Here is a 48,961-nt window from a genome sequence, read left to right on the forward strand (position 1 = left end):
ATTCTAATTAACTCATAATTTTGCCTGGAATATCATTCTACTATGTATTTGTGTAATTAATTCTGTCTAACTACTTACCATCAGCGTGTACTGCTTTATCAAAGCTAATCGAACTTAACTTTAGTTAGCTCAAGCGAGTTGAAGTTTATTTCCTATCCCTCTTGGATACTCGGCTATCCCAAGATAAGTCGGCGATCACCCGATCGCCAAAGGTTCTATAGTTAAGTTTAGCGCCTCAACCTAAATTACTCTCTCTAGAAGAAGTTATTTTTCTAGATCAAGAAGATATAGGTTTAGTCAACTATTTGCCCCTTTCGTTCAGTTCGCGAACGCACCGCCAGATGGAACAAAATACTTTACCCGTAGAGGTGATTCTCTCTCACCCCCGCCAATATTTAGGCAGCATTCGGCTGGATTGGACGCCACAACCGGGGAACTATCTAGATTTAGAGGGACAAACCTACGCTGTATTGGAACGCCACCACCGCTATCAACTCAAATCTGGCCGCTACCGACTGCAAAAAATTGCCTTGTACGTGCAGTCGGCTACACCGCCGACGGAAAGAACTTTTGTAAGTGGCATCTGGGTTATCGGAGATGCTAGCTGTCGCTTTAATGCTCGATCGGAAATTCTGCGCTGTGCTGTCAATCCCAATGGCCCGTGCAACTGCTGTTGCGATTACCAAAAGTCTTGAATCATGGAGTCAGTACACAATTCCACCTCGCCCAACCGAGAGTGCCGAGAATCTCGGCGTCTCCCTCATTTACAAAAAACTATCAAAACCCACTAGCAACCCTCGAACCGAATTTAAATTCTTCAGGCAGGGGGTAATCTATCTTCTGATAGCTGTGCAGCACGTCGCGAATGCCAGTATGAATCAAATTTTCTATGTGCAGCAACTGCTCTGAAGAACAGCGAACCTGAACTGTTTGGTTTGACACAGACTCGCCGGAGTCGATCGCAGTATATCTATTAGGAACTCGGCTGAGTACATAAGCAATTAAATCCTGTCGCAATCCCGAAGGCGAAAAAGCTTGTTGGTAAGGGTGCTTCGGATAAGACTCCAAGATAATTTCTACTTCCTCTGTGACTACAGCTAAGGTAATATTGACAAGATTTTTCTGCATTTTCCCCGTCCCCAAACACTCGTTAACTAATATTTTTGTGGTCGTTCTATATCTCGTCTGATTTCTCATGAATTTTAACCCGCTAATACCCCCAATCGTTCTTCGGTCATCACCAGCTCGCACTCGGAACTTACCTCTTCTATAACCCGCAGCACGTAGCAGGGAATCTTGTCGGATAAAATAGCACTTGCCACCGTACCAGTGTGAATTTCTAAGACTGCTTCTGCAGCAGCTTCAAACATCAGTCGCTGTCCCGGAAACATCACTCTTTCAAAGTACCAATTAGGAATATTCCCAATCCGAACCACCTGAACTTGGTTGCTAACATTTGCGTAATAGCACAGAATCTGCTTGTTACCTTGATAAGATAGCTGCTCAGACATTTAAAAAATCTCCACACTCTTTCTAAAACTTACTGAGACTTGGCCTTGCCTGTTAGTAGCAATTACGAGTTTGGCTCTTGTTCAAACGATCGACTTATTTTTGGGGTGTTATTCGAGAGCGCGAATCACATCTTCAGTTATTAATTTTTGTAGCATTTAGTTATCCTGCCAACACTTAGAGGACTGGCGCAGAAACCCGGTTTTTCCCGGTACAAAACCCGGTTTGTTTGGTATGCAGGGCCTAGATACTGACTTATGGAGGTTGGTTGTGCTGTAGCACGAGTTAATCGAAAGTACCCTCACTCCCCCGAACTCTCCTGACAACAGGTTCGCTCTTTGGCAGCGGAATGGTGCTGAGAGTGCGATCGACCTTCAGATCCCGAGCTTCGAGTAAACTTTATCTAGAAAATATGAGGAAATTATGAAGACCATCATTTTTTTTGATAAATATACTTTTGTCGAAGGAGAGATTACAACAGTTAGGCAAAAACCTGGTTTTTGAGCCAAAAACTTGGCTGCATCTGTGATCCTGGGTTAAAAAAACAGGTTTCTGAGGGAAATCTGCATAAATCTTGGATTAGCAGGTTGAAACGGAGTTTTTTAGCAAAAAACTTTGCTGCATCTGTGATTCCGGGTTAAGAAAAACCGTTCTTGAGGCAAGTGTTTGTAACTTCTGGAGGAGTTATTCTGCCTGTAAATACGGTGATCGGCTTTGCGCGTAACAAAAAACCCCGACTCCCTGAGATCATCTCTAGAACTTCTAGGGAATCAGAGTTTAAATTAACCAATCACCGATCGATCTCAAAGCTAAATCAAAAAAATGAGGAAATTATGAAAATAGCAGGAAAAACTAGAAGTTTCCTGGACGCATCAACCCGGTTTACCAACATAATTGCGTAATTTTCGCAATAATCAAGAGAACCAGAAAGCGGATTGTCGATCATCATCCGGCTTTAATGCCCCCTTGATTCTTTAGTCGGGCTGGGCCAACTTTGTTTGTCTAGTAAGGGTTTCAAATGCCGAGTTTGATATGGTATCTGCGATCGCTTTTTACCCCAGTTTACAGCAACGGTTCCCAACCCAGAATGTCCGCCACTTGCTGTGCCAAACTCAAAGGATCGAAAGGCTTGGCAATCACCCCCGCTACCCCCAAATCAGCAAATTCGCTCAAATCCATCGCCTGCACCTTAGCCGTCAGGAAAATCACCGGAATCCCCCGAGTAGCCACATTGTTTTGCAGCAAACCAAACAGAGTAAGTCCGTCCATATCCGGCATCATCACATCTAGCAGGATAGCGTCAGGAAGTTGAGTTTCAGCTAACAGCAATCCTTGGCTGCCGTCGGGCGCGCTTAGTACAATCCAGCCGCCTAAATGTTCCAGACAGGCCTGAATCACGCTGCAGAGGTTTTTTTCATCATCGATGACCAGAATGCGCTTTGCTGACATAATTAAAACTCAATTTTTAAATTAATTATGGTAAACTGAAAAAAACTTAAGCACCCTGCCTCATCAACTCGGCTTCTTCACAGATAGAGAAGAAGAAAGAAGCAATAAAATTAAGAGTTTCAGCAGTTAAGAACGTTCTAATCAAGCGGTTGGTATGTGGCCACTTACCTACTGAAACCCTGAACATAAAAATCGACATATCAGCCTCCTAAAATCATCCTAACCGCGTGCGTTTCCAGAAACTTTAGCTTTCGCGAGTTCCGATCAAAGCAATCTCAAACCTCCAAACTTTTTCCCCCTTCGCCTTCCAACGGTGCAGGCACTGTGAAATAGAAACTGCTTCCTTCTGAGACAACACTTTCGGCCCAAATTCTGCCGCCGTGCTGCTGTACGATACTGCGACAGATAGCCAAACCCAAACCCGTACCTCCTTTTTGGCGGGAGTCAGAAGCATCGACTTGTTGAAACCGTCCAAAGATAGTTTCTAGTTTATCTGCAGGAATCCCCCGCCCTCGATCTTTGACTTCAAATAAAACCCGTGAAGCGTAGCTATCCCGTAGGGAATCGCCTAAATCCTCAACCCTGACAGTTACTGTACTCCCTGGAGCGGAGAATTTAATCGCATTGCTCAACAAATTTACCAGCAGTTGAACGATTCTGTCCGGGTCAGCCCAAATTTGGGCTGTTTCGGGCAAAATCGACAAATCAATATTATTTTCAGCAGCCAAAGAAAGTACAGCTTCTGCAGACTTCCGCATCAAAACCTGGGCATCGCACCACTGCTTGACGAGGATAACTTGGCTCGAATCGAGCCGCTCTAAGTCGAGAATATCGTTTACCAAACGCACTAACCGTTCGGTATCGCTCGAAGCGATTTCTAACATCTGTTTGGCAGTTTCCGGTTTACTTTTCAGTACCCCAGCCGCCAGCAAACCTAAAGAACCGCGAATGGAGGCAAGCGGCGTTCTCAGTTCGTGGCTGACAATCGAAATAAACTCATTTTTCATTTTTTCAATTGCCCGACTTTCTGTGACATCTGTGACTGTGCCGACGTGACCAATTAGTTGAGATCTGTCGGAAAAAATCGGAGCTGTTTTCAGCCGACAAAACCGGATGGTTCCGTCTCGCTGGATGTGTCGGAATTCGCAGGAAAATTCCCCATCTAGCGATTGCGATTGGGACCACTTAGACAGAATTAGTTTGAGGTCTTTGCGGTGAACAAACCGCATCCAGCCGTTTCCTAAAGCTGCTGCCGGTGTGAAGTCACCAATTGCTTGACAGCGAGGATTTGTATAGGTACATTTCCCCTCAGTATCGATTTTGAAAATGCCCACAGGGGAACTCTCGCTCAGAGAGCGAAATAAAGCTTCGCTTTCCCGGAGTTCTGCTTGAGAGCTTTCTAGTTCTCTGGTTCGCTGCAAAACTCGCATTTCTAACCGTTCGTTGAGCTGTTGAAGGGCTGCTTCAGCAAGTTTACGATCGCTAATATCTCGGTGCACTGAGACCCAGTGGGTAAACTCACCATTTTCGTCCGCTATGGGCACAATGCTCATTTCTACCCAAAATTCCGTCCCGTCTTTGCGGTAATTGATCGAGTCAACTCGCAGCGGCTGCCAGGTTTCCAAAGCTGTCCGAATTTGATCGAGACTGGCGCGGTCTGTTTTTTCTCCTTGCAAGATGCGCGGCGTTTTGCCCACAACTTCTTCTAGCGTATAGCCGGTCATCCGCGTGAAAGCTGGGTTGACATAAATAATTCGCGGGCCCGGTTCCTCAATCGGTTCAGCTTCGGTAATTAACACGGCGTCGTTAGTGGTGGTGACTGCTGATTCCAACAGGCGCAACTGCAATTCTCTAGCTTTGCGATCGGTAATTTCTGTAACTGTCCCCACCATCCGCACTGCATCGCCGGCGTCGTTGTAAAAAAACTTACCTTTTCCCTCGATCCAGTGAATGCTGCCGTCGGGCCAAACCACGCGGTATTCCAGAAAGTAATCTGCTCGCTGGGCCAGGGTCTGATTTATAGTATTATCCGTATTTTTTAAATCTTCTGGGTGAATGCAAGCTGCAAAACTTTGATAAGTTCCCGCAAAAGTTCCCGGGGCCAACCCAAACAACTCTTCGTGTTCCCTCGACCAAACAATGCAATTTTTCTGCAAGTCCCAGTCCCAAAATCCGATTTTGGTAGCCGACAAAGCTAAGCTAAGCTGCTGATTCGTTTTCCGCAACTCCATGCTAGTAATAGCAACTCGTAGTTCTCGGGCTATTTCGATTTCGCACCGCTGCCAAGGCAAAGATTTTAACCTAACAGTTTCTTGCCATAAGTCAAAGGAATTGCGAGGAGACAGCGGCCGACTGCCATCCGGTTTAACTTCAATTTCCCCATCTGGTTTGCCGGCCCAGTTGACAGTTTGAATTGTTTCGGGACGGAACCACAAAATGTAATAATTTTGCATCTCGGACATGGCAAGGACGAGCAAACCGCTAGCAACTTCTTTAAACTTCTGCGAGGGCGGATACAGTTTTGAGAGAGAATCTGTATGGAAAATATCATTATTTATTTGAGTTTTTATCCAAGCAATTAAGTTTTCTATTTCTAGCAATTCCGGGGTGTTGCCGATGGTTGTTAAATTTTCATTTGCACACACAACTCCACCAGTAGCGCCCACTAATGTCAGCAATTCATCTCCGGATTTAAGTAAACCTTCTACAAACCAGTGTGATTGAGAAATTTTGGTAATAAACTTATGGCAATTTTCTTTTAAATAAATTGCATATTCCCAATTTTCGCTATCTTGTTTATAGCTAAGTTCTAGATTCACAAACTTTGCTAGCAGTTCGCAAGCCTTTCTTGTTTCATAGTTGACATACTTTCGTGTTGGGTGGTGACAGGCGATCAATCCCCAGAGTTTTCGATCTTTGATTAATGCCAAGGTCATGCTAGCGCCAACGTTCATATTTTTGAGATATTGAACATGGCAAGGTGAAACTGCTCTCAACAAAGAGAAGCCCAGATTCAGGGGGCGGCCGTTCAGCGGATTGCAGTGAGGAATTAGTTCTATCGGCTGACAGTTAATATCGGGAATAAACCGAATTAAATTCATGTTGAACAGCTTTCTTGCCTGGGGAGGAATATCGGTAGCCGGATAGTGCAGTCCCAATAAAGGAGCCAAACTTTCTACTTTGTCTTCGGCGACAACTTCCCCCGCACCAGTGGTATCAAATTGATAGACGATCGCTCGATCGAAACCGATCATCCTCCGCACCTCTTCAACTGCTGTCTGACACAGCACTTGCAGGTTTGGTGTTTTGTGGATTTTGTCGATCGGCTCTTGGACTAAATGATAAAAATCGAAAGAATCGCTAGGTTTTGGGGAAACAGCCGACTCGAGTTCAAGAATTAATGCTGAATTTGATTGATGTAGCGTCCCCTCAAAAAAAGACTTGCGGTCTTGACTTTTGAATGATAATCTGATAGCGTTACGTTGTTGGTCGTTTTCAAATAAAGCTTTTTCAATAGCTTTAATTTCCTCAGTCTCGACAAATTCCTCTAAAAATTGCTCCAAAAGTTGTTCGGGGTAAAGGCCCATCGCCTCAAAAGTATTGTTGCTAACTTGCAAAATTTTCAACGCCGGAGATTCCAGCACCAAAAGGATGCCGTGAGGTTGAATCGAACCCGGGGCGTAAATTAGTTCGCATTCGCTGTCATTGAGATTGTTTTTGTCTGAGGGCAATATCATGGCTTTCACCTGATTAATACTTCTCTAAATAAGTCTGTGTTCTTGATGAGCTGGCAAGCATCTATTAACGCCATCGCGTCCGAATCGCACAACCAAACAATCCCAAGTCTTGGCTAAGGCTTCCTTCCTGAGTCGTTTCCGACACGCACTGCATATTTATTCATGGTTATACCAGTTTTAAACAAGAATACAACTGTAGCCCCGTGTTCCCAACCACGAGCTTCATCATTCATTCCCAATTCTTCAATTCTTTAATTCTTTAATTTTTTAATCTAAAATGGGATTAGCGCTGTGCCTGAGCCAGTCTGTTTCTGAGTTGAGTCCGCTCCAAACGATTCAGGAGGCGAGCAATTAATTCCGGTTTCACGATCGGCTTGTTCACGTAATCGTCAGCACCTGCGACAAACATTTGGCGCACTATTTCTGACTCGGAATGAGCTGTCAAAAATAGGACGGGGAGCTTGCTCCAGCGCAAATCGTTGCGAACTGCCAAACACAGCTCGATACCGCTGTAACCGGGCATCTCCACATCTAAAATTAGCAAATCCGGACAAGTCGTTTCGAGTACCTCCCAGAACTTTTCGGGATCGTCCAATGTTGTTACTTGAAATCCCCAAGGTTGTAGAATCACTTGCAGTACAGCCAATAGATGCACGTCATCGTCTACCACCATAACTTTAGCTTCAGCAGGGCCAGTCTGGTCGATTAATTGGGCGACTGCTTTGAGTATATCTGCTGGGGGTATAGATTTGTGTAAAAAGCCCGAAGCTCCCAAACGAGCAACTTCTATTCGATCGCTCAATTGATTGTGTCCGCTAAAAACCATCACCGGAATTTCTGGCTTTTCACTGCGGAGTTCGGCTAAGAGAGAAAGTCCGTTTTCCTGAGATCGGGAAAATTTCAAATCCAGCAAAATCGCGTCGGGAGGCTGTTGAGAAATCGCATTTCTTGCCGCTTGCGGAGAGTTGGCGACTTCTATCTGAAAGCCGGAACCGGATGCTACTGTTTTCAGTTGCTCGCTCCCAAAAGTATCATCATCAACAATCAGCATTCGGCGCGTTTGGGAAACCGCAGGAACCAAAGCGCCTTCTGGTTCGGGCGACGGGCGATCGAATACCTGTTTGAGCTGATGCAGAAATCCCTCAATCTGCTGAGCTGTCCCCGGTTTCAAGATATTTTCAGCCTTGAACAAATGTTCTATCTCGCGCGCAACTTCCGAACCTTTCGGCAGGCCTAACGTTCCCAAAGAACCGACTAATTTGTGAGCTTGGGTCTGGGCTTCCTCGCGCAGTTCGCCCTCCAAGCTTCCGTTTTTCAGTTGATCGATCGCGCGATCGAATATCGCCACCTTTTCTATAAAATTAGCTTTTAAATTTTCTCGCATTTGGGCAATCGCATTCAAGACTTTGAGACGGCGCTCGTCTTTGTTTAATTCCTGGCTAGACCCGCTGGATTCAGTAGATAAAGTCTCTTGATTTTTAGCAGTTTCTGCCGTTTCCTGCCCAACTTGTTGGTTCTCAATCTCCTCCGGCAGACTTTTGAGCCGATAGCCCAATCCGTACACGGTTTCCACTAAATCTACAGTCATCCCGGCTGCTTTCAGCTTCTGCCGCAGCCCCTTGATGTGAGCGGTAACTGCTTCTTCTTGAGGAAATTCGCCGGCCGACCAAATGCGATCGAGGATAGCGCTGCGACTGAAAATGCGCCGAGGATTTCTCAGGAAAAGTTCGAGCAAATTGTACTCTTTGGGAGTCAAGTGCAGCACTTTTTCGGCATAAGTTACTTCTGTAGTGTCTGGGTTGACTTGCAGTTTTTCCCAGGTCAAATTTGTACTTGACAAAGTTGCCTTACCCCGGCGCAGCAAAGCCCGAATTCGAGCGATTAATTCTTCGAGATTAAAGGGTTTAACCACATAATCGTCTGCACCCGCCTCTAAACCTTGGACTCGATCGTTGCTGCTATCTAGCGCTGTCAGCAGTAAAATCGGCATTTGGCAGCCGGACGATCGCAATTTTCGACACAAACTAATGCCGTCGAGTTTAGGAATTAGCACATCCAAAACAATCAGGTCGTAATCGTATGCCTGCACCAAATGCAACGCTGTTTCACCGTCTGCTGCCGCATTCACATTGTAATTGTGAGAGTTCAGCGCTTGAGTCAGCAAACTGACTGTAATTGTGTCATCTTCTACCAGCAGGATTTTCATAAACGTCACCTGTCCTTCCAACTATTCTTGGAACTTTTTATCGGTTTTTGGGGCTAATTAAATAGTCTTTTTACAACTGAATTCAAAAAATCCCCACCTTCAGTATAACAAATACTATTCTTGAAATAGAATAATTGTCAATTATTATTTTGATTTTATTTGTTTTCCTCTCGAAATGTTTCATTAGATTCGGGCTGATATTTTATGGTTTTTTGTACTTCAGCGCCTGCTGAATCTTTTGAATCAAATATTGCGAAGAATCTTGATTTTTAACTAAGTCTTCCAACTCGGAGACCGCGACTTCTGTGTGTTCTGTATCTCTAACTAAAGAATCAGCAGTAACACTTTTTATGACTCCCAAAGGTTCTTGGATAGCGGTCAACGAATTGAAATTTTTTTCCGCTATTAATTCTTCCAACTCTAATAGGGCCATTTCGGCGCGATCGATCTTGATAGTCACGGATTTAGCCACATTAGCACCCGCTCTTGCTGCCTCCGTGAGTTCGTGAACTCGAAGTTTAAATCGGCTAGCAATTTGCTCCATTTGAGTCCCCAATTCAAAAGTCTTACTTGCCAGTCTGCCAATTTCTAGACTCACTTTGCTCAGACCACTAGGCTGACTTCCCATTTGATTGGTAACTACAGCCACCTGTACTGCTAAATGCCTGACTTGTTCGATCGCCTCCCGGATCGTTCGGGAAGTGCGGTTAACCGTTTCTAAATCATTAGCTATTGCTTTGCCCACCCCCAAAATTTTATCTGTATTGTTGCAAATAGAATTAGCACCTTGAAAAGTAGCTTGAAATGCTTGGCGACCTTCCGAAGAAATCAGTTTCGCAATTTTTACAAATCGCTGATTCATTTGAGCGATTTCTTCAGCTTGTTTGACCAGTGCCACTTGCTGGGAACTAGGATTGGTATGGGAATTTTCTGTTTGACGTTGGTGGATTTTTAAAATTTCATTACATTCGTGAACCTTAGCCTGTTCTTGTTGAATGAGCGCCAAATACTTGTGTCTTTCTACTCGGTATTTTTGAATATATTTGTTGGCTTGCGCTAAAAGTTTCGACTGGGCAATCACCAGAGTATGAACGTCCAAAAGGTGGTGGCTCTGGTCTTCCCTTACCACAATAATTGGTTCATAAATCAAGTCTTTGTGCCTGTGGAAAGACGCTTGGACGGCATCGTCAACTTTCCAGTTTTCCGAAAGCAGCAAAGGCGGAATTCTAATAAAATCTAACAATGCTCGAATTGGGTGTGACCCGTAAAGTTCTGCGCGATCGGGAAAACTCATTTGCTCTCGAAATTTGACGCGAGAAATCATGCCCAATACCTGTGATTCATGAGTAATAATGACTCCCGGCAGGTCTGGTTCTTGCTCAAATCTTTCAGCCACTACCTGTCCTAGAGTTGCAGCGCTCACTTGGAAGTCATGACACGGCAGATGTCCGATCGTGAAATCGGGGGTGAGTTGAGTTGGATTGCTCATTTACCCGGATAGTGTTAAGTACAAGTTAACAAATTATATATTAATATTATACTGGAATAAGATTGTTTCAAGTAATAACAATGATAGGGAGAAATAAGCTCTCTGGCTCCGGGGCCTTCTATTACCTACTTTCTGACTACTGTCATCTCAAGTCTGTTGGATCGGCCGCACCTGTTGTGCCACGGGTTCCGTCCTCACAACAGGGGCATCCATATTTTGTTCTTTAAAACAACCGGGAAAATATCTAGATTGAATCCCCACACACTGATGTTAGTATTTTGATGGCTGGCAATAAGCTTGCGCTGCACAAGTCTTGCGGGATGCCAGCCTCCCAGCTCTTCAATACTTCACCGTCAACGGCAGACTCTTCACACCCAAATTTGCGATCGACGCCATCCGATCGCAAAATCGCCGCCACCCTTCCCAATTTTTCAGCACCACACACCCAGCGCTGCCGGGATAATTGGCGTCAAAATGCAGTCCCAATTCAGCCCGAGCCCCTTTATCGGAAACTACAGGGTCAGGGGTGATGTGGAAAAAATCTCCTTCTACGCCACGAGTTTCTAGGTAATAAGGTTCGCTAGGGATTTGATATTCACCAGCCGGAATCGGCCCTTTCCCCCTTACCCATTCGTCGCCCGGTCGCTGGTAATCCGCACAGCCAGAAGTCGCCACATAGTCGATCGCCTTACCGTCTGGATAAACGAGCTGCAAATTTCCGTAAATTAGCTCTAAAGATTGAGCTAATTGCATTGTAAAAATCAAGTGATATTGATTCATTTTAATCTCTCTTTTAATTGGTCTATTAGTAATTGCATTTCTGCAAGTGTTTTTCGTCCTGATATTAAATCGCGCAAGTTAGCAATTGTCATTCCTTGTATGTAACCGTATTCTTTACAAAGGCTTTCATAACACTGCAACAATTGCAGCCGACTAACTTTATCGTCGCTTAACAATTGGCTAGCTTCGTGGATAGTCATTTGATGACGGCGGTGATGATTTAGGCGAGGGAACTAACAAACCTATTAAACCGGGAATAATTGCCCCCAAAACTGGTACTAAAAGCATCGGGTTTTTGTCTTGAATAGCTAAAACTAAGCATCCAGCACTAATCATCATTACCGATACACCTAAACTTGCAACAGTGAAGCGATAGGAATATTTGTCCACTTAAAACCCCGTATTTTCATTATTATATTCGTTCAGTAAATCATCTTGAATTTCGTGAATGCCTCCGCGCACGTGATAGCCGTGATGAATTTTAAGATAATTTTGGATGTCGCGAACTTCCGCTCTTTGGCTTATATACAGGCTGCGAAGTACAGTAAGCTTACGTTGAATATTTGCTAAAAGCGTAAGCACACCTCGCGTCACATTCCACAAAACTATCAAGCTAATTAAAGACGTTAAAAACGTACCAATTAGCGACATGGAATCTGTAAGGTTTTTCACAAATTTTTACTGCTAATTATTCCCCGTGTATTTTTCAATTACTAGCGCGATTTCTTTATGCCAGCGAGCTGGCTGAAATTTAAGGCGATATTCGGTTGTCAGTACGGGAAGTTGAATTAATGTTATATTGTTGAGCGGCACTGTCCACCGCGACGCCACAAAATCGGGCCCAGAAACACTACCTAGTAATTGAGATAGAGACCCCCCAGCCACCAACCGGATTTTGCTGATGATGAAGTACAGTAAATCCGAATGGTGTGCTGGGCAAAAGTTCCAGGGATTAAAATCCTGCCAATGCTTTCCGCAATAGGGCTTCTAGAATGTTGGTCACTGTAAACAGTTTCCCAATTTAAGGGGTTATCAAGGGGCATTACTACCAGTCAATGTAGAACTCTTCAACGTCCTTAAAATCATCCTCAAACCATTCCAACTCGTCAGGCGATACGTACATATCACCATATAAGTTTTGTTGGTGCTGTTCGTACTCGCCGCCAAGCACGTAATCTTGAAATTCATTGTTGTTAACAGCCCTTAAAACGCCGCCGGCTGCTGCATCTGGCACAAAACCAAAACAACCCTTGGCGTTTACTTGAGACTCCCAACCTGGCGGCATTTGACTTAACGTTGCGTTGAATTCTGAATCTCCTGGCAAGATTAATTGAACGCAATTATCGGGGCTTTCGATTCTGTCCATCCTGTTGGTAAAGTTGAGGTGCTAGGGTCGTAAAATGTGCTCAAGGTTTTGCTACTATTATCCCCGTCAGCAATTGTTACTGCAGCTTTAGGCGGCTTGGGAGAATTCCCCCCAAAGCAAAGCTCGTCAAAATCTCCGGCAGTTGCAAGTTTAATGCCCAGTCCATCAATAACTGCTTGGGTAACATTGGTAATTGTTACTTTTGGAAGTTGCCAAGCATATTTGATGCCTCTGAAGGTAACGTAAGCGGTTTGAATAAACGAATTTGGGCGCAAAGCCGATGTGTGCAGTGGAGGCTTGGTTACGCGAGGTCTGGTAATCCTCCATCCGGCAATTTTTAACTGTGTTATCAAAGCAGCCGAGCAAAAAGAAGATGTGTATCTCAAAGCCTCCCTTTTACTAGCTCGCCGAGGCTTGGGAAAATTACTAGCCAAAACTGTTCCTAATGGCGGATTTTCTGGGGTAGTAATCGGAACTTGTCCTAATGCCGTTTTTGCGACTTGTGGAACGTTTGTCCAAAATGCGTAATTTACGCCGCCTACTTCCGCACCCTCAACGGTGGTAGCAATTTTAATCGGAACGTAAACTAAATCTTTCTTGGCGTACTTTGTTTGAGAGCCCATATTTTTAAGTTAATAGATGTGTTAGTTGTTTTTAAGCCAGATTGTTAGCAGCGATGTAACTCAGCACTTCCTGAAAATGCTCTTCATTGAAACCCTTCGGATAAGTCTGATCCCATCTTTGCTTGATTTCGCCATCGGCAATTATGTAGGTAAAACGGTTAACTCTTCCCCCATAAGCTTTGTAATCGTGAAGTATTGGCGTCTGGTGATTGTCACCGGGAATATACCTAAAAGTAATTCCAGCTTTCTCAATGCACTCCTGCATTTTTCCAAGCTCATTCATTCCTGCCACCACAAGCTCGGCTCCCAAACTTTTGCACTCGTCAGCGAAAGCCGAGATTTTCTTAAGAGAATCAATTTTGGGATTGATTTCTTCTGGCAATCGAGCTTCATCGATGAACATTAGCACCAAGCATTTTTCGTCAAAATCCCGAATAGAGATTAACTCTCCATTGATATCAACGGCAGGCTTCGGAAATCGGTAATCCTCATCGCACAGTAAAAATTCTGGAGCCTTGGCCCCCACTTCGAGCATTTCCGGCATAGTGATAAATCTTATTTGTCCTCTGGGCTTAAGCTAAATCCTTTCCCCTTGGCGTGTCAAGAGGCTAAAACCTTTGCCAGACAGACTTTCTCGTTTCTAGGTGTTACACTCAACCCTAGGGTTCGTCCTTAGTACGTTAACTTAGAAGCACGATTATAAAGTTTTGTTAAGCTCGTGAATATTGTTATTTACCCTTTGCTGGGAACTACTAGCCGCAGAGCCATGCTTAGAGAAAAGTCTAGTTTTGACCGACCTTATACTTACCGACCTAGAGGTAATTTACTGATTCGCCTTTCCAAAGAATTGGGAATGCCTGTAGAGGAAGTAACGCGGCAAATTGCTCGCGAACGCCAGCATCTTCTAGGAAAATGACATTACCCTAAAGGTTCAATCCCTACTGGTTCTCTCTCTGGCCACAAATCAAACTCAATCCGCTGTTCTGTCCAAAGATTGCCGGCTGTATCCTCCCGACCGTCTAAATCGGGCGATCGCTTTTTCCAAACCAGCACAGCCTTAGAAGGGTAAACTAAGTAAGGCAATTCGCGCCGCCGTGCCGTTGGGTTTACATACCCAGAATCGCGGGTTCCATTTGGCAACAGTTCAGCCGTGGAAAGTTTTAGCAATTCTTTGATTTTTTGCAGTCCCTCATTTTCCGTACTGGCATAACATTGCATTTGATGCCCGTTGTTGAGTCGCGAATTAACTAATCGTTGGCCGCTGGTGTATTGTTTGGCGGCAAACTTGACTTCTTCCCATGTCAAACCGCGCTTAACATCAAACACGGTAATCTGGCGGCGGCGCGCTCTTTTACCGGATGGCATTACCCACGGCGGTGCGGTTTTTTCCTTAAATTCAATAATTAGCCGTCGCTCTTGAACTCCCGGTGTAACAGTATCGTCTGTGGGATTGCCATTAATCAGCACTCCGACATCTCTGTTACCAAGCATTTGATGAGTTGCTAGCACGCTAACAATTGTCGGCCTCAATACCGCTTCAGAGCCGGTTAGCACTATCCGCTCATCCGGCGCGCTGCGATCGGGTGTAATCTCTACAGTACGATCGACTCCGAGCACCGATGCGTTTTGCATTGCTTGTTGTGCCAACCAAGCATTAATCCCGCCTGCTACTGCAAAACCCGCTTCTATACAAGCTTCTGAGCCTTCCTCAAGCATCTCCTCAGTAAAGTTCCGCCAGAAAACATTGGGAATTGACTCGATTTTGTTCTCAACTGCTTTGGCGATCGTCCACGATTCGCCCGTTCCCCAGTTGTCAACAGTTTTTCCGCCAAGTACCGCCCGCAGCCCTTGACCGAAAATATTGTTAGGGTCTTTCAACGCGCGCCGCACATCTTTGTATAACCAGAGAAAAGTTGCCTGAGTGCCCATGCGGAATCCAGCATTAATTACTTCGCTAGCCGCGTCTAGCATTTCGTCGAGAGCTTGCTCGCCAACTTGCTTCAATAAGTGTGTGCCAAGAGATTGATTAAAACTAAAAACTGCCGCTGCCGGAACTACGCCACACCCTATCCAGCCGATCGCCCGCCCGACAGCACCGCCCAAAATTCCCCCGAAAGAATTCCACAAGCCCTCGACTTGTTTGTCTATTGCAGTATCCGACATATTCCAGTCGAAATTATAAAGAAACTGCACACCGCCCACAACCCAACTCCAAAGCTTAGTAAAACTAAAAGAAATTGCGCTACTAATTGCGGAAATTAAAAAGTTACCAAAACGGACAGCTCCATTAAAAATAGTCTCCAAAAAACCGCCGCTGCTAGAAGTAGTAATTGCACTTGCTGACCACGTTCTGATTAGGTTGCCACCCGTCGAACTTGAACGAATTTTTCGAGATGCTAAATCCTTTAAAATCATCCCTATTTTGGGGATTGCTTGAGCAGTTGCCATTAGTTATCTTTCCCCGCTTGTGCAATGTTGTCGCCGATTTGTCGAATTCTTGGGCGTCGGTCTGGCGTTTTGCCATATGGGTTTTGCATATCAGTAATCCCCGTAGCATTCCTGAATCCGTCTTCTGCACTGTCAAGAAAATCTTCAAAGTTTTTTGTAGGGTTTGGTTCCCCGCTGTCGTCTGTTGGCTTTGTAGGGTTTTTAATAGAATTCGCCAAGTCAACACTTCCTTTCAGCAAGCCCAATAGCTGAGATTTTGTGTCTTTTTTAGTGTCAATTCGCTGCCAATGTACGGCGCGAATAACGGCTGCTGCTTGCAATAAATCCAAAAAGATGTCGCGCAAAGTTTCTTTTTCTGTGTAGTCAAGCCCTTTAAGGTGCAACTCTGATTCCTTGACTAAACTGTCTATCGTTTCAGCCCCTGGGGTAAAACACAAAGGCACGGTAACGTCAATTTCTTGCGTCTTGAAAGCCATGTATTTAATGATTGACTTTGACGCCAAGTAACCTTTAATAGCTTCTTGGCGAGATAACCCTGACTCAACAAGATTCTTAGTAGTAATAGCAATTAGCGCGTCAATATTTGTTGTTAAGGACAACATTTGCCCTTCGATTTCAGCAATCGATTCGGCTAAGTTTGGAAATTTAACCTGCTTGCCTTGGTCGCCTTCTTTAGTAACGTCTGCATCCTTAACATTTATCTGTACTTCCCATTGTCCCCAGCGTTCATCATCGCGCCTAAATTGCCAGTCGAGTAAACTTACTAAATCTGGAATTGGTATCTGTGGTGGTTCTGCGGGTTCCTCTCCTTCCTTTGGTACTTCTTGAATAATAGTTGCAGGCAATTGACCGGGGAATCGGGTCAGCCCTAATTTCACATACATTGCGCGTGTCAAACGCAAATTTTCACAACAGCATTGATCCATATTTCTTTTCCTTGGTGGCGGGTTTGGGAAAGGAGGGAAAGAGATTTCTGGCCTGTCGCATACTTCCTTTAGTTCATATTTACTTACCATTAGTAATTGCCATTCACTATAAACAGGAATATTTTTTTGATAGCTAATTATTACCCTCCCAAAACTAACATCTGTCCTGTTGATGGGTTCCCATAATTGAAGCGTTAAAAAATGATTGGAAGAAAAATCAATATGATTAATGGAAGGATTGGATTTATCAAAAATGCGTACAAAACCTGCTCCGTTGTAATGATAATATTGAGCAGAAGCACTTTGAGGGTAAATATTTTGCGGAAATAATGGAGTAGCATAAAGAGCATACGAATCTGGAGTTTCTTGAAAAGGCGAATTTGACGGGCTGATTGTGTTACCATTCTGCCAGTACTTGTAGTAAGTTCGTGTTGTTTTGATCCAATATTTGCATTCAGGATCTATTGTCGGAGAAGGAACAGAAGAAAGCGGATTCTCTAAGGCGTTATTAATTATCGTTGGTGTTGGTGTTGGTGTTGGTGTTGGTATTGGTATTGGCATTGGCGTTGGTAACCTTTCTTTAGGAAACTCCAATCCAAGGCTTAATTCAAGTGGGGTAAAAGGGATTTGCAGCGTGAATTCAACGCCTATGTCGCCGTCTTCTGAAGAAAGATTAATTCCTAATCCTAGCGCTTCCCCTCCAATACTTCCTCCTCTAATTTCCCCGGTGTTTGTATCAAGAGTCACCCCGCCACTCAAGCCTAAAAGTCCGCCGGGAACCTCAGCGCTACCGGCAATCGAAACAGTACCGTTTGAAGGATCGCCGCTAACATCTAGACCGATCGGGCTAATTTCAACGCCAACACCGCCCGTCACACCAAGGCCGCCAATATTTCCGACTTCTTGAGTAACTCCAATTCCCCCACTTGATATGGATGGCTGCGCTTTCCGCCCCATCTCTGGGCCGCTACTATCTTTTCCAAGATTTATCGCATTTGAGCCTCTTGTAGCGCTTGGCGATCGCCCTGATGTGCGACTAACCCTAGACATAGCTCGCCTCGACTCCGGAAATTCGAGAGGTGCCGCCATCGGCGATCGCCCACAGTTCCCCGGTCAACGTTTGCTCGGTTAGGTTTCCGCCGCCGTTGCGAGCTAAATAAATCCCGGTACCTACCGCAACACTAGAATTTCCAGCAATCCAAATATCTTTATCGCCGGTGTTCGTGGCGTAGAGGATAGCTCGGTTTTGATTTGCCGATCGGAATTGTATAGGTGCTCCCTCTGGGATTTCGATTCCGTAGGGCAAACCAGCGCCGATCGTCCTCACTTGCGGTTTAGCAATTAAATCAATATTGAATCTGAAATCACCCTCAATATTTATATAATCGCCAGTACCGAGGACACCATGCCCGTAATTGATAATAGAAAGACCCAAACTATCATCAGGGCTTAATAATTTTAATTGGTTGATTGTGAGATACGGGATTGTGAAAGGAATTGTGGTTTCCCGCCCTTTATTTTGAAGTTGTGCGGTTGCTAAAGTTGACCAACTGCCGGAGCCTTTTCGGGCGTGAAATCTCAGACCCACAAACGGGTAATCCTTTTCTATTGCAAGCATTGCAGCAATTTTTTCAGCCGCCGACATCTCAGGATAAATATCCGGGTAGGGTGCTTCTTGATAAGATGGTAAATAAATTGCACCGCTCAATGCTTCAAGATAGAAGCTTTTGCCTAAGTAGTAGGAAATTGCCAAAGGATCATATTCAGTGAAAACGTTCGCGCAATTCAATATTTCAATAATGCCCGTACCGTCGGCACTGGTAATATTGCGTCTAAAAGTTCGCGTATTTTCTAATTGGTTTTCTGCCATTAGCTGAGAAAGACCTTTCCTTCGAGAACGGAACCGCCACCGGGTAAACTAATTATTTCGATCGGAAATTCCAACAACGCGCTAAATGTAGCGTTACTTCCCCCGCTGGCTGCCAATGTGTGAGTACACCGGGTAATCACGGTTTTATCTGGGTTGAGTTTTCGCGTGGGGTCAATCTCTAACAATTTGAGCGCCACAACCGCTTCCATTGCTGCTTGTGCAAGATTTGGCGCGGTGCTATTGCCACCTGTGCCAGCCGTGAAAGTTGATCCAATCAGGTAGTGACTTGCTGTGTAACTTGTACCGCCACCCGTTGCGTTTGCCGCGTCTACGTTTAAAAGCAAATCAATTGCGGCGGTTTTGGTTGAAAGATTGGCGGTAATTGTTATTCGGTCGGTACGTTCTGCAATTCTTGTTAGATTATTTTCTTCTTGCTCTAACAGCGCCAGGACTCCATAAACGTAGCGCTCTTTACTTGCCGTACCTTCAGGGTCGGCATAACTTTTTCCTGAAACCGAACCGCCTGCGCCGGAAGTATGAAGCGCCATAATAAAAAGTTTTATATTGTTACGCTTCTAGTCTAGGTAACAATTTCTCGCCTTAAGCTGTACTTACAAAAATTTAAGAAGTTGCGGAAATAGACAAATCAGCAACTACTCCCCATTAAAAAACAACGTGACAACAGTGGTCGCGGGCGTTACGATAGAAACAGCAACTAAAAGGTTGCTTTTATGGCAATTTCTATATGGAATCAGCAACTCGTGAAAATTTGCGGCATCGGACAAGCCACCCCATTAAATCCGGTAACTTTTCAACAAATCAGCAACCACTTAACCTCTGATTGTCACAAGCTATTTTTGGCTGTCGCTTGGTATACTGGCGAAAGACCGGAGGCAATATTGAGCATGGACGTAAAGCACGTCTATGAAGATGTGCAGAAGCGTAAACCGCGTGATACAGTGCTTTATCCATTGTTCAACCGCAAGGATAAACAAACTCGCGAAGTGCCAAGTAATTGGGCGCTCAAACTCATGCTCGGAGCCTATGAAGCGCCAGAATCAGGGTTTCTGTTTCCTTCCTTATACCGAACTGATAAGCATTTAAGCCGACAAGCCATTGATAAAGCTTTTAGGCGAGCTTTGAAAAAAGCGGGCTTGCAAAATAAGGGTTTTTCTTTATATTCAGCGCGACGAGGATTCATTACTAGGCTTAATGAACAAGGTTTAGATATCAAAGTAATCCAAAGACTGACGGGGCATAAAAGCATTAATTCTCTAATTCGATATATCGACGTGACTGAAGACCAACTAAAAAATGCAATTGCTAATTTTTAATTTATGACCTTATTCAATCCTGCCCAACAACAATCGCAACAAGTTACAAAGTTTCCAAGCAGCAGCACTTTAACGGAATTCTCGTTAACAACGTCACCTACCGCTATTCTTTCTGATCGGAGCGTGGCGAGTAATAGGCGCGGGCTAACCATTTTCAACGATGGAACGGCAAACGCGCTTGTTGCTTACGGCTCGACTATTTCAGCGACTAATTTTACAGCCGAATTATTGCCCGGTGGATATTTTGAAGATTCGCCTAGTTCTCCATGGCAAGGGCCCGTAGTCATGAGAAGCACGAATAACCCAACGACTGTAAATATTACCGAGATAGTGATTATTTAATGCCTCTACAAAATCCAATTACTGAACCGCAAATACCGCAGCCGATCGCGAGAGACGCTGAAGTTACTGCCGCAATTAACGCGCACGTGGCGACGCCCGATCCACATACTCAATATTTGCTGCAAGCGGAGGGGGATGCTCGGTACAGGCAAAGCTCGGTAGCTCTCACCGATTCCGATATCCCAGCGGCGATCGCCCGCGACAGCGAAGTAACAGCAGCAATTACCGCACACACAAGTGCAGCAGATCCGCACCCTGCATACTTGACACAAACCGAAGGGGATGCACGGTACTTTCGCGGTCGATCGCAAACTTACACGCTCGATCCGCCGTCAATACCGGCTGGCGAATTACATAAAATTTTTGTTAGCTTTGCAGGAGCTAACTTAGGCGATGCTTGCCTAGTTGTCCCCATTAGCGTGAATATGTTTACCTTTGCTCTATGGCCCTTCACTCTCGCCGGAATAGTTGAATCGGTAAATAATATCGGAGTTTATTTAAGGAATGACTTTTCTGACCCTCTCGATTTAGGCAGTTTTCAAATTAGGGTTTTAGTTTTTAATTTTTAAGCATAGCGGCGACCTCTTTAGGTGATACTCCGGCCGCCAAGAGCGATCGCACTTCTTGCACTTTTGCCTGAGCGATCGGCGAATCGGTGTTACCCCCGCGAATGTGCTGATGTCTTACGCGCCCGTCAGCCCTGTAAGACAGCCGGTAATATTCCCCGCTGCGAGCCGTTCCACCGGGTTTGTAAATGGAGATGGGATCTGTTATCGAATCATTTTCGAGCGGGGGATTTGATTCGATAACAGCATCAACGCCAGTGATTGTATCGGTTTCACAGTGTGGCAGATTTGATTCGATAACAACAACCTCTACGGGTGTTATCGAATCAATTTTATCGGTGGGGGCGATCGCAAGTTTGACTTCAGCAGGAAGAAGGAAATCCCACTGAGCCGAGAAAGGATTCCAGAATTGCAGCCGCCCGTCTGTCGGATCGACAGCGTGGATTTTGTAAAGGTGGCCGCACCTGACGTGTTTTGCGATCGCCGGTATTTTCTTTATTTTCACCCAATCGCCAGGTTTGTAAAAACTTCCCGTTTCGGAAGCTGTTGTGTCAAAGAGTGAAAGTTGAGCGCTAACCATTGGTCTTCTCTACTTCAATGAGCTTCAAATTTGGAAAGATGCAGCGGAGCTTGGTGTTTATGTAGTCGAGTTCCCAGTCCTCTATTTGCAGTCTCGGTTCACCGGGACAGTGAACGCTGGTCTTGGTAAAATCGACTCCCCGCTGCTTGAGATTCCTCTCGCAAATTTTGATGTACTCGTTCATTAGGCCGGTGAACTCGATAAACGTGTGGCAGTTGGTGGCGATCGCCTCGCGGTAGTAATTGTTTGCTGCTGCCTTCATTGCCTCCAATATTTCATCGGGGGTCTGGGGAGAGTCGGGGAGTTCCTGCCTAGAGCCTCCCAGTAGAGCCACGGCTTCTTCTTTGGTTAACATTGATTTCTCCAAGTTGGATGTCTAGTCTTAATCGAGAAAAGCTTCAGGGGGGAAATCTTCAGGGGGGGAATTTTTTACCCGATCGCTCAATTGCCAGCCACGCTCAATAGCCGAAAAAGTGAGGGGGCTCGACACGAATAACTTTTGGAGTTTGAGCGCTGCAATTTCTGCACAATTCATAACCGCAGCTAACTCCTCGCGATTCAAACTAGAAGCTCGCATTACTTGCACTGCCAGGATAAGGGCGTTCGCCTCAAATCCGTTCAAACAAATTTGTAAGTTTTTAAGGCTTTCTAACTCGCGTGTACATTCCTCTACATTTAAATCTTCCATGTCTATTCATTGTCTAGTGTTTGTCTAGTGGTAGCCGATCGCCCTTCACGACCGATCGGCAAATTGTCTTACGCCGTCTTACCGCTGACAGCATCCTTAAACTGCTTGCCCGGTGAAAAAGCCGGCACCGTGGTAGCGGGAATTTTCATTTCTTCCCCGGTCTTAGGGTTGCGACCGTCCCGAGCTTTCCGCTCCCTCGCTTCCCAAGAGCCGAAACCTACCAGCGTTACTTTCTCACCGTCGGCGACTGCCTGAGTGATGGAATCTATCAGAGCGTTTAACAGTGCATTGGCTACTTTCTGGGTGGTGTCTGCTTTGGTGGCGGCTAGTTCGATGAGCTCTGCTTTGTTCATAAGTGCGATCGCCTTTTACTGATGACTAATATCTAATTACTAACGCAAAACCAGCACTCCACAAGGGATGCTGGTTTCTGTTGCGATTATTCTGCGAGGGTTTCCCCGCCGTTGTTGGATGATTCTACTTGCTGTTGCTGCAATTGCTGTTGCCGCATTTGCCGCTGCTGTTCTTCCTGTAACTCTTTGAGCTTTACTAAGTTGTCGAGCTTCTGCTGATACTCTTTGACTTCCTCTCTGTACCAGACGATGCACTCCTGAGACTTGACCAACTGCTTTTTAGCATCGTCGATTAGCTGGTCAATAACTCCCCCAAAGGGGTTGAAATCTCCAACTCCCGCCGAGCTAACTTCTCGATCAAGTGTGAGGGACTTACTCCCAAACCGTGCGCCAACTCCCGAAAGAGTCTGGCCCCCGTCGGCGTGAGCGTAAACATCTTGTTCGTCTTCAATTCCCCGTACTCCAACTGTTGCGCCTTCTTGACTTTGACCATGTTCTTGATGATTCATAACAACTTCCTTAAAGATTACCAAAGTCACATATGGGATGTTGACAGTTTCACATATGTTACTTTATGATAAACCAAAGTCACGTATGTGACAAGACTGCACAGCATACCCCAAACGATTCGGGCGGGAGTGCAGACCCGCCCTTTCTCCTAACCTATGTACACCCTGGAAAACCTGCAACAGAAGAATTTAAAGGAATTGAAGGAAATCGGCTGGGAACTCAACGTGTCCCCCGACGGCGACAGACGGTGCCGCCAAAACTGGATTGATGCTCTTATCGGCAAAAATCCCCCGCTGCTGCAACTGCTAGAAGTTTCCCCAGTGGTGGAAGTCGAATCGGTTCAGGAGGCGATCGAAATTCAACGCCAGGAGCCGATCGAGTCCAAGTTTGGCTGCATCGTTTATCCCAAGGCGTCCGTTAAGCCGATCGCACAAACCGCAATTGAAACTATCGGCGATGTCGAATCTAGACCTGCAAGTGCTGATTTTCATCACTCACTCACTCCGGCCGCCGAATCAGATGGAGATAGCAGCAGCAATGAAGCTGCATCACTGGGAAGTCAAACGGGCGATCGAGTATTGGCGCTGGCAAGGAATAGTGAAGGAAATAAAGGGCGAGCTTTACTCGATCGGTCAGATGAATTAGCGGCCGAAACTTCCCCCGGTGTTAAAGTCGAAACTACCGATCGGTTTGTCTTTATTGGCTCCAAGCGCTTCCGGGTTATTGAGCCTGTGATGCAGGAAGCCGTTGATATGAAGACTTTCGGAGAACCCGACTATCCCGACTGGCCGGAGGGTTGGTTGCCGACGACAGATGAACTAGCGGCCACATTCAACGACGAACAACCGCCAAACCGTGGCGATGGCAAGGGACGGATTGAGCCAAAAGTGAGCCAAAGTGCGATCGACTTTTGTGCTTCCCCCGTGACCTTCTCTCCTAAATTCCTTGCAACCTACCCGCCCTACTTCGGCGAGATTCACTACAAGGCAGACCTCGATGGGCAATTAAACTTGCTGGAACGGTTAGAAACCGATAACGAACCGCCAGACCCGGATGATTTTGCCTCCCTCGATGCGTTCCGTGAGGCGATCGCACTTTGGGACGCAGAGCACCCCGAACCGCTAGAAATTTCCCTCGACTCCTTCTGTGAGTGGGCCCCGTGTCCCGATGACTGGTATGAGCCCGAAGTGCTTAATTGCAAACCGACGATCGAATGTTCCAGCACTTTTTCCATTCCCACATTTGACGCTTGGTGCGATCGCGCGAAGCGACAAATCGACAGCGACGAACCGCCCGACACAGGGAATTACGCCCGACTGCCGGGGCCCAAACCGCCCAAATTTCCGCCGATGAGTGTCGGTTCGAGCGATCGGGCAAACCGCATTAAAAAGTTTGCCCGCAACGCAACACTTGTGAGTGGGCGAGCTCCTCCGGGAGGTGATGCTATGTACTAGAAGCGACTGCTTGCATAGAGCATTGAACATGAAGAACTTATCTCCCATATCTCGTTTCTGCGATCGTCTTGATGAGAGACGTTAGGGCGATCGCTTCCTCCCTACCAAAAATTACAACAATGACTTATCTAAAAATTTCCATTCCCGTTTACAAAAAAGACAAATGGGAACGACTCGAAAAAGACGGAAAACTAGAAGTTAGCAGCGAAACCGACAGCCTTTCAGATGCTTATGAAATGCTGAAGCAGCAGCTCGATAACCTATTAGCCGAGCTAGATGCTCAAAACCGTTTAGCCGAAGATTCCGAAAGCTTAGAGCGTCAAATTCAGCAGCAAGCTTACACCCTAAAGACTCTCATTAAAGACATTGAACAAGCAACCGCACACTATGAAAGTTTGAAGCTCTTTTTAGAAAGGTTGGGCATTGACCCGATAGCTCACCGACTCACATTTGACAAGAGATTTTTGCTACAAGACGCCTCCTTGTCTGAGGTGGAAATTGTGCCGCCTGAACCGAGATACCCCGACGACGTTATTTAACCATCAACCCTGAAGTGATTCTCAGTTACCGAGCAATCACTTCCTTTCTCCCTACTTCTGATAAATGGAACTCACTTTAAACTCATACTCTGAATTTCAGCCACTCCTGGATTTTCAGGAAGAAACCCTTGACTCGATTCCCTACAATGATTTAGCCGATTTAACTCGTGAGATTAAACTCTCGTTTGTTGACTACGTGCGCCAAGGCGTGATGCTTGCCGTCATACGTCGCTACCGTCTCTATAAACGGCAATTCAAGGACTTTGCCGAATACTGTAAGCTCGCCCTCGGACGCTCGCCCATTTACTGTAAGCGCATCATTGAAGCGGCACAAACCACGATCGAATTGATAAAAGCAGGATTTAAAATCCTACCCACATCGGTATCGCAAGCCCTGCCTTTGGTGAAGTTCACCAAGCCAGACGAAACGGGAGCTCGCGAGCTAGAAAACAAATGGCAGACAGTGATAAACAGCCAACCGCCCGACCGCATAACAGCGGCAGCAATTACCGAGGCGATCGACGACAAAGAGCCGGAGGAACGAGCCAAGCAGGTAAAAATCGGTGGCAAAGCTTTCGAGATGCTGCAAAAGAAGGCAGTCGAGGCGGGGCTTACAGTTTCCCAATATTTAGAGCGCATTATCAGCAGCGTCTCCGTTCCAACAGAGGGCGAACCGCTTGACACAGAGGAAACCGAGGGCAAACCCGACGAACTATCGCCGGAAAAAGTCGAGATTTGCGATCGGGCTGAAGCCTTCGCCAAAGCTAAGCCCGCCCCCCGGTTTGCTATCAAAAAGCTATCAAAAAGCTATCAAAAAGTCATCGCGCCCGATCTAATTGGTTCGGGCTCTGAGTCCGATTCGTCGTAACTATCACCTAATTATGAGCAATGAAGCTTTAACGCAGACCCCAAAGTATCCCGCAGCCAGACCGGAAACCATCGCAGAAATTATCGCGCTCGACTGCCTGGTCGCTGACTTAATCGCCAAGTGTAAAGGGAACGTCCGCGAGCTTGATGAATTGGTTGGCGTCCTTGATGCCCATCTTGGATACTGCGAGTCTGAACGCGATGCGCTGTTGCCCGCAGTCATTGCCAAAACACCCGATCGCAAAGATAGCGACTAAACCACATTTAGCCGCTATCCACGAGGTTTAACACCGCGTTTAACTCTCATACCTTCATAACACATGAGTACACCTCAAACCACAAGCCAACGGCGGATCGACCGCCTAAAAGCAACAGCGCTCAACCTCGGATTTACAAAAGAATACGCCAAGCGCTACGGCAAACTCAGTAAAACCGCTACCTGGGAAACGCTGTTAAATTCCTACGGGGTCAAGCTTCCAGAGCATGACACCCCTGCACAACCAATCAGCAACAGTAATATTCAGAGCGATTTTGTCAGGCAACCTACGCCCGTTAACTTTTTTCGCTGGGTTGACTTTCCCCAGTTAATCGCCCTTACGCTCGCATCAGCGGGACTGTTTGTGCTGGCACGTCCTCTACTTCAGCACATCAGCCCTTCAAAACTTTTTCAACTTCCTCCCGTACAAATCAATATCAAAATCGGAGCAAAATGACTCAATTCAATCCACTCAATGAATCGTTTGATATTGGATGGCTGCAAGCGAACGGTTGGACAGTTGCCGGGAACTTAGCCTACCGCCACATCGTGCACGATTTTCTGCGAGATTCAGAAATCTCTCAAGAACGAATTACCCAAATCATCATGCAGTACGGCGCACTAGACCAGACGGCTCAAATCATTCAAAGCTTGAAAGAAACGATCGCACTAAAAAGCGAAATTCACCAAATTTTAAACAAGGGAGAACAAAAATTATGAGCTTACAGTTACGACTTTTTGGTGGCGGTCAATCCGATGCTGGAAAAATGACCGGCAGCGGTGGCAACCACGCCATTGACAAATCAAAAGTGCTGGCAGCGACCGACGCGGCCGCCATCTCGCCGACTAATCCCGGTAATTTTGACTCAATTCGATCGGTTCCGGTCGTACCGGCACCGCGCTACTTTGACCGTGAAGAAGCCGACAAACTAAAAGAGTTGGCAAAACAGAAAACTGAGGACGCTCGGCACACAAAGCGGAGTTACAAAGCGCTGAGCAAAATTGAAGTTGCCGACAAAACCGTACACAAAGAGCACCGGAAATACGAGGGAGTCGTCGCCGAAAACGAACTTAGCAAGGTGCGCGCCAATGCCGGGTTAGCCAAAAAACTGCACGGACTGCGGCCGGGTTACGCGCGTCTGGGGCTTGGCATAGACAAAGCCGACGGCGACGCTCGCGCCCGCATTGATGCAATTACAGCCAAACTAACGGGGGCGAACTAATGAGAGCGATGCAACTTGGCAACTACTTTTTAGCCGGGTGCATCGCTGCTAGCTTCCTTGGCTGGTTAGCGTCTTTGCACCCAAACGCACTCCGAGCCGTTGTGTGCTTGCTTGCCACAATTGCAGTTGTTTGGGGATTAAGTTGGTTGCTTGACTACTCTATAAGCAATTTGCTTAAAATCTCGGTGGCTGATTTTCAAGCTTTGCTAATTGGTGGTTTAGCGATGCTGTTAATCGGTCTGGGGGTGTTTTTATGCACTTAAAACTGTTTGCCTTATCCGGCACGGCATTAGCCCTTTGGTTAAGTCCTTTAATCGCACTTGATAAGCGAATCGGCTGGCACAAATCAATGCAAGGCTTGAGCCTCTGTACTGCCATTGCTTGCGCGGTACAAGCGGGAAACATCGCCCGCAAACTGTCAGCAGAAGGAGAAATCGAAACAATCAAGACGCGCGCAATTACTGCTGACGTAATAGATGAAATCAGCACAAGTGCGTATATTTCCCAGCAAGAACGGCAGAACGAAGCGGAACGAATTTTGAACAGCGCGCCGGAACGTTCCGACGACGTAGAACGGCTAGAACGTTTGATGGCACTGACTTGTGACGAACCGGAAATTGCAGAACGTTCTGAGCAAAACACATTAACAAAGGAGGACTGTGAACTTTTAGAACGCATTTTGCAACTTAAAGCGCGCGGGTACGGCAAAGCCAGAACAATCCTCGAATTGTGGGGAGTAAATAAGGGCGGCTCTGCTAAATACAAAGCCGCCGAATCTGAATACAATCGTCTAACTCAAGAATAACCCGCCCGACGAGCGCCGCTTATGGAATCAGCGGCCGAAACTCCCCCTTATTAATGGGGAGTCGCGGATTGATTCCAACCCAAACCGCCAATTAAAAAAGGCGCGATTTAGGGCTTTCAGATTGAATCAAGCTGTAATGGCTTTTTTGGTTTCATAAGCTCGGTCGCTGCCTAATTAATTGTTTGTCTCGCGCACTTTGAAGCTTTAAGAGTGAATTAGGCTCATTGTGGCCTTTGGGTGATTCATAAGCTGCTGCTGCGAGATTTGGAAACCTCACCCTTAAAAATGGAATGACTCAAATTATTGGCTTGGATATTAGCAAGGCCTCAGTTTCGTGCTGCTTAATATCAGAAAAAATTGACGAACCGCGCGAATTTTATTACCGCTACAATTTCCACAAATTCGCTGCTACAGCGCACGGGATAAATGAGTTACTTGTACTAATTGGATCGGAATCCGACAGGCAAAACACGATCGCAGTGATGGAACCGACCGGGGTAAACTACTCCCAACTCTGGGGAACTCAGCTTGCACGGGCTGGTGTAGAAGTCCGCCTCGTTGGTCACAAAGAACTCCGCAGCTTTCGCGAGCATCACCTGGGCTTGCCAGACAAAGACGACGACGCCGACGCGCTGGCGCTGGCAATTTACGGCTGGGACTACATCGACACCCCCCGACGATTTGTGCAGTCGCGCGATCGCACGATCGTACAAATTCGCCGCTTGGTGCTGCGGCTCGCGCACCTCAACCGGGTACAAAGCCCCATCATTAATCGGGCGCGGCAAGATTTGGCTTGGCAATTCCCAGAAGCTGCTTTTATAAAATCGCTCCGGTTTGGCGAGAAAGTGCCGCTGCTTTGGGGCTGGCTGTGCGGCGAGCGGCAGTCGGTAAAATACGATCTGCTACTGGAACGGTCGATCGGATTGGGGATAACTGACGATTTGAGGAAACACGCCGCTAGAATTTGCGACTTGCAGCGGGAGGAGATGTTTTTAGAATTTGAACTTTCCAAACTTGTGGGCGAGCCGCAGTTTTTACCGTACCGCAAAGTATTTGCCCGGTTTGGATTTGGCCGCCGCGTTGAAGCTTTGCTACTTAGCCAAATTTACCCGTTTGAAAATTACCTCGCGGCCGACGGCAAACCCGATATCAAAATTCGCAAGGGCAGGCGATCGGGCAAACCGACCAAGCGGCATTTATCGCTTCGCCGATTCTGCAAAGCTTTGGGATACGCGCCGTCGCAAGAATCTAGCGGCGACTTGCAAAAATCTAAAGTTGTCGGCGGCTCTGACTTGTGTCGCAAAGCTCTTTGGCAGTGGATTTTTACCAGAGTCGAGGTGAAGCGCGCTCGCATGGTTAACGACATTGGCGATCGGCTCGGCAAGATTATGGATGAAGAAAAACTCAGCGGCCGGCCGGTGCGGTTGGTGCGATCGCGCGTGGCGGCCAAAGCGGTTAAGCTGTTATTCAAAGAACTGGTAAACGAACTCGTTCACTGCAATCTAAAACCCCAAATCCAAAATCCAAAATTACTAGAGTGAAACCAAAAACCTTACATCGGACTTTGCCCCTAGCAACCTTTGAGGCTGCTTACCAGTTGTTACAGCAAATGGCTGAACTCCCAGGGGCGATTTGGCTGACCGACGATGCGATGATCGCGGATTCTCACAATCGGGAAAATTCGTCGGAAAGGTTTGCAGCAGTGGTATCAGAGCATTTTAGCGCACTGCTGCGGGGGAATCTATTAGATGAGTTCGCAACAAACGGACACAACCACAGCGAAAAAAATTTCCATTCGCAATTGAATGTGCAGTTGACTTTCGACCCCGGGGCGATCGCCGATTTCCTGTCTCCCCTCGCAGACAAACTCGCAGAAATAACGCCCGCACCCTCGTGGCAAATTGACATTCGCGCCCTCAAACAAGCAATTAAAAATATACAGACTAACTCGGCCGTTCTTCAAAGTGAATTCACCCTAAATTTGCTGGATATTCTCGCTGCCAATGCCAGCCCAAATAATCGCTCGCGCCTACACAGCCAAAGAGAAATAGAGGGAAAATCCGCGCCCAAAGTTATAGATCCACAAACGCTACAAAGCCAGATTGCTGAAGCCGTCAATCAATTACAAATTGCCAGTCCCTGTATTTCATTTTGTCAGCCAGTAGAAGATGCTTTGCAGCAGCAGCTCGAACAAGAGCGACTTTTGAATCAGGTCACAACTCAAATCCGCCAGAGTTTGGAATTGCCTGTAATTTTGTCAAAAGCAGTCGAGCAAGTGCGAGAGTTTTTGGAGGTTGATCGCCTGTTAATTTATCAATTTGAAAAAGTGCCAGCACCCCACAAGATCGAGTTAGCGAAAGAAAGACCTACGGCGGTTTCTGGGTCTAGCGAAATCCCAGAAAATTCCGGGTCTTACTTGTATTTAGGTCGCGTTACCTACGAAGCTTTAGCCAACGATGCTATCTCGTCTGTACTGAATTTTAGTGATGGCGCGCAGTGTTTTACTAATGGAGTCATTGATCGAGAGAAATATCGCAAAGGTTTGGCTTTGTGCGTCGCGGATGTGGAAACAACTTACTCTTCGCAGCCTTGTTTTTTAGAGTTGATGCGGCGGGCCAAGGTGCGGGCAAAGTTGCTAGTGCCGATCGTAGTTCAAGATGACTTGTGGGGGCTGCTAATTGCCCACCAGTGTACTTTTCGGGAGTGGGAAGAAAGCAAAAAAACTTTTTTGCGACAAATAGCAGAACATTTGGCGATCGCCATTTACCAAGCCGAACTTTATGCACAAGTCCAGCAGCAAAAGCGCACCTCAGAACAGCGCGTAATAGAGCGCACGCGAGAACTGCGCGATGCACTGGTTGCCGCCCAGTCTGCCAGCCTCGCCAAGAGCGAATTTTTGGCAGCTATGAGCCACGAATTGCGGACTCCTCTCACTTGCGTCATCGGTATTTCCGACACGCTGCTGCGGTGGTCTTACGGCAAAGTTGGCAGCAAAGAAGTGCCGATACAAAAGCAGCGGCAGTACCTGCAAACTATCCGAGACAGCGGCGACCATTTATTAGAATTAATTAACGATATTTTAGATTTATCGCAAGTAGAAGCGGGAAAAGCAATATTAAAAATTAGTGAATTTTCACTTTCTAAATTAGCTTCTCAGAGCCTGCACGCCCTCAAAGAAAAAGCTGCGACTAAAGGGGTGGAACTGCTGCAAGAACAGCGAATAAAACAAGAGTGCGATCGCTTCATCGCTGACCCGCGCCGCTTGAGACAAATTCTCTTCAATCTTATAGGAAATGCGATTAAGTTTACTCCCAAAGGCGGGCGAGTCATCCTGCGAGTTTGGGTGACAGAAGATCAAAATCGAACGCCGGCATTTCGGCAGGCCGGTACTGCACCTGCTGGCAGTACCGCTGTTTTTCAAATCAAAGATACTGGCATTGGAATTCCCGAAAATCAGCGATCGCTGTTGTTTCAAAAATTCCAGCAGTTGGATTCCCCCTACCGCCGCGAATACGGCGGCACCGGTCTGGGATTGGCTTTAACTAAACAGTTAGTAGAGCTTCACGGCGGTGCGATCGAAGTCAACTCTACAGTTGATGTCGGCTCTACTTTTACCGTTTTTATACCCATCCAAACTCTAACCAAAGATGAATCCACAAAATTCACATATGAAAAATCCAATTCATCTTTACCGCTGCATTCTTCCTCCTTGCGGGGCAGTCTCGTGCTCGTCGAAGAAGATGAAGAAACTGCCATGCTGATTTGCGATATCCTGACAGCAGCAGGGCTGCAAGTGGTGTGGATGATTGAAGGTTCGGCGGCGGTGGAACAAATTGAACTTTTGCAGCCCAATGCTGTGATTGTCGATATGCGTTTGCCGGGTATGAATGGCTGCGAAATAATTCACCAACTGCGCCAAAGACTAGCTACTGAAAATATCAAAATTCTAGCTTTAAGCGCTCATGAAATTCCGCTAGATCAGATATCTTTCGTGACGGCGGGAGCTAACGATTGTTTGGCTAAACCGATTCACCCTGAGCAATTGCTGGACAAAATTATTTCTTTAATGGCCGGGATTGGTAATGGGTAGTACAATTTTATATTTTATATTTTAGATTTTAGATTGGGGATTGACCACGAATTTTTTGATGATACCCGCCACGTGATTTATGCCTGGAATCAATCAAAAATAGAAAATAGAAAATAGAAAATAGAAAAATCCTCAAGCCCCCGCATTTATCCGTGGGGTCGCCTCTAAAATCTAAAATCTAAAATCGATTGACTCATTTGATATAGGTTGGGATATGGTCTACAGTTAAATTATTTTTTTGAACTGGTATAATTTGTAATTCCCAATTACCAATTCCCCATCCGCAATTCCCCATGATTAATTGTCAAATTCCTACAGGATTAATTGTTTCTTGTCAAGCACCTGCTGATTCCCCGCTGCACGATCCGATCGTAATTGCGGCAATGGCTCGAACCGCCATCAATAGAGGTGCGTCGGGCGTGCGGATTGACACTCCGGCTCACATTGCAGCGGTGCGAAAACAGATATCCGCTCCCATAATTGGGATTTGGAAGCAGCAATTGCCGGGATGCGAGATTTACATTACTCCTCGATTTGAAGACGCGCGGGCGATCGCGGCTTCTGGAGCCGATATTATCGCCGTTGATGCTACTCTGAGAAACCGTCCTGCTGGCGGCGAAGATTTAAAGACTTTAATCGGGCAAATTCACAGTAAATTGGGCAAATTAGTAATGGCGGATGTAGATACAATAGAAGCTGCGATCGCGGCAGCCGAAGCTGGTGCAGATACTGTAGCAACTACTCTTTTTGGCTACACTGCCCAGACGGAAAATTTTTCGCCGCCTGGATTTGATTTGCTTGCAGAAATGGTAGAAAAGCTTAAGGTTCCCGTTATCTGCGAAGGCGGGATATCGGGGCCGGAAATGGCTAAAAAAGCCTTGGATTTAGGAGCGATGGCTGTTGTTGTGGGGACAGATATTACTGGGATTGATCTTAAGGTGACAGCCTATAAGTCGCTGATGAGGAAGTAAGTTCGGCAACGGATTGTTTAACGGATGTAACGGATGTAACGGATTGAAGGAAGCTCGGCAACGAATTGTTTAACGGATGTAACGGATGTAACGGATTGAAGGAAGAAGGAAGAAGAAATATTGGGCGGTAAAAATGGCTTGTAGGCACAGGAAACGCGCCTGCTAAGGGTGGGAAATATCGGGCGATTTCTATCGCCCTTTATCAGGGGAAGTTACTAAATCAGTGCGCCGTTGATAAAGCTGCTAACTACAGCCAAGGCGATCGCCCCCAATACCGCGCTCCAAAGGCCCATCCGCAAGCTAAATCCTTCAACTAACTTCGCAGCCGAGGCAAAAACAATCACGTTAATTACAAAAGCAAAGGCGCCGGAAAGCAATCCCAGCGTCAGTAGGTTCGGTACGAAAAAAACTGCTTTCAGAATTGGCAAAATTAAAACATTCAACATTCCCAAAACCGCAGCCGAAATTACTGCTTTCGGTGTGCTGTCAATTTCTACGCCGATCGGCAGTTGAGAAATCAGTAGCAAGCTGCTACCTGTCACCAGCCAAGCAATCAAAAAATCGATCGGTTCCACAGCGCTCGTACCTCCTTAACAGTTGAAATGTCAAAAAAACCTGATATTTAACATCTACCTTAATCAAATAATCCGGCTGATTCGTCTGCCAACAGGGCGAATTTATGTCTGTCACTAAAGAGTGAGAAGTTCCAATCGCTGCATTTTCTGGCAAATGATCCGGATGGCAACCGTATCAACCTGTTAGTTGAATAAAAAGAGCAGATTAATTAATATGGCTGGCGATTTTTCTTTTAACTCTAAAATCAGATTCGACAAAAAAGCCTTGGACAACCCTGCACGGCAAGGCAGCCGATCGCTCCAAGTTATGATTTTTATGCTGCTCGTCACTACCTTGGTGACGCTACCCATATTTCGTCTAGCCGAACTGCAACTGGTACAGGGAGCCTACAACCGACAGCGGGCGGAAAATAACCGCATTCGCCCTGTTTCAGTCGCAGCCAATCGCGGTCAAATTTTAGACCGCAACGGCAAAATTTTTGCCGCCAGCCGCGTATCTCGATCCGTCTATGTGTGGCCAAAAGAGCGATCTGCTAAGGAGTGGGAAGAGATCGCTGCTACACTGGGCCCGATCGTCAAACTTCCCGCAGCCGAAATTGTCAAAAAAATCGATGCAGTTGGCTACAGATCAGCCCTCCCAGTGCGAATTAGTAAAGATATTGATGTCGGTACATTCGTCGCTTTGGGAGAACAAAGTAATGCTTTGCGGGGAGTTGAAATTCGCGTAGAATCGAGCCGAGACAATCCCAACCAGCAATTAGCAGCTCACCTTTTGGGATACGTCGGCGAAGCTAGTTTAGATCAATTAAAAGCTAATCCTGCATACCCGATGGGAATGATCGTCGGTCAAATGGGAGTTGAAAAATTAGCCAATTCAACTTTAGAGGGCGTTTGGGGAAACCGTTTAATCGAGGTAAATGCTAAGGGCGAGGAAATCCAAGATTTAGGTGTAAAAGATCCTATCCCCGGCAAACCGGTGCAGCTAACTTTAGATTTAGATATGCAGAAAACTGCGGAAAAAGCTTTGGGTGATCGCCTTGGTGCCGTTGTGGCGATCGACGTTAAAACCGGAGCTCTTTTAACAATGGCTAGTTGGCCGACATTTGACCCCAATATTTTCACCCGCAAGGTGACTCAAACAGAATGGGATCGGTTGCAAGGGCCAGACAAACCATTTTTAAATCGGGCCGTTCAAGGCTATCCAGTCGGCAGCACTTTTAAGATTGTAACTTCTGTAGCTGGGATGGAGTCGGGCAAGTTTTCTCCTGACTCGACTTTGGTAAGTTCTGCTTCAATTAACATCGGCGGAATTTCCTTTAACGAACACGGCGCCGGTTACGGCGTTATCGGTTTCCGCGATGCTTTAGCCTACAGCAGCAATACGTTTTTCTATCAAGTAGGTATGACTGCTGGGCCAGAAGAAATGGCAAAATGGGCTAAAAAAATGGGCATTGGCGGTACTATTAATTTAGATCTTTTGGGGATAGATGGCGCCAATCATGGTCAAGTTCCGATACCAGCAGAGAAACAGAAAATGTATGGGGAAGATTGGTATGTGGGCGATACGGTAACAATGGCAATCGGTCAAGGTTTGGTACTTTGTACTCCCCTAGAATTGGCAGTGATGGTGTCAACTATTGCCAACGGTGGTTGGCGAGTGCAGCCACATTTGTTGGCTTCTCAAACCAATACGCCTGTTACTCAAAAAATTTCAACAGGTATTAAGCCGGCAACTTTAAATGTCATTAAACAAGGATTGATTGAGGTGGTGAAAAAAGGTACAGGCCGCGGCTTGAATGATGGTACTATTCCTTTAAGTGCGGGCAAAACTGGAACGGTGGAAATGCCCGGTCATCCTGACAATTCTATGTATGTGGGTTTTGCTCCTGCTGATAAACCTGAAGTTGCGATCGCAGTTATTGTTGAAGGCGGCGGATTTGGTTCTGTATCGGCGGCACCAATTGCTCAAGAGGTATTCCGAACCTATTTCCAAAAGCAGGGTTTTAAACCTACTAATAAGCCTCTCTAGTCATGACTTCATTGTTGACTGTTGACTGTTGACTGTTGACATTTTGTCCAATACTTCGATCGCACTATTCTTGATATCTGGGAAAAGTGCGATCGAACAAAAATTTTCCCCTACCAATCGTCTCACTTCCACGGTTGATAAATTCATCATTTGCGCTACCTGTTCCCGGCTCATTCCAGAATTTAAGAGTTGAGTTACGAGCGATCTTAATGTTGACTCCGCTGCCAGTCGTCCCAGGTTCTCTTCCTTGTGAGTCTTCAAAAACTCACCGGTTTCAGGAACTCTAAACCTCAATTCTCCTGAAATTATATGCAATTCCAGTCTCATCACTTCACTGAACAACCACAACGTATCGCAAGCGATATTGTTGGCAGCAATCGGCTCATACTGATTGTTTATTAGAAGTACTCCCTGTAAAATCGGATTTAGGTAATCTCCCGACGGATCGTACTGAAAAAATTCCCTAACTCCCAAATCCAGATAAATTTCCGGTTTAGTTTCTTGGTCTTTAGTCTGAGTTGTTTAGGAAGTAATTTCTAACACAAAATCTGGAGTAATTCCCCCTTCTTCCCAAACTTTATAATTATCCCTTTTGCGGTTGGCAACTCCAAACACCACATAAATATCGGGAGCAACAACCGCTTGGTTATTCCCTTGTTTATAATAAATGAAATAATTGGCTGACACGTAAACATCAGAACGTTCTTGAAAGTAAAGCTTGACAGCTTCAACACTGTAAGTCATGTAATCGCGCGTGATGTCGCTTTTAGCTATCCGTCGCTGCTGGGATATTCAATTTCTAGTTGTTCGACTTGAGTTAAAATTGTCATTTTTCAATTTTCCTCAAACGTTATTAATTTAATGTCGGGTAAATAAGCGTTATAAGGTTTCTAGTGGGAACTTCATTGTTAGTAGTTTTATGAGAAATGAATTCCTGACTACAAACCTATTTAATTGTGGTCGTGACCGCTGACATGAGATGATTTAATGCTAGCATTCTGTCGGTACTTTTAAAAGTTAGAGATTACTCAAAAAAATTAACAGCCATAAGGTACGCAGGGATCACGCTACATAATTAGGTTCTGCGTCCTGGACTTTAAGGCTGGTAAGATGGTGTACAGATACAGATTCTTTAAATTCTAATTAATTCCTCTCTCTAAAATAATCATTTCCGAACCAACAACCGGACTTCTAGCTATTAACTTCCCTTGCATATTCGCAATTTCTAACTTGCTGAAATCGAGCGAGTTAGCCTCCTTCCACATCTTTGTTGCGAGTTTATTTTGCTCAACTTCGCTGAGTTTGTACCAATCTTCAGCGACTTTTACTGTCAAAATGCTGCTGGAAAAATTAGCTTGAACAGACTCAACTAAACCGCCGCCCAGTCGATTTTTAATGTCAGTAACTTGATTTTGAATCGCAGCAATCAGAGACTGTTCGGGCGTCAGGGGTGGCGGTGGGATAAGTTCTACTGGTTGGGGTTTTTCTGGAGCCACTAAATCGGGCAACTTGCTTTTGAATTTAGTAGAGATTGGCTCAGATGGTACGATCGCCTCTGGCGATTTTGGCGTTCCCGATGCCATAAAATCACCAAACGTTGGCGGCGACTGCTGCGCTGCTGGCAAAGGCACTTTTGCTACTTTCTCCGGCGGTTTTGCTGAGAAACTGTTGAAAGTTACACCGACTACAACGATAAGAGTTGCTGCTATGGCGGCGTTTAAAATTGGATCGGACAGCTTCTCGTTGGCAGATGGTGGCAGTAGCGATCGCACTAGCCGTACAATACTTTGCCAAAGTACAACGACTTTCTCTAAAAAACTCCCTTCCTTGCGTTGGGATACAGGCTTTTGCTCAACTTTTACAGCAACTTTTGGTGGCACGCTGTTAACTTCCACAGCAACAGCCGGAGGAGTTGCTGTTGCTGAGTCTGAAGCGGTGGGTGCGAGCGGCTTTTCTTGCTGCAACGGCGGTTCGGCTGGTAATTTTTTGCCTTTTTTTCCCAAATTCCCGATCGATGCAATCAAAGTTTTGATTCTCTGATTTTTGGGAACCGCGCTGCTGGCATTTTGAGTTTTGCTGCCAGTGGGGGCAGACTTGGCGGCCGAATCAACCTCCGGTGTCGGAGATTGAGAGGGTTCTGGAGTTGACTGGTTTAGCTGTTCTTCTGACATTTTCTCTGCCTTGGGGCGTTGCAAATATATCTAAACGCGATAAATTTTAGTTGAGCCATCTCAACCTTAATTTATCATTTTATTAGTTGTAACCGAATCAAAATGAGAATCAAACGCCGTCACTTTCTAATTTTAGGCAGTCTCAGCAGCTTAGGTTTTGCCGGAGTCTGGAAAATGTTTCAGCTTCGGACTGCCTGGGATACAGACGCCAACGCTGCTTTGCCTTCTAACGTTGAGGCAGAAAGGGCGATCGTCCCTTTGCCGGCCTCACCGCCTATTTTACGCTTTATTTCGGTAGCCGACACCGGTACCGGCGCAGAAGGTCAGTATGCTGTGGCTGAGGCGATGGCGCAATATCACCGGGAAAACCCTTTTAATGTTGCTGTTCTCGCCGGCGACAATATCTACAATAACGGCGAAATTGAAAAAATTAATGCTGTTTTCGAGCGGCCTTATCAGCCATTATTACAGCAAGATGTAAAATTTTATGCTTGTCTGGGAAATCACGACATCCGCACTGCTAACGGCGATCCGCAAGTTAAATATGCGGGTTTTAATATGCAAGGTCGCTACTATACTTTTCGGCGCGATCCCGTACAGTTTTTTGCTTTAGATACCAATCACAATGCGGATTGGAAAAATCAGCTTGTTTGGCTGGAAAAAGAGTTGAGTCAGAGCACCGCACCTTGGAAAGTTGTGTTCGGTCACCACCAGATTTATTCCTCTGGCCTGTACGGATTAAATCAATCTTTTATTAAGACTTTGACGCCTTTGTTTCAAAAGCACGGCGTGCAGCTTTATATCAACGGACACGAGCACAGTTACGAACGCACTCGCTCGATTAACGGTACGACTTATTTAATTTGCGGTGCCGGCGCGGGAACTCGTGCGGTGCGGCGTTCTGAGTGGACGGAGTATTCTGCTAGCCGCCTGAGTTTTGCGACGTTTGATGTCTATGAAGACCGGATGTTTGTCAGTTCTATCGGTACTGACAAACAGGTTTTTGATAGGGGAGTGATAAAAGTGCGATCGGCTTAATTCAAATTATATTCAGGAAGCAACAAAATGAATAGGGGTTTTAGAGCCAATAAAACTGGTTTTGTTTTAGAAACAACTGTAGAAGGTACGTTGAGAGGCCACGGATATCTCGAAATATGTCCCCAGTTGCCGAAAAAGCGCAAGCGAGAATGGCTCTTAAGCTCTACTGAAAATCCCAAGCGATATGCTAAACAGGTTTATATCGGGTCTAGCATTTATGAAAGTGAAATAAATGTCGATTTTTATATTGTTGATTCCGGTTTGTTTCCTCGGGGTCTAATTGTTGAGTGCAAGTGGCAAGAAGACAAAGGTTCAGTAGACGAGAAGTATCCTTACCTAAATTTAAATATTAAAAATTGTTATCGGGTTCCTACTATTGTTATAGTGGGTGGTGACGGTATGAGGCAAGGTTCGATCGACTGGTTTAAAAAACAAATTCCTGACAATCAAAATCTGTTGGCAGTTCACAAACTCGAAGGTTTCATTACCTGGGCTAACAAATATCTGTAACAGGAATCCCGGAGCTTTGCCACGTGTGGATTAACCACGTATTGATCCTACGAAATATGCTTAATTAGAGACTTTGCGTAAGTAAAACTTAAAATGAACGTATTAATAATTCCGTGATTTTTCCGCGCTTAAAACTATTAGAATTAATTCCCCTAGATGCTGATATCTCAAGGAGCTTTGGCAGAGATTTATTTGGAAAAAGTTGAGTATCGCTGTAGATTTTTTCGATAAAATCGCAGTTTGAATTAGACAGCATAACTTTCACGCCCCGTTCTGCAAGTTCTGCAAAAATATCTCTCAGTTTAAGCTGTTCCGATTCTTTGAAATTATCCCGGCTGTAAGTCGTGAAGTTACTGGTGGCACTGATTGGATAATAAGGCGGGTCAAAATAAACAAAGTCTTCGCTACTGGTAGCAAGATCCAAAATTTTATCGAATTTTCTGACTTCAATTTGAGCGGGCGCGAGTAAAGATGAGACCGATCGCAGTAAATCTGCTTGACAAATGTTAGGATTTTTGTATCGACCTATGGGAACATTAAATTCACCTTTTGAGTTTTCTCTATAGAGGCCGTTGTAACAAGTTTTATTTAGGTAAATCAGGCGTGCTGCTTTTTCTGTATCTGTTTTGTAGGAGCGCGATCGCACCGAGTAATAATAATTTTTATTGTCCTTGGTGTGTTCTAACTGATGTTCCTCTAAAAGTAGAATCAGTTCCTCAACTTTATCCCTGACACAGCGATAAGCATTAACTAACTCAGGATTAATATCTGTTAAAACAGCTTGCAAACCAGGGTGCTGCTGTGCTAAGTAAAAAAATATAGCTCCGCCACCCAAAAAAGGCTCGTAGTAAGTTGTGAACTTTTCAGGAAAATAAGGTTGATATTGTCCAATCAACCTAGTTTTGCCTCCTGCCCATTTCAGAAACGGACGTGGCAAGACGAAAGAAGGTGCGGCAGCAGACATTTATCTAGAAATAACGGCCCTATAATATTTATCACAACTAGAACTCAATAGACATACTTCTGAAGTTCTTACCGGAGGTCGCGTGGCATTAAACAGACAGTGCTGGAGCCATCGGCGAAAAGTTTTCGTTAGAATTATATATGTCAGCCTGGCCGGCAAAAATGCCCGATCGCCCGATCGGCAGATTTAGCTCCGGCTGTGCCAAAATTGTCTAACTCGCTCACAAGTGTTACCAGTCAAAGATCGTGCTGTGACACTTTACCCCACCAAGCCAATGCAAGATTTTATTAATAACGTCTCTCGCTACCCGCGCTTTTTCATTACGATATGTCTGGGAATTTTCTTTTTCCTGTTCGAGCGACTCAAACCCCTGCTCGATCGACCGACAAGTGCGATCGCCCTGATTAGTTCGATTGTAGCGACTTTTGTCTTTCTAACTTTTACACTGCGGGCTATGTTAGGCCTGAGTTCGGTTTAAAGCCTGCGCTTGAACGCAAACATCAACGGCAAATTCAGTTAAAACACTAACTCCCAAAGTAACTGCCAATTCTTGCAGGCGATCGCACACTTGACAATAGTCGCTGCGATAGATTGGAAGAGGAAGTTAGTAAGCGGCGTTACGTCAGCGCTGCTCAACCAAGCCGCAGGCCCACATTACCGAAGTGCAGGACAAGCGTTTGGGGCTATCAACATTCACTGGGGAAATACTGCACCTCTGTTTCCCCGGTGTCCCACTTAATCATTAGGAAGCGGCACACCCCGCCCCGCTTTCCTCTCCCGTTAACCTGACGGTATCACGAGAGTTTCCAGCGGACAAGACAGATGAAGTTTGAACATATCTATCAATTTTTTCAAGACCCCCCTCCTGTTTATCTAAACAAGGAATTAGCTGTGTGTTACATTCTCTCCGTGTTATTGCGCGGAGATTCCTACGGTACAGAACTGATTGGCCAACTAGAGAGGGAATTCCCCATCTACCGACTATCTGATACCGTTCTCTACAGCGCTCTGAAATTCCTCGAAGATGAAGCCGTAATCACCGGTTACTGGAAAAAAGTAGAAGGACGCGGCCGCCCCCGCCGGATGTATCAAATCCTCCCTGAGTGGCGTCACCAAGCTCAAGACCTCGCTCGTCTCTGGCATGAGTACATTGGTCAGGGAAACGGCTCGTCAGAGCGTCGTTCCCGCGCCTTAGAAACTGGTCACACAGGTTAGCCGAGTTGGAATCGGATGCCTAAACCCTGGAGATGCTGGCGCTACTTGCAAAGCGATTTGCCGGATTGCCTTCGCTTTGCTCGATCGCCACACAGCGATTAAAGCAGCTACACTACATCAGGACTTACGCATTGTCACTTAAGAATTAGGGATGATGGGGAGATATGGGAATTATTGGGTGATGGAGAGCAAAACGCCTTGCAGAAGAAGCTTTCTGCGAATTTTAATAAAAAAGTGTCTGCGTAAGTCCTCGATCGCTTTCTTATGTAAAGTTCTGTAAAGTAATAGTAGATAATTTCAATTACACAAACTTCTACCAATGGATACTGCTGTTCTTCCCTCTACCTTTGTGCTGACGCTGCTGTTGGCCGTAGGCTTGTTTTTCTTCATCAAGGCTTCAGTCAAAGATCGCATCGAACAAGTCAAGCTGGCTTCCGAGAGCGCCCAAGAGTCACTGCTAACCGACTTACAACAGTATTTTGCCGATAGAGCTTACCGAGTTGCAGCCGTCGATGCCCCCAACTATAAAGTCACGTTTGAGGGTTTTGTGCGGCCGAGTTGGTTTCTAGCTATTTTTCTAACTCTGCTGAGTGCAGGTGGCACTCTGTGCTTGGGACTGGTTTTGGGAATGCTAGTTCCTCAGCAGGGTCAAATTTTCCTAGCTTTGGTACTGCTGTCCCCGCTGGCGGGGGTATTTTACTGGAAAAAAGCTGGACGCTCTGAGCAAGTCTCCCTCAAACTCGAATCAGTTGCTGAGTCGGGAAGCCCAACCAAGAGCTTTGTTACTGTCAGAGCTCACCGCGATGAACTAGCAGCCATGCAAAAAGCTTTAGATTTGAAACCGATCGATTATAAAGTTTGACGCGGAACGTTTTTTGATATGCTAGATGCCGTAGTTAGACTTCGAGCTGACAAACCGATGACTCAAGAGTGGCTCTTGCATTGATAAACCCGTGGCTGTTTTTTTGATCCACTTGTTCGATCGACAAATTCGATCGACAAAACAGTCAAAAAAAAACCATTATCGTGAAAGTGCCAATTGTGGCGATCGCCCTTGGGCTGCGATCACGCCTGTTGCGATGGCTCCTTATACCCTAGTTTCTAAGGACTTTTCGCAGAAATTTCAGTTGGCACTCTCCAGACAATGAGAACTCTCGCGCTTTTGTTAAAAAACTTAGAAAAACATTGCTGTCAATGTTTTGAGCTAAACATTTTGAGCTATGCGCGGCTGGCTGACACCACAGGAATTTTTTCTGTGGTAGCTTCCAACATCACCTTTAAGCTGGGAAACAAGAAATGGTTCTCTTCTACGTATTGGGCTCCAAATAAACCTTTTTCAGCCCAGAAGTATCTGTCAGTGGTATGCTCGTTACGCTTGACTAACAGCAAAGCTGGGGGAGCAATGCCTTCTGCATGGATGAACTTGCGAGCCGCTGTTACGGGTTTATCTTCGCCGCTCTCGATGCTATATTGAGGCACACACTCTAAAATTCTGCGTCCTTCTTGTCGGCGGCGACTCTTGCGTTTGCGTCTCCTGGCCAATTTCTTTACCTCCTCTGTGAGCAGACAGTATGAGCAGACAGGTTGTAATGATAGCTACCAAATCCGAGGCCAGTATATCCGTTCTAGCTCAAAATTTCAACTGTTTTTAATATATCGACATAATCTTAACATTCGTGCCGATCGACAAAAGTGTAGCGGTTGTGCTATGGTTGGCCGCAAGTTCCGGCAAAAGCCAAGCTTGGGGATCGGTGGAAGCTGCGCGGAGGGCGATGCGGGGCAATGTTGGTTCATAAAAGCCCCATGCCTTCAACATAGCTGCCTTCTATCAAAGGGAATAAATCTGAAATCGAGAAGTATCTCATCAGTAATCGGCCGCCGATCATTTGTAATTTACTTAGAATTCCGTTAGATATCTTAATGTGGCGCTCATGTTAATGCCAGCCAGTTCAGAATTTGTCAAACTTTGCCGTTCGCAGGTGGCTATCGCCGTTAGTTTGGGAGCGAAATTCAGCGCGGTATACCTGACACAAGAGTTGGTAGAAGGCAGCGAAGCGAAGTTGGTGCCGATCGCAGTTTACCCAGAAACCTCAGCCGAATTGGAAGAAAATCAGGGGTTGAGGTTGCAATCTTCCGAAAGCTCGACAGTGAAACCGGTACCGCGACTGCTGGCGCCGCCTGTTCGGCCTGTGGAAGAATCAACGGTAGAGGCGATCGCACCCGATCGACTTCCGGGTAAGGAGTGCAGTTCCCATCAGTGCCAAGGCCCGGAGAATTTGTGGCAGCAGCGGATGCAAATTGTGACGCCTCTGATACACGAGGGAGCTGTAATGGGACTCCTAGTCAGCGGTCGGCAAGACAGGCCTTGGAACGAGCGAGAAGAGGCTCAAATACAACAAATTGCTCGCACCTTAGCCCTAGCCTGCATTTTAGACCAGCGATCGCAGTGGATGCAGCAGGAATTGGGTTCGGCCCGACAAATCCAGGCTCAGGTTTACGACACGATGCACAATTTGCTGCACCAGTTCAAAAGTCCGCTGACAGCGTTGCGAACTTTTGGCAAGCTGTTAGCGCGGCGGCTGGTACCGGAAGACAAAAACCGCAATGTGGCTTTTAGTATTGTCCGAGAGAGTGATCGGCTACAAGAGTTGCTGGGCCAGTTCGATCGAACTGTTGACACCGGCGAAGCACATCTAAAACTGCGATCGGACACTTCAGAAAAAGCAATGTCCAATGTGGAATCAATCCGGCATTCTCCTCTCTCGCTGTCACCTGCGGCCAATTTGGAGGAATCCTGTTTTGTTACAGAAGTCTTAAAACCGCTGTTAATTTCCGCCGAGGCGATCGCATCTGAAAGGAATCTGAAATTGGTCGCCGACCTGGAGGCGAATTTGCCACCAGTCTCAGCGAACGATCGAGCTTTGCGCGAAGTTTTGAGCAATTTAATTGACAATGCTTTGAAATATACCCCCGCCGGCCGCCAAATTTATATTAAAGTCCGGTACAAAGCAGCGGATGGCGATCGGGCAGGATACAGCCAATTGCCTGCCATAGCAGTTGCCGTCAGCGACACAGGTTCCGGCATTCCTCCCCAGGATTTAGAGCATTTATTTGAGCGGCACTACCGGGGAGAAAAAGCGCAGACAGAAATTCCCGGTACAGGATTGGGTTTGGCGATCGCCCGCGATTTAGTCCGCCAAATGCAAGGAGAAATAGAAGTATTTTCCCCAGTCAATCCAGAATGGCTGCCCTCTGCAGAAACTAATTTATTATATCCAACCGATCGCGGCACTACATTTGTGGTTTGGCTACCAGTGAATAAGTAACGAACTCTATTGCTTAGAGACATTTTTTATGAAGCATCTACCTTTATTCGATAAAATTCCCAAGTTGTCAAATTCTTTAGAAATTTTCAAAAAACACTTTTTTCGTGTACGGTTTTTAGCTGCTTTTAACATTCTGACTGTTCTGATTTTGGGCGGGCTGAGTGTATACGCAAAACTCAACAACCAGGGAGACGGAGTTGAACGCCTGTTTAGCGACCCTTTTAATTTCTGGTTCCCTTACGAAGGAATTCTCACCGGAGTTTCCGAAGTCCTCTGGTGCATCCCAGTAGCACTTTGTGCATTTACTTTCGGAGTGCTGCGCCAAAAAGAGCCGCAGAGTCGATCGGGGATGTTCTTATTTTTTAGTGCTTTACTACTCGGAGTCTTTTTCCTAGATGACAGGTTTCGGATGACTTTGATTCTTTCTGGGTTGGGAATATCTAGCAAATTAATTTATTTCTGTTATGGTAGTGCTGTCTTTTTTTACGGAGTTAAGTTTTGGCGAGACATCAAAACCACTCCTTACCTGCCATTAGTCGTAGCATTCCTCTTGTTTGCTATCTCACGGTTTGAGGATATTTTTGAGTCTCAAAGTCTAGGAGTACACGCGATGTTAGAAGATGGCACTAAATTATTAGCTCTTCTGAATTTATCACTGTATTTTTGGCACGTATGTCATCAAGAAATCGGGCAGCATTTACGGCAGAGGGAAGAACGTTGAGCGCCTAGATTATTTTACAAAAAAAGGCGTTTATAAATTAGGGTATAACTAAGCAATGCCGGCGATCGCATAGAACCAAAATAATTTATTAGATTTTGATATGGCATCGGAAGATTAGCCAATTTTAGATAGTGAATTAATAATCGAAGGGAATGTCTGAGCAACTTGTTATCTGATATAGAATAACAAAAAGTTTTTCCTGTCAAACGAGCTATCAAGATGTGTTAATCTTGTATGTACGCGCTCAAAAATTCAACACCGCCCTAATTGATGGATCACCGAGTTCATCAGCTTTGACTATTTTTTCACGAAACTCGATAGCATAAATTTTCATTTTTTCTGCTTCTCTACGGAATGCAGCGTACTAAATATACATGGAATATGCTGTATTTTTACGGCACAGTTAATAACGCCTCGGAAGAGATTGTTAAAAAATATATTGCAAACCAACACAATTAAGTTAGAAGAATGTGGCTAAAGCCGTAGCAAGTCCCCACCCCAGCAAAGGGGGGACTTGCTGCGGAAAAAAATTCTGTCAGAATTCCGATGAATGAGGAATTAGCAATTATCCTATTCTCATGCAACTGAAAACCGATATATAGCAATCCTAAATTATTTGTGAATTCCTTACTCTCTCCCCTTGATAAGGGGAGGGTTGGGGTGGGGTAAAAAGTTTACGACTCCTGCAAGGATTGCTATATGATCAATCAATTCAGCCAGATAAGTTTTCTAGGCATTCGCTACAGCGATCTTAGTGGCTCTACAGATAGTCGGCAGATCAATAATAAACTGCGTTCCCTGCTGTGGCGTAGAAATACACTCCAATTGACCGCAGTGTTTTTCTATCAGAATTTTTCGGCTGATGGACAATCCCATGCCTGTACCTTTTCCTATGGGTTTAGTAGTAAAAAAGGGAGTGAAAAGTTTAGCACGAACTGTTTCTGTCATGCCCACACCATTATCAGAAATTGTTACCAGGATGTGGGAACCCGAGCTAATGTTGTCATGCGAATTGCCGGGTACAACTTCAGTCCGAATCAAAATCTGGGGGTGAAAAACAGCACCATTTTCTCTACTTACCCGCTCTTCCAAAGCATCTATAGCATTCGCTAAAAGGTTCATAAACACCTGATTGAGCTGACCGGCATAACAGTTCACAAGTGGCAATACACCATAGTCTTTTATCACATTAATAGCAGGCCGATCCGACTTAGCCTTTAGTCGGTGCTGTAAGATCAGCAAAGTGCTATTAATGCCTTCGTGGATATCTACTGATTTAATTTCAGTTTCATCCAACCGCGAAAAATTGCGTAGAGAGTGAACAATATTGCGAATGCGTTCGATCCCTAACTGCATGGAAGAAAGCAATTTTGGTAAATCATCTATGATAAATGGCAACTCTGCATCTTCTATTTCATGGATAATTTCTGCTTCTGGTTGCGGGTAATACTTTTGGTAAAGATTCAACATATTAATGAGTTCTTTAATATAGTCGTTGGCGTGGGACAGATTGCCATAAATAAAGTTAACCGGATTATTGATTTCATGAGCGACACCTGCAACTAATTGACCGAGACTAGACATTTTTTCACTTTGAACTAGCTGGAGTTGTGTTTCTTGGAGTTCTTTGACAAAATGCTCTAAGACAACAGATTTTTGGTGCTCTTTTTCTTCACTGAGACGGAGTGCTTTCTCTACTTGTTCGCGTCGCTCTATTTCAGACTGCAATTTATGACTTAGAGAAAAACTTCTCAAAGCTGTTAGCATCGTAGTGTATAGCTTTGACGTCGTTAATTCAGTTTTAGTTTTATAGTCATTAATATCGTAATTGATAATAATGCTTTTTTCAGGTACTTGTCCGGGTTGACCCGTGCGTAAAATAATTCGCACTAACTGGTTGCATAAGACTTCGCGGACATATTTAACAAAGTTTAAGCCAGCATCATCTGTTTCCATAATTACATCAAGTAAAATGATGGCAACATCAGGATTTTCTTGGATTAGCTGTTTAGCTTCACGAGCGGAGTAAGCATTAATGAAGGTTAAAGATTTATTTTCAAAGACAAACTTCCTGAGTGAAATTTCGGTAGCGGTGTGAACTTGAGCCTCATCATCTACAACTAAAATTTTCCAGCTTTCACTCAGTTTTTCTTCTGGGGTTTCATCTGCAAACAATATCTCGTCATCCGAGTCGATTACTTCGGCAAAGTATACTGTTTCTGGAGATGGTTGAGTTAACAAATCGTCAAAATCACTTTTCATTGCTGTACACCTTTATTTTTTACTAATGTTTAGGTTTGAAGTTAGAAAACCTGTTAAGAAAAAGGCAGAAGGGAGAAGAGTTACACAGCAACCTTTTCAGTCATCCTTACTTTACTTTTAATGAGGTGGGCTTACTTAGTTATCTTGGTCAGGAAATCGGAATTGGAACTCTACATTGGTGAATCAATTTGCATGGGTAATTTAATAATAAACTTGGTGCCTCTTCCCACCTCACTTAGACACTCAATTTCACCTTTGAGTTTTTGGGTGACTAAATTGTAGACAATATGTAACCCTAACCCACTGCCACCTTGACCACGCTTAGTGGTAAAGAATGGCTCAAAAATTTTACTTAAGTTTTCTGGGGGAATACCTTTACCTTCATCGGCGTATTCAAACCTTAGCCGATTACCTTCTTGCTCCCAAGCAAAGATTATTTGCCCAGAAATTCCTGGTTCATAGGCATGAATCAGAGAATTGATTAGCAAGTTTGTCACAACTTGGGACAAGGCTCCTGGATAAGAATCTATGGAAATTTTGCTATCTCCCTTAATTTTAAGCGGATGTTGACTATTTTTCAACTTTGGTTTTAATTGTAATAAAATTTCATCAAGATAAGGTCTGATTTGGAAAGTACGTCGTTCTTCGCTAGAGCGATCTACTGCTACTTGCTTAAAGCTTTGAATCAAGGCTGCCGCCCGATCTAGGTTAATTAGAAGTGCTTTACTGCTTTGACTAGCAATATCGACAAACTCTTCTAAATCCGAGCGCTTCATTTTGCCACTTTTATAAATAGATGCAAATTCTGTGGTATTTTCTGCCAAAGCTGAAGCAACAGTGACGCCCACTCCGATGGGAGTATTAATTTCATGGGCAACACCAGCAACTAATCCTCCTAGAGATGCCATTTTTTCAGATTCGACTAGCTGAGTTTGGGTGGCTTTTAAAGCCTCTAGGGTGTTCGATAATTGTTGAGTACGATCGCTCACTAATTGCTCTAAGTTTTGATTAAACTCCTGTAAATTTTTGTAAAGTTGAGCATTCTCAATGGAAATAGCAATTTGGGCAGATAAAAGTTTTAACAATTCTAGCCGATCGGTAGTAAAAGCCCCTTCAATCAAGTTATTTTCCAAATAAAGAAGGCCAGTCAGCTTACCTTGGTGCAGCAG

General features: G+C 45.4%; 55 protein-coding genes. 25 read left to right on the top strand and 30 right to left on the bottom strand.

The annotated features are described in order from the left end of the window. Window positions 1–341 precede the first annotated feature (341 nt). Window positions 342–695: a DUF6464 family protein gene (locus tag QUA24_RS18125; RefSeq protein WP_333066483.1), complete on the top strand. Its 354-nt coding sequence runs from the start codon at window positions 342–344 to the stop codon at window positions 693–695. An 82-nt stretch (window positions 696–777) separates the two neighbouring features. Here QUA24_RS18125 and QUA24_RS18130 read toward each other — a convergent pair whose 3' ends face one another. The 12 genes from QUA24_RS18130 to QUA24_RS18185 form a co-directional block, all read right to left on the bottom strand. Then, the gene (locus tag QUA24_RS18130; protein WP_333231044.1) at window positions 778–1,128 is read right to left on the bottom strand and encodes a late competence development ComFB family protein; all 351 of its coding nucleotides are present in this window, start codon (window positions 1,126–1,128) and stop codon (window positions 778–780) included. 74 nt (window positions 1,129–1,202) lie between these two features. Then, entirely contained in the window at window positions 1,203–1,511 is a 309-nt protein-coding gene (locus tag QUA24_RS18135) for a DUF1830 domain-containing protein (protein WP_333231045.1), read from the bottom strand. A 1,060-nt stretch (window positions 1,512–2,571) separates the two neighbouring features. Beyond that, window positions 2,572–2,958 carry a response regulator gene (locus QUA24_RS18140; protein ID WP_333083611.1) on the bottom strand — a complete coding sequence of 129 codons (387 nt, stop codon included), beginning with the start codon at window positions 2,956–2,958 and terminating at the stop codon, window positions 2,572–2,574. Between the two features lie 275 nt (window positions 2,959–3,233). Next, on the bottom strand, window positions 3,234–6,695 hold the full coding sequence (locus QUA24_RS18145; RefSeq protein ID WP_333231101.1) for a PAS domain S-box protein: 3,462 nt from the start codon (window positions 6,693–6,695) through the stop codon (window positions 3,234–3,236). Window positions 6,696–6,978: 283 nt separating this feature from the next. Then, a complete protein-coding gene (locus QUA24_RS18150) occupies window positions 6,979–8,901 on the bottom strand; it encodes a response regulator (RefSeq protein ID WP_333231046.1) in 1,923 nt (640 codons plus the stop codon). Window positions 8,902–9,103: 202 nt separating this feature from the next. Then, complete coding sequence (locus QUA24_RS18155; protein WP_333231047.1) at window positions 9,104–10,390, bottom strand: chemotaxis protein; 1,287 nt, start codon at window positions 10,388–10,390, stop codon at window positions 9,104–9,106. Between the two features lie 339 nt (window positions 10,391–10,729). Continuing rightward, window positions 10,730–11,170 (bottom strand): hypothetical protein, encoded by a 441-nt coding sequence (locus QUA24_RS18160; RefSeq protein ID WP_333231048.1) that lies wholly within the window; start codon window positions 11,168–11,170, stop codon window positions 10,730–10,732. Next, window positions 11,167–11,370, bottom strand: a complete 204-nt coding sequence (locus QUA24_RS18165) for a hypothetical protein (RefSeq protein WP_333231049.1) — start codon at window positions 11,368–11,370, stop codon at window positions 11,167–11,169. The genes QUA24_RS18160 and QUA24_RS18165 overlap by 4 nt, the downstream gene beginning before the upstream one ends. Window positions 11,371–11,560: 190 nt before the next feature. Continuing rightward, complete coding sequence (locus tag QUA24_RS18170; protein WP_333231050.1) at window positions 11,561–11,821, bottom strand: hypothetical protein; 261 nt, start codon at window positions 11,819–11,821, stop codon at window positions 11,561–11,563. Window positions 11,822–12,215: 394 nt separating this feature from the next. Then, complete coding sequence (locus tag QUA24_RS18175) at window positions 12,216–12,455, bottom strand: hypothetical protein (RefSeq protein ID WP_333231051.1); 240 nt, start codon at window positions 12,453–12,455, stop codon at window positions 12,216–12,218. A gap of 41 nt (window positions 12,456–12,496) precedes the next feature. Continuing rightward, window positions 12,497–13,159, bottom strand: coding sequence for a hypothetical protein (locus QUA24_RS18180; RefSeq protein ID WP_333231052.1), 663 nt, complete (start codon window positions 13,157–13,159; stop codon window positions 12,497–12,499). A 31-nt stretch (window positions 13,160–13,190) separates the two neighbouring features. Then, a complete protein-coding gene (locus tag QUA24_RS18185) occupies window positions 13,191–13,703 on the bottom strand; it encodes a hypothetical protein (protein ID WP_333231053.1) in 513 nt (170 codons plus the stop codon). A gap of 174 nt (window positions 13,704–13,877) precedes the next feature. Between QUA24_RS18185 and QUA24_RS18190 the strand changes: the two genes are divergently transcribed. Next, window positions 13,878–14,075: a hypothetical protein gene (locus QUA24_RS18190; RefSeq protein WP_333231054.1), complete on the top strand. Its 198-nt coding sequence runs from the start codon at window positions 13,878–13,880 to the stop codon at window positions 14,073–14,075. Window positions 14,076–14,077: 2 nt separating this feature from the next. Here the strand turns inward: QUA24_RS18190 and QUA24_RS18195 are convergent, their stop codons facing one another. The 4 genes from QUA24_RS18195 to QUA24_RS18210 all read right to left on the bottom strand — a co-directional run bounded on the left by QUA24_RS18195 (window position 14,078) and on the right by QUA24_RS18210 (window position 18,951). Continuing rightward, window positions 14,078–15,607, bottom strand: coding sequence for a hypothetical protein (locus tag QUA24_RS18195; RefSeq protein ID WP_333231055.1), 1,530 nt, complete (start codon window positions 15,605–15,607; stop codon window positions 14,078–14,080). After that, a complete protein-coding gene (locus QUA24_RS18200) occupies window positions 15,607–17,490 on the bottom strand; it encodes a hypothetical protein (RefSeq protein WP_333231056.1) in 1,884 nt (627 codons plus the stop codon). Before QUA24_RS18200 ends, QUA24_RS18195 begins: the two co-directional genes overlap by 1 nt. Before the next feature lie 85 nt (window positions 17,491–17,575). Next, a complete protein-coding gene (locus QUA24_RS18205) occupies window positions 17,576–18,403 on the bottom strand; it encodes a hypothetical protein (RefSeq protein WP_333231057.1) in 828 nt (275 codons plus the stop codon). After that, window positions 18,403–18,951, bottom strand: a complete 549-nt coding sequence (locus QUA24_RS18210; RefSeq protein WP_333231058.1) for a hypothetical protein — start codon at window positions 18,949–18,951, stop codon at window positions 18,403–18,405. The genes QUA24_RS18205 and QUA24_RS18210 overlap by 1 nt, the downstream gene beginning before the upstream one ends. 183 nt (window positions 18,952–19,134) lie before the next feature. On the opposite strand from QUA24_RS18210, the gene QUA24_RS18215 reads away from it, so the two are divergent. After that, window positions 19,135–19,737: a tyrosine-type recombinase/integrase gene (locus tag QUA24_RS18215; protein WP_333231059.1), complete on the top strand. Its 603-nt coding sequence runs from the start codon at window positions 19,135–19,137 to the stop codon at window positions 19,735–19,737. 341 nt (window positions 19,738–20,078) lie between these two features. Beyond that, window positions 20,079–20,648 carry a hypothetical protein gene (locus tag QUA24_RS18220; RefSeq protein WP_333231060.1) on the top strand — a complete coding sequence of 190 codons (570 nt, stop codon included), beginning with the start codon at window positions 20,079–20,081 and terminating at the stop codon, window positions 20,646–20,648. On the opposite strand, the gene QUA24_RS18225 is transcribed toward QUA24_RS18220, so the two are convergent. The 5 genes from QUA24_RS18225 to QUA24_RS18245 all read right to left on the bottom strand — a co-directional run bounded on the left by QUA24_RS18225 (window position 20,638) and on the right by QUA24_RS18245 (window position 22,775). Continuing rightward, window positions 20,638–21,225 (bottom strand): hypothetical protein, encoded by a 588-nt coding sequence (locus QUA24_RS18225; protein ID WP_333231061.1) that lies wholly within the window; start codon window positions 21,223–21,225, stop codon window positions 20,638–20,640. The genes QUA24_RS18220 and QUA24_RS18225 overlap by 11 nt on opposite strands. Beyond that, complete coding sequence (locus QUA24_RS18230; RefSeq protein WP_333231062.1) at window positions 21,218–21,580, bottom strand: hypothetical protein; 363 nt, start codon at window positions 21,578–21,580, stop codon at window positions 21,218–21,220. Before QUA24_RS18230 ends, QUA24_RS18225 begins: the two co-directional genes overlap by 8 nt. Window positions 21,581–21,607: 27 nt before the next feature. After that, window positions 21,608–21,913, bottom strand: coding sequence for a hypothetical protein (locus tag QUA24_RS18235; protein ID WP_333231063.1), 306 nt, complete (start codon window positions 21,911–21,913; stop codon window positions 21,608–21,610). Window positions 21,914–21,981: 68 nt separating this feature from the next. Beyond that, a complete protein-coding gene (locus tag QUA24_RS18240) occupies window positions 21,982–22,266 on the bottom strand; it encodes an HU family DNA-binding protein (RefSeq protein WP_333231064.1) in 285 nt (94 codons plus the stop codon). 86 nt (window positions 22,267–22,352) lie between these two features. Continuing rightward, complete coding sequence (locus tag QUA24_RS18245) at window positions 22,353–22,775, bottom strand: hypothetical protein (RefSeq protein WP_333231065.1); 423 nt, start codon at window positions 22,773–22,775, stop codon at window positions 22,353–22,355. 156 nt (window positions 22,776–22,931) lie between these two features. Between QUA24_RS18245 and QUA24_RS18250 the strand changes: the two genes are divergently transcribed. From QUA24_RS18250 to QUA24_RS18305, 12 genes are all read left to right on the top strand, one after another. Further along, the gene (locus QUA24_RS18250; RefSeq protein WP_333231066.1) at window positions 22,932–24,230 is read left to right on the top strand and encodes a hypothetical protein; all 1,299 of its coding nucleotides are present in this window, start codon (window positions 22,932–22,934) and stop codon (window positions 24,228–24,230) included. Window positions 24,231–24,301: 71 nt separating this feature from the next. Continuing rightward, the gene (locus QUA24_RS18255; RefSeq protein WP_333231067.1) at window positions 24,302–24,769 is read left to right on the top strand and encodes a hypothetical protein; all 468 of its coding nucleotides are present in this window, start codon (window positions 24,302–24,304) and stop codon (window positions 24,767–24,769) included. Between the two features lie 64 nt (window positions 24,770–24,833). After that, entirely contained in the window at window positions 24,834–25,637 is an 804-nt protein-coding gene (locus QUA24_RS18260) for a hypothetical protein (RefSeq protein WP_333231068.1), read from the top strand. 13 nt (window positions 25,638–25,650) lie between these two features. Continuing rightward, window positions 25,651–25,893: a hypothetical protein gene (locus QUA24_RS18265; protein WP_333231069.1), complete on the top strand. Its 243-nt coding sequence runs from the start codon at window positions 25,651–25,653 to the stop codon at window positions 25,891–25,893. 63 nt (window positions 25,894–25,956) lie between these two features. Continuing rightward, window positions 25,957–26,349, top strand: coding sequence for a hypothetical protein (locus QUA24_RS18270; protein ID WP_333231070.1), 393 nt, complete (start codon window positions 25,957–25,959; stop codon window positions 26,347–26,349). Next, window positions 26,346–26,612: a hypothetical protein gene (locus QUA24_RS18275; protein ID WP_333231071.1), complete on the top strand. Its 267-nt coding sequence runs from the start codon at window positions 26,346–26,348 to the stop codon at window positions 26,610–26,612. Before QUA24_RS18270 ends, QUA24_RS18275 begins: the two co-directional genes overlap by 4 nt. After that, window positions 26,609–27,115 carry a hypothetical protein gene (locus tag QUA24_RS18280; protein ID WP_333231072.1) on the top strand — a complete coding sequence of 169 codons (507 nt, stop codon included), beginning with the start codon at window positions 26,609–26,611 and terminating at the stop codon, window positions 27,113–27,115. The genes QUA24_RS18275 and QUA24_RS18280 overlap by 4 nt, the downstream gene beginning before the upstream one ends. Next, the gene (locus QUA24_RS18285) at window positions 27,115–27,378 is read left to right on the top strand and encodes a hypothetical protein (protein ID WP_333231073.1); all 264 of its coding nucleotides are present in this window, start codon (window positions 27,115–27,117) and stop codon (window positions 27,376–27,378) included. Before QUA24_RS18280 ends, QUA24_RS18285 begins: the two co-directional genes overlap by 1 nt. Beyond that, complete coding sequence (locus tag QUA24_RS18290; protein WP_333231074.1) at window positions 27,369–27,920, top strand: hypothetical protein; 552 nt, start codon at window positions 27,369–27,371, stop codon at window positions 27,918–27,920. Before QUA24_RS18285 ends, QUA24_RS18290 begins: the two co-directional genes overlap by 10 nt. 290 nt (window positions 27,921–28,210) lie before the next feature. Next, window positions 28,211–29,461 (top strand): IS110 family transposase, encoded by a 1,251-nt coding sequence (locus QUA24_RS18295; RefSeq protein WP_333231075.1) that lies wholly within the window; start codon window positions 28,211–28,213, stop codon window positions 29,459–29,461. Next, entirely contained in the window at window positions 29,458–32,010 is a 2,553-nt protein-coding gene (locus tag QUA24_RS18300; RefSeq protein WP_333231076.1) for an ATP-binding protein, read from the top strand. The genes QUA24_RS18295 and QUA24_RS18300 overlap by 4 nt, the downstream gene beginning before the upstream one ends. A 293-nt stretch (window positions 32,011–32,303) precedes the next feature. Continuing rightward, window positions 32,304–32,981 (top strand): N-acetylmannosamine-6-phosphate 2-epimerase, encoded by a 678-nt coding sequence (locus QUA24_RS18305; RefSeq protein WP_333231077.1) that lies wholly within the window; start codon window positions 32,304–32,306, stop codon window positions 32,979–32,981. A gap of 215 nt (window positions 32,982–33,196) precedes the next feature. On the opposite strand, the gene QUA24_RS18310 is transcribed toward QUA24_RS18305, so the two are convergent. Further along, window positions 33,197–33,556, bottom strand: a complete 360-nt coding sequence (locus QUA24_RS18310; RefSeq protein WP_333231078.1) for a phage holin family protein — start codon at window positions 33,554–33,556, stop codon at window positions 33,197–33,199. Between the two features lie 214 nt (window positions 33,557–33,770). Between QUA24_RS18310 and mrdA the strand changes: the two genes are divergently transcribed. Beyond that, window positions 33,771–35,585: a penicillin-binding protein 2 gene (mrdA, locus tag QUA24_RS18315; RefSeq protein WP_333231079.1), complete on the top strand. Its 1,815-nt coding sequence runs from the start codon at window positions 33,771–33,773 to the stop codon at window positions 35,583–35,585. Here mrdA and QUA24_RS18320 read toward each other — a convergent pair whose 3' ends face one another. The 3 genes from QUA24_RS18320 to QUA24_RS18330 form a co-directional block, all read right to left on the bottom strand. Continuing rightward, complete coding sequence (locus tag QUA24_RS18320) at window positions 35,586–36,059, bottom strand: hypothetical protein (RefSeq protein WP_333231080.1); 474 nt, start codon at window positions 36,057–36,059, stop codon at window positions 35,586–35,588. Between the two features lie 48 nt (window positions 36,060–36,107). Next, window positions 36,108–36,329 (bottom strand): hypothetical protein, encoded by a 222-nt coding sequence (locus tag QUA24_RS18325; RefSeq protein WP_333231082.1) that lies wholly within the window; start codon window positions 36,327–36,329, stop codon window positions 36,108–36,110. A 395-nt stretch (window positions 36,330–36,724) separates the two neighbouring features. Beyond that, on the bottom strand, window positions 36,725–37,756 hold the full coding sequence (locus QUA24_RS18330) for a hypothetical protein (RefSeq protein WP_333231084.1): 1,032 nt from the start codon (window positions 37,754–37,756) through the stop codon (window positions 36,725–36,727). Between the two features lie 102 nt (window positions 37,757–37,858). On the opposite strand from QUA24_RS18330, the gene QUA24_RS18335 reads away from it, so the two are divergent. Continuing rightward, window positions 37,859–38,794 carry a metallophosphoesterase gene (locus QUA24_RS18335; RefSeq protein WP_333231085.1) on the top strand — a complete coding sequence of 312 codons (936 nt, stop codon included), beginning with the start codon at window positions 37,859–37,861 and terminating at the stop codon, window positions 38,792–38,794. A 27-nt stretch (window positions 38,795–38,821) separates the two neighbouring features. Continuing rightward, window positions 38,822–39,304 (top strand): PD-(D/E)XK nuclease superfamily protein, encoded by a 483-nt coding sequence (locus tag QUA24_RS18340; RefSeq protein WP_333231087.1) that lies wholly within the window; start codon window positions 38,822–38,824, stop codon window positions 39,302–39,304. 88 nt (window positions 39,305–39,392) lie between these two features. Here QUA24_RS18340 and QUA24_RS18345 read toward each other — a convergent pair whose 3' ends face one another. After that, complete coding sequence (locus QUA24_RS18345) at window positions 39,393–40,268, bottom strand: DNA adenine methylase (protein ID WP_333231089.1); 876 nt, start codon at window positions 40,266–40,268, stop codon at window positions 39,393–39,395. Between the two features lie 274 nt (window positions 40,269–40,542). Here QUA24_RS18345 and QUA24_RS18350 point away from each other — a divergent pair, with 274 nt between their 5' ends. From QUA24_RS18350 to QUA24_RS18365, 4 genes are all read left to right on the top strand, one after another. Further along, on the top strand, window positions 40,543–40,746 hold the full coding sequence (locus QUA24_RS18350) for a DUF751 family protein (RefSeq protein WP_333083642.1): 204 nt from the start codon (window positions 40,543–40,545) through the stop codon (window positions 40,744–40,746). A gap of 344 nt (window positions 40,747–41,090) precedes the next feature. Next, the gene (locus QUA24_RS18355) at window positions 41,091–41,483 is read left to right on the top strand and encodes a PadR family transcriptional regulator (RefSeq protein ID WP_333083597.1); all 393 of its coding nucleotides are present in this window, start codon (window positions 41,091–41,093) and stop codon (window positions 41,481–41,483) included. A gap of 319 nt (window positions 41,484–41,802) precedes the next feature. Continuing rightward, window positions 41,803–42,345 (top strand): cofactor assembly of complex C subunit B, encoded by a 543-nt coding sequence (locus QUA24_RS18360; protein WP_333213382.1) that lies wholly within the window; start codon window positions 41,803–41,805, stop codon window positions 42,343–42,345. Window positions 42,346–42,436: 91 nt separating this feature from the next. Continuing rightward, window positions 42,437–42,631 (top strand): hypothetical protein, encoded by a 195-nt coding sequence (locus QUA24_RS18365; RefSeq protein ID WP_333231090.1) that lies wholly within the window; start codon window positions 42,437–42,439, stop codon window positions 42,629–42,631. A 70-nt stretch (window positions 42,632–42,701) separates the two neighbouring features. On the opposite strand, the gene QUA24_RS18370 is transcribed toward QUA24_RS18365, so the two are convergent. After that, window positions 42,702–43,025, bottom strand: coding sequence for a DUF3155 domain-containing protein (locus QUA24_RS18370; protein ID WP_006635576.1), 324 nt, complete (start codon window positions 43,023–43,025; stop codon window positions 42,702–42,704). Between the two features lie 106 nt (window positions 43,026–43,131). Continuing rightward, a complete protein-coding gene (locus QUA24_RS18375; RefSeq protein WP_333231092.1) occupies window positions 43,132–43,299 on the bottom strand; it encodes a hypothetical protein in 168 nt (55 codons plus the stop codon). 121 nt (window positions 43,300–43,420) lie between these two features. On the opposite strand from QUA24_RS18375, the gene QUA24_RS18380 reads away from it, so the two are divergent. Together QUA24_RS18380 and QUA24_RS18385 are read left to right on the top strand one after the other, a co-directional pair. Continuing rightward, window positions 43,421–44,809, top strand: coding sequence for a sensor histidine kinase (locus QUA24_RS18380; protein ID WP_333231094.1), 1,389 nt, complete (start codon window positions 43,421–43,423; stop codon window positions 44,807–44,809). Between the two features lie 28 nt (window positions 44,810–44,837). Beyond that, entirely contained in the window at window positions 44,838–45,530 is a 693-nt protein-coding gene (locus tag QUA24_RS18385; RefSeq protein ID WP_333231096.1) for a hypothetical protein, read from the top strand. A gap of 729 nt (window positions 45,531–46,259) precedes the next feature. Here QUA24_RS18385 and QUA24_RS18390 read toward each other — a convergent pair. Together QUA24_RS18390 and QUA24_RS18395 are read right to left on the bottom strand one after the other, a co-directional pair. Then, on the bottom strand, window positions 46,260–47,792 hold the full coding sequence (locus tag QUA24_RS18390) for an ATP-binding protein (protein WP_333231098.1): 1,533 nt from the start codon (window positions 47,790–47,792) through the stop codon (window positions 46,260–46,262). 170 nt (window positions 47,793–47,962) lie between these two features. Further along, window positions 47,963–48,961, bottom strand: a 999-nt coding sequence (locus QUA24_RS18395) for a GAF domain-containing sensor histidine kinase (RefSeq protein ID WP_333231100.1), incomplete at its 5' end; no start/stop codon positions are given.

It is taken from the genome of Microcoleus sp. Pol12B5 (genome assembly GCF_036701335.1).
Lineage (GTDB): Bacteria > Cyanobacteriota > Cyanobacteriia > Cyanobacteriales > Microcoleaceae > Microcoleus.

Bases quoted from the DNA above. Each gene is read 5' to 3' on its own strand.
- QUA24_RS18335 (WP_333231085.1), top strand. From the start codon at position 37,859: ATGAGAATCAAACGCCGTCACTTTCTAATTTTAGGCAGTCTCAGCAGC.
- QUA24_RS18185 (WP_333231053.1), bottom strand. From the start codon at position 13,703: ATGCCGGAAATGCTCGAAGTGGGGGCCAAGGCTCCAGAATTTTTACTG.
- QUA24_RS18295 (WP_333231075.1), top strand. From the start codon at position 28,211: ATGACTCAAATTATTGGCTTGGATATTAGCAAGGCCTCAGTTTCGTGC.
- QUA24_RS18355 (WP_333083597.1), top strand. From the start codon at position 41,091: ATGAAGTTTGAACATATCTATCAATTTTTTCAAGACCCCCCTCCTGTT.
- QUA24_RS18145 (WP_333231101.1), bottom strand. From the start codon at position 6,695: ATGATATTGCCCTCAGACAAAAACAATCTCAATGACAGCGAATGCGAA.
- QUA24_RS18240 (WP_333231064.1), bottom strand. From the start codon at position 22,266: ATGAACAAAGCAGAGCTCATCGAACTAGCCGCCACCAAAGCAGACACC.
- QUA24_RS18210 (WP_333231058.1), bottom strand. From the start codon at position 18,951: ATGGCGCTTCATACTTCCGGCGCAGGCGGTTCGGTTTCAGGAAAAAGT.
- mrdA (WP_333231079.1), top strand. From the start codon at position 33,771: ATGGCTGGCGATTTTTCTTTTAACTCTAAAATCAGATTCGACAAAAAA.
- QUA24_RS18245 (WP_333231065.1), bottom strand. From the start codon at position 22,775: ATGAATCATCAAGAACATGGTCAAAGTCAAGAAGGCGCAACAGTTGGA.
- QUA24_RS18285 (WP_333231073.1), top strand. From the start codon at position 27,115: ATGAGAGCGATGCAACTTGGCAACTACTTTTTAGCCGGGTGCATCGCT.
- QUA24_RS18260 (WP_333231068.1), top strand. From the start codon at position 24,834: ATGGAACTCACTTTAAACTCATACTCTGAATTTCAGCCACTCCTGGAT.
- QUA24_RS18375 (WP_333231092.1), bottom strand. From the start codon at position 43,299: ATGTTGAAGGCATGGGGCTTTTATGAACCAACATTGCCCCGCATCGCC.
- QUA24_RS18325 (WP_333231082.1), bottom strand. From the start codon at position 36,329: ATGACTTACAGTGTTGAAGCTGTCAAGCTTTACTTTCAAGAACGTTCT.
- QUA24_RS18230 (WP_333231062.1), bottom strand. From the start codon at position 21,580: ATGTTAACCAAAGAAGAAGCCGTGGCTCTACTGGGAGGCTCTAGGCAG.
- QUA24_RS18270 (WP_333231070.1), top strand. From the start codon at position 25,957: ATGAGTACACCTCAAACCACAAGCCAACGGCGGATCGACCGCCTAAAA.
- QUA24_RS18135 (WP_333231045.1), bottom strand. From the start codon at position 1,511: ATGTCTGAGCAGCTATCTTATCAAGGTAACAAGCAGATTCTGTGCTAT.
- QUA24_RS18155 (WP_333231047.1), bottom strand. From the start codon at position 10,390: ATGAGCAATCCAACTCAACTCACCCCCGATTTCACGATCGGACATCTG.
- QUA24_RS18215 (WP_333231059.1), top strand. From the start codon at position 19,135: ATGGCAATTTCTATATGGAATCAGCAACTCGTGAAAATTTGCGGCATC.
- QUA24_RS18345 (WP_333231089.1), bottom strand. From the start codon at position 40,268: ATGTCTGCTGCCGCACCTTCTTTCGTCTTGCCACGTCCGTTTCTGAAA.
- QUA24_RS18360 (WP_333213382.1), top strand. From the start codon at position 41,803: ATGGATACTGCTGTTCTTCCCTCTACCTTTGTGCTGACGCTGCTGTTG.
- QUA24_RS18205 (WP_333231057.1), bottom strand. From the start codon at position 18,403: ATGGCAGAAAACCAATTAGAAAATACGCGAACTTTTAGACGCAATATT.
- QUA24_RS18195 (WP_333231055.1), bottom strand. From the start codon at position 15,607: ATGGCAACTGCTCAAGCAATCCCCAAAATAGGGATGATTTTAAAGGAT.
- QUA24_RS18225 (WP_333231061.1), bottom strand. From the start codon at position 21,225: ATGGTTAGCGCTCAACTTTCACTCTTTGACACAACAGCTTCCGAAACG.
- QUA24_RS18170 (WP_333231050.1), bottom strand. From the start codon at position 11,821: ATGTCGCTAATTGGTACGTTTTTAACGTCTTTAATTAGCTTGATAGTT.
- QUA24_RS18275 (WP_333231071.1), top strand. From the start codon at position 26,346: ATGACTCAATTCAATCCACTCAATGAATCGTTTGATATTGGATGGCTG.
- QUA24_RS18125 (WP_333066483.1), top strand. From the start codon at position 342: ATGGAACAAAATACTTTACCCGTAGAGGTGATTCTCTCTCACCCCCGC.
- QUA24_RS18385 (WP_333231096.1), top strand. From the start codon at position 44,838: ATGAAGCATCTACCTTTATTCGATAAAATTCCCAAGTTGTCAAATTCT.
- QUA24_RS18255 (WP_333231067.1), top strand. From the start codon at position 24,302: ATGAGAGACGTTAGGGCGATCGCTTCCTCCCTACCAAAAATTACAACA.
- QUA24_RS18280 (WP_333231072.1), top strand. From the start codon at position 26,609: ATGAGCTTACAGTTACGACTTTTTGGTGGCGGTCAATCCGATGCTGGA.
- QUA24_RS18220 (WP_333231060.1), top strand. From the start codon at position 20,079: ATGCCTCTACAAAATCCAATTACTGAACCGCAAATACCGCAGCCGATC.
- QUA24_RS18140 (WP_333083611.1), bottom strand. From the start codon at position 2,958: ATGTCAGCAAAGCGCATTCTGGTCATCGATGATGAAAAAAACCTCTGC.
- QUA24_RS18175 (WP_333231051.1), bottom strand. From the start codon at position 12,455: ATGCCGCCAGGTTGGGAGTCTCAAGTAAACGCCAAGGGTTGTTTTGGT.
- QUA24_RS18160 (WP_333231048.1), bottom strand. From the start codon at position 11,170: ATGAATCAATATCACTTGATTTTTACAATGCAATTAGCTCAATCTTTA.
- QUA24_RS18265 (WP_333231069.1), top strand. From the start codon at position 25,651: ATGAGCAATGAAGCTTTAACGCAGACCCCAAAGTATCCCGCAGCCAGA.
- QUA24_RS18350 (WP_333083642.1), top strand. From the start codon at position 40,543: ATGCAAGATTTTATTAATAACGTCTCTCGCTACCCGCGCTTTTTCATT.
- QUA24_RS18130 (WP_333231044.1), bottom strand. From the start codon at position 1,128: ATGCAGAAAAATCTTGTCAATATTACCTTAGCTGTAGTCACAGAGGAA.
- QUA24_RS18200 (WP_333231056.1), bottom strand. From the start codon at position 17,490: ATGGGGCGGAAAGCGCAGCCATCCATATCAAGTGGGGGAATTGGAGTT.
- QUA24_RS18165 (WP_333231049.1), bottom strand. From the start codon at position 11,370: ATGACTATCCACGAAGCTAGCCAATTGTTAAGCGACGATAAAGTTAGT.
- QUA24_RS18340 (WP_333231087.1), top strand. From the start codon at position 38,822: ATGAATAGGGGTTTTAGAGCCAATAAAACTGGTTTTGTTTTAGAAACA.
- QUA24_RS18380 (WP_333231094.1), top strand. From the start codon at position 43,421: ATGCCAGCCAGTTCAGAATTTGTCAAACTTTGCCGTTCGCAGGTGGCT.
- QUA24_RS18390 (WP_333231098.1), bottom strand. From the start codon at position 47,792: ATGAAAAGTGATTTTGACGATTTGTTAACTCAACCATCTCCAGAAACA.
- QUA24_RS18235 (WP_333231063.1), bottom strand. From the start codon at position 21,913: ATGGAAGATTTAAATGTAGAGGAATGTACACGCGAGTTAGAAAGCCTT.
- QUA24_RS18305 (WP_333231077.1), top strand. From the start codon at position 32,304: ATGATTAATTGTCAAATTCCTACAGGATTAATTGTTTCTTGTCAAGCA.
- QUA24_RS18290 (WP_333231074.1), top strand. From the start codon at position 27,369: ATGCACTTAAAACTGTTTGCCTTATCCGGCACGGCATTAGCCCTTTGG.
- QUA24_RS18150 (WP_333231046.1), bottom strand. From the start codon at position 8,901: ATGAAAATCCTGCTGGTAGAAGATGACACAATTACAGTCAGTTTGCTG.
- QUA24_RS18180 (WP_333231052.1), bottom strand. From the start codon at position 13,159: ATGGGCTCTCAAACAAAGTACGCCAAGAAAGATTTAGTTTACGTTCCG.
- QUA24_RS18250 (WP_333231066.1), top strand. From the start codon at position 22,932: ATGTACACCCTGGAAAACCTGCAACAGAAGAATTTAAAGGAATTGAAG.
- QUA24_RS18330 (WP_333231084.1), bottom strand. From the start codon at position 37,756: ATGTCAGAAGAACAGCTAAACCAGTCAACTCCAGAACCCTCTCAATCT.